Here is a 57,671-nt window from a genome sequence, read left to right as displayed (position 1 = left end):
AATTTTAGAGTTATAGAGGATATTTACTGGTCAGGAAATAGTAGTTCTAGTTTGGGACTACAACCCATTCAAATTGATTTTGATAGTGCTATGAATTATCGCGGATGGGTTTTAGAGAATAATTTTGCTTTAACAGGCAGTAATTGGGAACGCTACTATACTAGTCTAGTTAAAGATAATCCTCAAACATCTCTGCGTTATGTTTTGGGGGATTTTTATCTAACCACTAGGGGATGGCAACAAGGTGGTGAATTGGCAGGCATTGCTGTAGCAAAGAACTTTTCTCTTCAACCCTATCGAAATAATATTCCGATCGGAAAATATGAATTTTTGCTCAAAAACCAATCCCAAGTGGATGTGATTGTTAATGGAATTCTGACTCGGCAACTAAATTTACCAGCAGGAAGACATGATCTAAGGGATTTCAACCTCAGCACTGGAATTAACGACATTCAATTGATTATTGACGATGATTTGGGCAATACAGAAACTATTGAATTTTTAGTTCCCTTTGATTTTGCTACTCTTGCTCCTGGAGTTAATGAATTTGCTTATAGTTTTGGCTTTCCTGTTGATCAGATCAATGGAGGTCGTAGCTATGAGTTAGATAATCCTACTTTAGCTGTTTTTCATCGTTCTGGTATAACTAACAATTTTACTTTCGGCGGCTATGGACAAGCTGATCTTAGCAATCAACTTCTAGGTATAGAAGGAATATGGGCAACCTCTATAGGTAATTGGCAATTTGATACTGCCGTGAGTCATGCTACTGATTTGGGAATTGATTATGCAGTTAAACTTGATTACTTTTACCGTAGTGCTAATCAACAAGATACTTCAGAGAGAGAATTAGACCTGAGTTTAGAGTATCGAGGCAAAAATTTTATTGCTCCAGGAGAAGGAGATTTAAGCGATCGCGCAGGTTATGACATCTCTGCTAATTATCGCCAAAAACTCTTGGCAGATTTAGATGTAAATTTGGGATTTAACTATCGCCTCAATACAGAAGAATCAAATGCTGGAAATATTTCTTTAGGCTTGTCTAAACCATTGAACAATAGTATGAGGGGTAGCTTAGCCTTACAGAAAAAGTTGATTGGCGATGATGAACAAGATGATTTTGGCGTTCGGCTCAATTTGTCTTGGAGCCCCCCTCTCTCTAGTCATTCTATAACTTCTTCAACGGATACCATCACTGACACGAATCAAATTTTTTGGTCTTCTCGTAGCTCATATTTAAGTAATGGAATTACCACAACAGCAGCTTTGTTCAATTCACCTACAGGAAAAACTTTTAATGGCAGTCTTGAATATGGCCACTACCTAGGTAAAGTAGAACTCTCTCAAGATCTAGGATTGAATGACGATGATAGTACGATAGAAAATTCAAGTCGTTTACAATTAGAGACAGCACTGGTTTTTGCCGATGGACACTTTGGAATTACTCGACCTGTTAGAGATAGTTTTGCCTTAGTTGTTCCTCATCCTAATTTAAAAGGTCAAAGAATTGAATTAAATCCCTTTTTGGGAGGTTTTGAAGGACGAGTTACTAGTTTTAGTGGGGGGGTGGTTCCTAATCTACAATCATATCGAGTATCTGATGTCTGGGTTGAAGCCCTGGATTTGCCCTTGGGATATGATTTAGGAGCTCCTAACTATGCAATCTTACCGACCTATAAAAGCGGTACTTTGATCAAGATTGGGACTGATGCTACAGTTTTTATCAGAGGTTCTTTAGTTGATGCTAAAGGAGAACCTGTTAGTTTAAAGGTCATAGAAATAACATCTCTAGACGATCCCGATTGGCAGCCTGTAACTCTGTTTACTAATCGTGTTGGCAAGTTTGCTGCTGAAGGGTTCAAACCAGGTCGTTATCAAGGAAGTTTATTAGGTAAGGAAAAGAATAGTTTAGAATTTACTATTCCTGAAGAACAAACTGGTTTAAGTGATTTGGGGGTTTTACGTTTGGATTTTTAGTTTGAGGTTGGAGTGCTGACTCCAAGTGAACAATCTCACTCTTACCGTTCTGCTCCCTCTAAAGCTTTTATGAGCTAAGTAATTGCAGTATTTTTACTGGTTTAATTCAGTTAAGTTGCTCATTTTTCATTTTTTCTAGATCTGAGACTGATGCCAATTGACTTTCATCCATTAAACCCTCTTCTAAAACGATCGCTTGTTCCCAGACTCCAGAATGGAAATAAGCTAATCCTCTACGATATTATGCTTCAGTAGATTGAGGAGAATCGGCGATCGCTTGCGTAAAATCAGCAAATAAATCTAATGATGGAATCTGATATTTGGGATAATTATTTACTAAGAACTTTAACTAATACATAGATGCGGGCTTTTGTGACTGGTGGTACAGGTTTTGTTGGGGCTAATCTAGTCAGATTATTGTTGCAACAGGGATATGATGTGAGAGTTTTAGTACGGGATAATAGTTGCTTAGATAATCTTCAATCTTTGGAGGTGGAAATTGTTAAAGGGGATTTAAACGATCCTAATTTATTACAGCAGATGTCGGGATGCCAAGTATTGTTTCATGTTGCAGCTCAATATTCGCTCTGGCAAGCTGATAGTGAATTACTTTATCGTAGTAATGTCTTAGGCACACGTAATATTTTAAACTGCGCTCGTCGAGCAGGGATTGAACGTACTATTTATACTAGTTCTGTCGCTGCCATTGGGGTGGGAAAAAATGGTTTAGCGGTAGATGAAACCTATCAAAGCCCGGTAGAAAAGCTGGTGGGAGATTACAAAAAATCTAAATATTACGCCGAACAAGAAGCAAGAAAGGCAATTAATCAGGGACAAGATATAGTAATTGTTAATCCCAGCACTCCTATAGGTGCATTCGATCTCAAGCCCACCCCTACAGGTGAAATTATTCTGCGTTTCCTGAGGCGAAAAATGCCTTTTTATGTAGAGACAGGATTAAATTTGATTGATGTCCAAGATGTAGCTTGGGGACATATTCTGGCTTTAGAAAAAGGGCGAACAGGCGATCGCTATATTCTGGGTCATCAAAATCTCACTTTCAAACAATTACTACAAAAACTCGCGGCAATTACAGGATTACCAGCCCCTAAATATTCTATCCCCTACTGGATACCCTATACTGCGGCTTGGATCGAGGAAAAAATCTTGGCAAAACTGGGTAAAAAACCAACAATTGCTTTAGATGGAGTCCGAATGTCAAAGCAGAAGATGTTTTACGATGCGAGCAAAGCTGTTACAGAATTGGGTTTACCTCAATCTGACATTGATATTGCTTTGACCAAGGCAGTGGAATGGTTTACAAAAAGAATAAAAGATGAAGGATGAGGAATGAGGGATGAGCAGTAAAGCAGGAAATATATTTGAGCTTCCTGAACAACTACCATCAGAGGAGCTATTTGAAGCTTTGTTAGAACATGAAAAGATTTTGATTGAAAAGGTAGTCTCCTCAGGTCAAGTAACTCCAACTGGGGAATGGTACGACCAAGAGCGAGATGAGTGGTTAATTGTACTTCAGGGCGAGGGAGAACTTGGTTATGAAGACGGTTCTCGTATTAAGCTAAATCAAGGTGATTATCTATTTATTCCTGCCCGCCAAAAACATCGAGTTGAGTATACCAGTACTGAGCCCCCCTGTATTTGGCTCACGCTCTTTTTCTAAGTATATAGACAGAATTAATTACACAAATTATTTTTCTGTTCCCTATTGCCTGTTCCCTATCTCTGACTATGAATTTAATTTTGTCCATCTACTTAATTTATAAGTCTTCTAGATTTTGTAACAATAAAAAAGCTAAAATCATTGTTATAAAAATATTTCAGAGCATACAGGTCTTTATCTCCAAACAACTCTAATGAATTTTACTGACAAATTAAATCAGGCGATCGCAACTAATAATAGTTTATTAGTTGTTGGGCTCGATGCAAACCCAGAAATGATCTCTTCTAAATATTTTCAGGGAGACGAAGAGAGTTTAATTGAGCAGATTGAAGCTTTGTTATTGCGAATAATTGCAGCAACTAGCGATCGCGTCTGTGCCTACAAGCCAACTTTGGGATTTTATCAAGCGTTGGGTGGCAAAGGTTTGCAGTTATTAGAGCGTATTTTACCCGCTATCCCCAAGTCAATTCCGATTATTCTGGATGCCAAACACGGCGATTTAAACACCAGTACTGTTTTGGCGAAAACTATTTTTGAGCAGTGGCAAGTTGATGCTGTTACTCTTACTCCCTACGCAGGACAAGATCATGCTGCACCTTTTTTAGTTTATTCTGACAAAGCGGTATTTATCCTCAGTCATACTTCTAATCCCCAGGCAAAAACTTTACAAGAATATCCCAATCAAGAGCAGCCATTATACTTGCAGGTAGTAAAAGAAGCTCAATCCTGGGCAACTCCCCAACAGCTATATCTGGAAGTTGGCACTACTAGTCCTGAAGTGTTAGGCAAAATCAGAGCGATCGCCCCTGAAAGAACAATTTTTCTGCGTAGTCTTTGGAGTAAGAAGAGTAATTTGGAATCCCTAGTCAACATGGGATTGGATCAAAATGGAGCAGGTCTATTAATCCCCGTTCCTCAAGATTTTCTCTCTAGTAATAATCTCGCTCAGGAAATTGCCGATCTCAATCAAAAGATCAATGCCTACCGTGAATCGAAGATTAACCAAGGTTCTAGTTGTGAGATCTGGACATCTAATGTTTGTTTACTTAATCAGCATCCTTATCAAGATTTAATTCTGCAATTATTTGATATTGGTTGTTTATTATTTGGAGAATATGTCCAAGCATCGGGAGCAACTTTTTCCTACTATATCGACCTGCGAAAAATTATTTCTAATCCTCAGATTTTTAATCAAGTCATTAATGCCTATGGGGACATTGTCCAAAAGTTAGAGTTTGATCGCATTGCAGGTATCCCTTATGGAGCATTACCTACTGCAACTGGGTTAGCGATGAATCTCCAACGTCCGATGATCTTTCCTCGTAAAGAAGTTAAGGCTCACGGAACTCGACGTTTAATTGAAGGCAATTTCAACTCTGGAGAGAAAGTAGTAGTAATTGATGATATTTTGATTAGTGGTAAAAGCGTCATGGAAGGAGCGGATAAGCTCAAATCTGCTGGTTTGAATATTGAAGATATCGTCGTCTTTATCGACCATGAGGGTGGTGTTAAAGACAGACTAGCAAATAATGGCTATCGTGGCCATTCAGTTCTCAGCATTTCAGAAATTACCGAAACTCTCTATGAATCCGGTCGAATCAGCCAGAATCAGTATGATTCCTTCCAAACAAATCATGAATGATATCAGGACAAAGTTAAATGAAAGCGGCATGAATTCGCATTAATTCTGACCTGATTAACAGTCATATTAGTATTCCCAAAAATCTGACATTTTTCTGCTAGATTTCGGAGTTGCTGATTTTGTAAGTAAATTCCAACAATTGTGCTAGCTAGCTAACTTTACAAGAGTTTAAAAAGATTCTTTAAAAATAGTTTTGCTCATTCTATGTTGTCTGTTCACACTGCTATTCTCAGGAATAATGTTCTATAAGGGTTGCTATGAGATAAAGAATCAACTTGAAGATTATGTTCAAGGTAATCAGAATTTACCTACTTTTTAATTACAAAATTTACGAACTCCAGTAAAAAAATACTAATTAAGTCTAAGTATGAAATATTGCCAACCAGCTCTTGATAACGAGTATCAACTTGGTACTGTATATGACTTTGGGTCCGATTCAAACCAGGATGACGAAAGAGAATCAGACAAGAGAAAGAGGCGTGCTCTAAAACGTAATCGAAATTCTAAACGTAAATTCAATACAGAAGAAAATTCTAAATCTCTAGATTGTCAAAAGTCTCAAGAAGGATCTGATAGAAATGAAAGATCTGAACCTGAATTCAACCAAAATAACGGAACTCGAAATGATAGTAGTTATGAATCTGAACCACAAATAATAGTCGATCCGGCAACTCAAGGTGTATCCGTTGAACATGATGATCCTACTATTTCAGTCCTATGGGATCGGGCAACTCAAGAAGCAATCATTGAAACGAGTCCAGGACCAACAATTGCTGCTCGTGCTTTGGCAATTGTTCATACAGCTATATATGATGCCTGGTCGGCTTATGAAGGTACGCCAATTTCTTCTACTACTGAAACAGACTGGCTACAACGTCCTGATGCCGAAAATACCGAAGCGAATAAAACTGAGGCAATGAGCTATGCAGCATACCAGGCTCTCTCGGATTTATTTCCCGAACAACAAGAGATTTTTGCTAATTTGATGCAAGAATTGGGTTTTGATCCTGAGGTGGAATCATATGATCCGACTACTGCAGCTGGTGTCGGATATCTTTCGGCTAAAGCATTATTAGAATATCGTTATCAAGATGGAGCTAACCAAGGAGGATATGATAATCCTTACGGCGACGGTACTCCAGGTGACGGCACTCCCTATTCTGATACTACTGGCTATCAGCCTGCCAATACGCCGGACAGCGTGAAGTACATTGAACAATTTACACCTGAGAATATTCCTGTAAATAATTCTCCTCTGGATCCTGAAACTGCCCAGGTGCCATTAACACCTCAATTTGGGAATGTAACTCCCTTTGGGTTAGAGTCTGGAGATCAGTACAGACCTGAAGCTCCTGAACCTTTCTTGTTAGTAGATGGGACAGTCGATCTAGAAGCGGGAACCATTACTTTGGCAGATGGTGAAGTTTTGCAGATTAGCAAAGACTTGATTGGCGATGTTATCAATCCAGAGTTTATTGCTCAAGCAGAAGAAATTGTAGAAATCAGTGCTAACCTAACAGATGAACAAAAACTAATTGCTGAATTTTGGGAAGATGGTCCAGGAACTTCTTTTCCACCTGGAAACAGCAACACTTTTGGACAATATGTTTCCGCTAGAGATAATCATACTCTAGATGAAGATGTTGAATTATTCCTCGCTTTAGGAAATTCTCAACTTGATTCTGCGATCGCTGCCTGGGAATCTAAATACTTTTACAATTATGCTCGCCCTCATCGGGTAATTAGAGAATTAGGAGAACAGGGATTAATCGGAGAATACAATGAGGATTTAGGTGGCTACGCTATTGAAGCTTATGCTGGTCCTGGTCAAGGAACACAAACTATACTGGCTTCCGAATTTACCACTTATCAATTTGGTGCATCTGACGTTGCGCCTCCCTTTCCTGAATATATTTCTGGTCATAGTACTTTCAGTGCTGCGGGAGCTGAAGTATTAGAACAATATACTGGTAGTGATTATTTTGGCGGGTCTGTTACCCTCGACCCTGGCTCATCTCGCTTTGAGCCAGAAATTACCCCCACTGGCAGCGTTACTTTGGATTGGGAGAATTTTTCAGATTTTGCTGATGAGTCTGGTATTTCTCGTCTATACGGTGGCATCCACTTTACCGATGGCGATCAAAATGGTAGAGCTTTGGGTCGAGAAGTAGGCAACACTGCATATGAAAAAGCTCAGTATTATATCAATGGCGGAGAAGAAACCTATACTGCATATGCTGATGTAGAAGATAATTTCTCATCTAATGAGCCAGAACAATATGTTGTTGACGGTAGTTCATCTTCTGCTTATTCTAACGGCGAAGATGATCTCGATCCATTCTATGGCGAACAAGGAGACTATGTCCTAGAAGACACTCAACAAGAAGTGGCTCTTGTATAGAGGAGTTAATAAAACTATGAAGTATAAAGGATATTGGTAACAAGGCGATTGGCTTTGCCACTGCCCTTCGGGCAATTGCCAATCATTGAACTGTCAATTCTGAGCAAAATTTTAGAATAACTTCCTTTTAGTTATCTACCAACTACTTCTTTTTCGTATTAAACCGCAGAAAAGAAGTAGTTTTTTTAGTACATAAAGTCTCATCAAAATTCACAGATTTAGTTTATTTAAAAATAGTGACCATCTTAAAAATTGGTAGATTACGATTGTGTTTTCTTATTAATCAAATAAACTTCATCTATGGGAGAAAATTATAGATTGTAGAAACTCAATATAATACACGAAAGCTATTAACAAAAAAAATTAAAATTAAACTGAAAAATTGTTCTTAAAAGTTATTAAGGTTTAAAACTGTTACAAAAGCTCAAATGTTTATAAATAAAGAGTTTTAGGTATTTTAATTATTTTTAACCAGTAAATCTAAGTATTTTCACTAGATTTCTTGGCGATAATTTGATAGGTTGATGTTGCTCGGATATGTCCAAAATATTTGAATATGTCCAAAAAAAAATAATAATAGTAACAAGCATAGTTGAATAATAGGCGAAAGACGCTCATGACTATGCCCAGTTTAAGTGCTAAAGCTTTCAAGCCCAAACTTAGGTAATTGTTAGTCAACACTTACTGGTGAGTCAACTGAAAAGTTTTCGCAATTATTACTATATTAGATTGATCTTGTACTATTTCTGCTTTGTTTTGTGGCTTTGTTTCATATTGAATTGAAAGCTGATTTGTAAATTACTATCTGTTGTAACTGAAGTTCTTCATCCCTTCTTTATATATGAAAAAGTGGGTTAGTTTGTGATGTCTACTTAAAGACTTAATTACATCTGCAATATATGAACTTCAGATAGCTAATAAGTCCATTTGCTAATAGCTATTGGCAAAAACAAATTTTGATGTTGTCAACACCACACTGTAAAAAATTCGCTGAAAATTCATGAATAATTATCAATCAACTCTAGATGAATATCAATTAGGTAGTGAATCAGATCTAACTCTGGATACAAGTAGTGAATCTGAATCAACTTCAGATACAGAAAATGATTCTAGTAGTGCCAAATCTTTTGATGATTTTGAAAATCCTTTTGATGGAGGAGCTACTCCAAATCCAGATCTTGACAATCTTCCTGAGCTAAGTATCGATCCTATAACTAACGAAATTACTGTTGAAAATGATAATCCTACTGTCCCAGTCTTGTGGAATCAGGCTATTCGTGAAGCTGTGATTAATGAGAATCCTGGTCCAACAATCGCTTCACGGGCTTATGGAATCTTAAACACTGCTATTTATGATGCTTATGCGGCTTATGAGGGCAGACCAATTGGTACTCAATTGGGAGATGTATTACAACGTCCTGAGTCAGAAAATACGGAAGCAAACAAGACAGAGGCGATAAGCTATGCAGCCTATCAAGCTGCCATAGAATTATTTCCTGAACAACAAGAGATTTTCGCTCAGTTGATGGAGGATTTGGGTTTTGATCCCAATATAGTGTCATTCGATCCAACTACTGCTGCTGGGATTGGCAATATTTCTGCTCAAGCTTTGTTACAGGCTCGTAGTCAAGATGGTTCTAATTCGCAGGGAGATGATCCTAACGGTGATGGGACACCGTTTTCTGACACTACTGGCTATACGTCTGTCAACAGTCCAGACGATCTCGAATTTGTCGATCGGTTTCAACTACAAAATGTCCCCACAGGTGATGGTGAATTTAGAACTCAAGATTTTTTGACTCCTCAATGGGGTGGAGTCGATGGTTTTGCTTTAGAATCTGGAGATCAATTCAGACCAGGACCTCCTATACCATTTATCAATGAGGGTGTAGATGCTACGGTAAATTTTGACCAAAAAACGATCACTTTAGCAGATGGTACTGAAGTCGAGATTTCTCGTGATCTTATCGGTTCTATTATCAATGAAGATTTTATTGAGCAAGCGGAAGATATTGTCGAAGTTAGTGCCAACTTAACCGATGAACAAAAAATAGTTGCTGAATTTTTTGAAGATGGGGGGGGTAGCTCGTTTCCTCCTGGAAATTCTCTAATCGAAGGGGAAATTGTTTCGGCCCGAGATGATAATACTTTAGATGAAGATGTCCAGTTATTTTTTGCTTTAGGGAACTCACAGCTAGATGCAGGTATTGCTTCCTGGGATGCCAAAACCTTCTACGATTATGCCCGTCCTGTTACTGCCATTAGAGGCTTGGGAGAGCTGGGATTAATCGGCGAATTTGACGAAGATTTGGGAGGTTATGCGATTGAAGCTTACGCAGGTCCTGGCAATGGAACTCAAAGAATACTAGCCACTGATTTTATTAGCTATCAGCTTCCTGGTGCTGATTTGTCTCCCCCATTTGCTGAATATGTATCTGGTCATAGTACTTTCAGTGCAGCAGCAGGGGAGGTATTGAGAGAATTTACTGGTAGTGATGATTTTGGAGTTGCTATTGATTTTGCGCCTAATTCATCTCGCTTTGAGCCTGAAGTCACCCCAGGTGAAGATGGAGTCTCCTTAGAATTTGATACTTTTGATGATTGGGCTGATGGCTCAGGTATTTCTCGTATTTATGGTGGCATCCATTTCGAGCAAGGAGATTTAGAGGGCAGAGCTTTGGGACGACGAGTAGGTATTGAGGTTATAGATGCAGCGAGAAACTATATCAATGGAGTCGATCCAACTCAGGACTTTACTGATGAATCCTTTGCTCCCAGTATTCCAGATACTGTCTAAATTTAATTTTCAAGCAGGGAAGAAAAGTCCTCGCTATATTCTAAACTAAAAGCCTTAAAGTTTGGTGTTTGAGACATTGGAGATTCGAAGGCTACGCGGAGCGTAATCGCTTTCTAAGCAGCTAGAAAGCGATGCAGCGTGTCCCTAAAGCGATCGCCTTTAAGAATTTTGATGGATAAAAATTAGAGAAAAGCTAAAACGAGTTATAAAGCCAGGTAGGTTCTACTAAACTAACAGATAGAGTTCGCGCTGACACTGATATAAAAAACTTATGGACAACCTTACACTTTGGCAACGCTATCAGGACTGGCTATATTACAACGAAGATTTAGAATTTTATCTTGATATTAGTCGTATTAGCTTTGATGATGCCCTCGTTAAAGAATTAGAACCAAAATTTACCAAAGCATTTAAAGATATAGAAGCTTTAGAGGGAGGAGCGATCGCCAATCCTGATGAAAATCGGATGGTAGGTCACTATTGGTTGCGCGATCCCGATCTGGCACCAACACCAGAACTAAGACAGGATATTGTTGATACTAACAATAGTGTCATTGACTTTCAACAAAAAATTCACAGCGGCAAGATTCATCCTCCTAGTGGTGGCAAGTTTACCGATATCCTCTCTGTCGGTATTGGTGGTTCGGCTCTAGGACCCCAATTTGTAGCTCAAGCCTTAGCACCTAACGATCCACCCCTCAAAATTCACTTTATTGATAATACCGATCCTGAGGGGATTGACAAAGTCTTAGCTCAGATAGGCGATCGCCTGGAAACAACTTTAGTTTCTGTAATTTCTAAATCTGGAGGAACTCCCGAAACTCGTAACGGGATGATAGAAGTTAAAAAAGTCTATGAAAACAACAATCTTGATTTTGCGGCTCATGCCTTCGCCATTACGGGAAAAAGTAGCAAGCTAGAAGCGATCGCCGAACGGGAGGGTTGGTTAGCTATCTTTCCCATGCGGGACTGGGTTGGGGGACGTACCTCAGAACTATCTCCGGTCGGCTTAGTTGCTGCTGCCCTACAAGGAATTGATATTCAAGCAATGCTCCAGGGAGCAAAAATGATGGATGCTCTCACCCGCAAACATAGTCTTAGAGATAATCCCGCTGCTTTATTAGCGATGGCTTGGTATGCTGCGGGACATGGTAGGGGAGAAAAAGATATGGTGCTCTTGCCTTATAAAGATAGTCTTCTGCTCTTTAGTCGCTATCTTCAGCAGTTAATTATGGAATCCTTGGGTAAGGAAAAAGATTTGGATGGCAATGTGGTAAACCAAGGTATTGCTGTCTATGGCAATAAAGGTTCAACAGATCAACACGCATATGTTCAACAACTTAGGGAAGGAGTCAATAATTTCTTTCTCACGTTTATTGAAGTGCTAGAAGATCGAACTAGAGATTTTGTCGAGATTGAACCAGGAATTACTTCTGGAGACTATCTCAAAGGATTTTTGTTAGGCACTCGTACTGCATTAAACGACAAACAACGCGACTCCATTACTATCACCATCCCCAAAGTTAATGAGCAGATTGTGGGGGCTTTAATTGCTCTTTATGAAAGGGCTGTTAGTATTTATGCTTCTTTGGTAAATATCAACGCTTATCACCAACCAGGGGTAGAAGCAGGTAAAAAAGCGGCTGCGTCGGTCTTAAACCTCCAAAAGCAAGTAGTTGAAGCCCTCAAACAAACTTCTTCCCCGCTGTCTTTGGAAGAGTTAGCAGATAAAGCTCAAGTACGAGAGGAGGTTGAAACCGTTTATAAAATCGTGCGTCATCTTAATGCTAATAAGCGCGGAGTAATAATCCAAGGTGATATTGGTAAACCTGACACGATGAAAATTTCTTGGCAGTCATAAAGGAGCAAAGCTCCAGCTATAAGCTATAGGCTATAAGCTATAAGCTTCAATAATCATGGGTTTTCGACCCCAACTGATTTAACCGAGGCTGTTGCCTTGGAGGGAACAGGGAAGAGGCAATCGGCAACGGAGAAGATAACACCTCCATTGCCCGTTCCCCGTTGCTTTGGTCTGAACACATGCGGCGAACCGTCGCCTTTGTCGTTTTTTAAGCCGGAAGGCGTTTGGGAGAAGTTTAAATCCTCTTCCAAACTGTTCCCTGTTCCCTGTTCCCTATTGTCTTTAAGCTGCATCAAGAAGCTGAAAGCTAATAGCTTTAAAAAAGCTTTAAAAAAAATCGCTAAAATTCGCTAAAAAGCTCTTGTAGAACATTATTCCGGGGTAAATTCTGATTACCTACTTCTATAAAGTTTAAATTTATAGGGGAAAAACCGATGCAGAAGTTTAATTATTCTACTCTGGAGCAGCGAACACACAACACCACAAATTTTCAAAGCTTTTCGCTCAGAGTCAAGCCTTTGTTAGGAAAAATTTATGAAGATCGACAGACAGTTGATAGATTAGTAGGGCAAATATTTTCCATAATTCAAGAACATTTTCATGATTTCGCGACCGAAAATTTAGACAAATGGAGTCAGGACGATGTTGTCATGATTACCTACGGCGATAGTATCTGCGCTCAGGATGAAAAACCATTAGTTACTCTAAAACGTTTTTCTCGGTATTTACAAGAAACTATTACAGGAATTCATATCTTACCTTTTTGTCCCTACAGTTCTGATGATGGATTTGCCGTAATTGACTATTTGCAGGTTGATTCCCAACTAGGGGATTGGGAGGATGTAGAAGCTATTGCCCAGAAGTTTGATTTAATGGCGGATTTGGTTCTTAATCATGTTTCTAGCGAATGTATCTGGTTTAAGCAATTTCAACAGGGAATTAAACCAGGATGTGACTATTTCATAGAAGCAGAACCTCAGGTAGCTCTTTCGGCAGTAGTACGTCCTCGCAGTACACCATTATTGGTTAAAGTAAATACTGCTCATGGAAAAAAGAATGTTTGGGCTACTTTTGGTCCCGATCAAATAGATCTTAACTATGCGAATCCAGATGTTTTGCTCGAAGTTATCAAAATAATTCTCTTTTACGTTCAAAAAGGTACTAAATATATTAGGCTGGATGCCGTTGGCTATTTATGGAAATGTCTTGGTACTCCCTGCATTCATTTGCCGCAAACCCATGCTTTAATTAAATTATTTCGGGAAATCACTCAAATGTTAAATCCCGATGTTGCTCTTATTACAGAGACTAATGTGCCTAATCGAGAAAACTTAAGCTATTTTGGCAATCGTGATGAGGCGCATCTAATTTATAATTTCAGTCTGCCACCTTTAATTCTCAATGCTTTATTACAGGGCAAATCAGATCATTTAAAAACTTGGATGATGAGTATGCCCCCTGCTCCTATGGGTTGCGCCTATTTTAATTTTACTGCTTCTCACGATGGTATCGGTTTACGTCCCACAGAAGGGCTGTTATCTGAGGATGAATACGAAACTATGCTGAGGATGATGGAGCAGTTTGGGGGCAAAATTAGCATGAGGCAAAAGTCTGATGGCACAGAAAGCCCCTATGAAATTAATATTTCTCTGTTTGATGCTCTGAAGGGAACTGCTCAAGGTGAAGACGAGTGGCAGATTGAGCGGTTTCTTTGTTCTCAGACTATCATGATGGCTTTAGAGGGAATTCCAGCATTTTATATTCATAGTTTCTTAGCAACTCCTAATGATTATGCTGGTGTGGCAAAAACAGGGCGTAATCGATCGATCAATCGTCATAAATGGAGTTATGAAGAGTTAGAGCCAAAACTCAATGACCCCAACTCAACCCAAACAATTGTGATGAGTGAAATGTCACGGCGCATTCAAATTCGCCGTCGTCAGCCTGCTTTTCATCCTAATGCTACTCAGTACACCTTACATCCCATGAATAGCTCTCTGTTTGCTTTTTGGCGGCAAAGTATACATCGCGATCAGAGTATTTTCTGTATTAGTAATTTGAGCGATCGCACTCAAGAACTTCATCTCTCAGATATTAACCTCATTTGTATTGACCCCTGGCACGATCTTCTTAGTGGTCAAATTATTGAAGACATCGGAGATAGATTTATACTCCAACCTTATCAATGTGCTTGGATTACTAATCAGGAGTTTAATAGCTAGGAAGTGCAGGTTAGTTCGGAGTTCGGAGTTCGGAGTACCCAAGAAGGTAGTCTAAGGGCAAAGCTGAACCCAACGCAACGGAGTTCCCAATTCCGAACTCAAGTTTCTTTAACTTATTTGGTCAACATCCCAACCGAAAGGGTTTTAAAAGTTAATCTTTCATCTTCCTCGTCGACAAAAATAGTGTCACCCCCTTTATAGTCCCCGCGCAATATTCCTTTCGCGATCGCTGTTTCCAGATAGCGAGAGATAGCACGTTTGAGAGGTCGTGCGCCATACACAGGATCGTAACCCAATTCAGCCAGGTAATCTAAGCCAGCCTCGGAGATTTTTAAAGCAAGTTTTTGATCTTCAAGACGTTGTTCGAGACCTTTAACCTGTAACTGAACAATATTGCGTAACTGTTCTTTAAGCAGAGCATGGAAGATAATGATCTCGTCAATTCGGTTGAGAAATTCAGGACGGAAATTATCTCGCATGGCATTCATCACCCGCGATCGCATCTCTTCGTACTGACTATCATCTCCGGCTACATCCAAGATGTACTGAGAACCAATATTACTGGTCATAATAATGATCGTATTAGTAAAGTCCACTGTACGTCCTTGAGAATCAGTTAATCGTCCATCATCTAAGACTTGCAACATGATGTTAAAGACATCCGGATGGGCTTTTTCAACCTCATCAAACAGAATTACAGAGTAGGGACGGCGGCGAATAGATTCGGTTAATTGTCCACCTTCGTCATAGCCTACGTACCCTGGAGGTGCCCCAACCAGACGTGAAACTGAATGTTTTTCCATGTATTCCGACATATCAATGCGGACTAATGCCTCCTCAGTATCAAATAGACTTTTAGCTAAAGCCTTGGCTAGTTCTGTTTTACCTACCCCAGTTGGTCCTAAGAAAATAAAGCTGGCAGTAGGACGCTGGGGATCGGCTAGTCCAGCCCGAGAACGCTGAATAGCATCAGCAACAGCGGTTACAGCTTCCTCTTGTCCGATAACTCGTTGATGTAACTCTGATTCCAGGTTCAATAACTTGGCTTTTTCCGACTCAATTAATTTGTTGAGGGGTATTCCCGTCCACTTAGAAATAATTTCGGCAATATCCGACTCTAATACTTCTTCCCGCAGGAGAGATTTACCTGTAGTTTGCCTTTCAGCCAGTTTTTGCTCAATCTCTACTACTTGTTCCTGCAATTGAGCTAGTTTACCGTAACGCAGTTCTGCAGCTCGGTTGAGATCGTAGTCTCTTTCTGCCTGTTCAATTTCCAGGTTTACACTGTTGATATCGTCCTTAAGGATACGAATTTGGTCAATGACTTCTTTTTCTGACTGCCATTGAGCATTAATTTCTGATTGTTCTTCTTTGAGATCGGCTAGTTCTTTTTCTAGCTTTTCTAGTCTCTCTTTGGAGATAGGATTATCTTCTTTTTCCAAAGATAGTCTTTCCATCTCTAGTTGCAGAATTTTGCGATCTACTTCATCTAATTCCTCTGGTTTAGAAGTGATCTCCATCTTCAGTCTCGCCGCCGCCTCATCCACTAAGTCGATCGCTTTATCGGGTAAAAAGCGATCGCTAATATAGCGATTTGACAAAGTAGCCGCCGCAACTAAAGCAGTATCAGCAATATTGACACCATGATGTCCTTCGTAACGTTCTTTGAGTCCTCGTAAAATTGAGATGGTATCAATTACGTTCGGTTCATCTACTAGAACTGACTGGAAACGTCTTTCTAGAGCAGCATCTTTCTCAATATACTTGCGATACTCATCTAGGGTAGTCGCTCCAATACAGCGTAGTTGCCCCCTGGCTAACATCGGTTTGAGCAGGTTCCCCGCATCCATAGAGCCTTGTGCCGCTCCTGCACCAACAACGGTATGAATTTCATCAATGAACATAATGATATTGCCGTCGGATTCTGTGACTTCCTTGAGAACTGCTTTTAAACGTTCTTCAAATTCACCGCGTAATTTAGCCCCGGCGATTAATGCACCCATATCTAAAGCGACTAACTTGCGATCGCGTAAAGATTCAGGAACATCTCGATTGATAATCCTTTGGGCTAATCCTTCGACAATAGCTGTCTTGCCTACTCCGGGTTCACCAATTAAAACGGGGTTATTTTTTGTCCGTCGGGATAAAATCTGAATCGTACGACGAATTTCTTCATCTCGTCCGATTACTGGGTCTAGTTTGCCTTCTCTGGCGAGTTGAGTTAGATCCCGCCCATACTTTTCTAATGCCTGATACTTCCCTTCTGGGTTTTGATCGGTGACTTTTTGTTGACCGCGCACTTGTTTGATTATTTCCTTAAGCCTTTTTTCAGTTAAACCGACATCTTTTAGTAGTTTACGTCCCCAGCGCTCATCCTGAGTAAAACCTAAGACTAGATGCTCGATGGAAATATAATCATCAGCAAATTCCTGACGGTACTTTTCGGCACGATCCAATAGACTATCTAAACTTCGTCCCAGGAAAACATTACCCTCTAAGTTACTTACTTTGGGTTGACTGCTAATAAACTGGTCAACTTTATTGCGTAGTAGCTGAACACTAACATCAGCTTTATTAAAGATACTGCTAGCTAATCCTTCTTCTTCAATCAGCGATTTAAATAGATGTTCACTTTCTACTTGTTGTTGTTGATTTTGTTTGGCAATATTGGGCGCATTGGCGATCGCTTGCCAAGCTTTTTCGGTAAATTTTTGAGGATTGGTTGGTTGCATATTTTCTTCTCAGTAAAGAAATAAAAAGTTTTTTGAGGATTAGTAATTTAATGATATATTCAGTAATATAATGTATTTGAGCAAATTATAGGTTTGTATTTGCTCACAGCCCACTTTTAAAGTTAAATCAAGTATTTAGCTGTTTTATTAGTCGATTTAATGTAATTGTAGCGAGAACTAGATAACTAGTTAGGTAGGAAAACCAGAATATAATGGTCGGGGTATCCTACACTAGGCTATTAGTAACTCAGCATTTAATTCGTAGTTTCTACTAGGTCAAAACAACTAATATCGAGGAGACTTTTGCCTAATTTAATTAGCATTTTTATCGCTAATAATTATTTTGACAATAAGTCAGTATTAAAGTGCCAATTAGAAGTATGATTAGTTAGTAATTTTTTGGTTAGTTCAATTCTGTTGATAGATTGAGCAACTATTTATTGGCAAAAAAAAATCGCTACAACCTTATAAAATAAAAACTTTGTTTTTAATACTTGTTCTCATAAGATTTTGATTCAAACTAGGCTCTTGTTTAAAGATACACATGATGCTAGAGACAAATCTAAAAACAATATTAAAAAGTTGAAATTTAGACAGGAAAGCTTCTAGAATTTATGTACAGAGCAAAATAATGGTTTATTCTGCTCTTATAATCATGGGTCGATCAGCCGACAGGTAAAATGGGAAATCCTAATGAAATCTGGTTTAGTAGAACAATCTTTAGGTCACTATCTATTTGAAGGTATTTTTCTTCCTTCAATTGATAATGAGTTAAACCAAGAGAAAAATCTTCTCAATGCTACTGAGGTGGAATTTGTCAAAGATCAACAACTTTTAAAAGCTCTAGAAGATAGTGAAACAAGATATACTTTGGCTACCCAAATAACTAATGATGGTCTTTGGGATTGGAATTTAAGCTCTAATCAGATTTACTTTTCTTCCCGTTGGAAATCAATGGTTGGTTGTCGGGAACAAGAAATTAGAAATAATCCCATTGAGTGGTTTGTTAGAGTTCATGCCACGGATATAGAAAAGCTCAAGCGCAATTTACTCGCCTGTCGGCAAGGTAAAATTCCTCAATTTGAAATGGAATATTCTCTACTGCATCAAGATGGAGAATATCGTTTAATGCACTGTAAATGTATTGGTGTCAGTGATGCTTCAGGCTCAATTAATCGTCTAATTGGATCGCAAACAGATATTACTGAGCGCAGGCAGATAGAAAATCAGCTTAATTACGAATCCGAACACGATAAACTCACAAGATTGCCCAATCGTCAGCTATTTATCCAACATCTGACAGAATTATCTCATTTAGAACCGCATCCAGATTATATGTTTGCGGTCTTGTTTTTGGATCTAGATCATTTTAAAAACGTCAATAACAATTTTGGTCAGTCAATTGGCGATCGTTTATTAGTTAAAATTGTTCACAAGCTTCAATCCTGTCTGAGAAGTCAAGATCTAATCGCTAGATTAGGCAGTGACGAGTTTGCGATTCTATTATTTGGTTTTACTCACGTCAGTCTGCCCTCAGAAGTAGCCTGTCGTATTCAACAAGAACTATCGCTACCGATTCGAGTTGAAGATCATTCAATCTTAATTACTGCCAGTATTGGCATTTCTTCTAATCATCATAGTAGCCTTCAGCAAATAGGTGATGAATCATACAATCTAGTTGAATCATTGCAGAATGCCGAAATTGCTATGAATCAAGCTAAAGCCCAAGGTAAAGCTTGTCATGTAGTTTTTGAACGTTCATTATATTTGCAAAGTATTGAACAGTCTCAGTCAGAAAACGAACTGCGCGAGGCGATCGAACAAGAACAGTTTGAATTATACTATCAACCAATTATTAAGTTAGTCGATCGTCAGTTAGTAGGTTTTGAGGCTTTAATCCGTTGGCAACACCCAATTAAAGGCTTAATTACTCCTACCAATTTCATTCCCTTAGCAGAAAATACAGGACTAATAATACCCATTGGCTGGTGGGTTTTGCGTTCTGCTTGCCAACAAATGGCAGCTTGGCAAAAACAATATCCTAGCTCGGAATCTCTATTTATTAGCGTTAATATTTCTAGTCAACAGTTTTCTCAACCCTATGGTGGTCATATTATTGCTCAAATTCTGGCAGAAACCGGTTTAAACCCTCGTTGTCTCAAATTGGAAATTACCGAAAGCGAAGTTATGGAGAATGTTGATGTTGTCCTCAATACGGTTGAGCAACTGAAAAGCTTGGGAATTCAGCTTTCGATGGATGATTTTGGCACTGGTTATTCTTCTCTGAGTCATCTACATTGTTTACCAGTAGATACCCTAAAAATCGATCGCTCCTTTGTGCAAAACATTGAAAGCGATCGCAGTAAATTAGAATTAGTCAAAACAGTTATTAAACTGGCGGAAGTTTTTGAACTAGACTTAATTGCTGAAGGTATTGAAACAGAACAACAGTGCGACCAGCTACTAGAATTGCAATGTGAATATGGACAAGGATTTTTATTCTCTAAACCAATATCTAAACTCAAGGCTAAGTCTTTAATTGAGACTAAAACCTTGCGGGTCTAATTATATGGAAATGATAGCAAATTTGATTAGTGCTAATGGCTAATGGCTAATGGCTAATTGCTAATTGCTAATTGCTAATTGCTAATTGCTTTGCAAGCGTTACTAATTCTAACGTCGATAATGTCGATTATATTGTTGGCGTTCGCTTTCTCGGGCTTGGACTATTTCTTGAATTTCTTGCCAGCGATCGCTGATTAGCATTCTCATTTTTTCTGACTGCCATTGAGGTACTTTAGCATTTTTGCTGGGGACGGTTTCTTTTGTCATGAGTCTTAGTTTTCTATTACATTTTACTTTTTAACTTGATTCTCAATAAGTATTAAGCTCGATTTACTCTATTTTTGGCGAGTAACATAGGTTTTGTAGATGAATATTGGGCACAAATATAAATTGATGACTCAAAATAAAATCAAACCAGTAATTTTCGCTTTAAAGTATTGCTATAAAAGACTTGAGATTATTGTAAGAGTTGCCACCTCAACTACAAATTACTGTGGAATTCAAAACTTAAGCTAACAATAGTAGTATATCAGCTCATCCCTTAATAAGAATATTTATCATTAAAACTATTGATTATCTTTTTTAATAAATTGATTATTTATTTTGCAATTAATGAAAAATTACTTCATTTTGTGATAGACTGATGAAAATAAAGTATTCGCTCTACTCTTTTTCGTGTTAAGTTTAAATTGTCAATAAACTTAACTTAATGAAAACATTATGTCTGTAGCAGAAGATTTGTTGCGTCCCTTTGGACACGTAGAAGATAATCCCGTATTACTAGATAAAAGCGTCACAGAACCAGTATGCGAAGGGTTTAATAGTGCTCTTGCGAGTTTTCAAGGTTTGTACTTACAGTATCAAAAGCATCACTTCGTTGTAGAAGGTTCAGAATTTTACTCATTACACGAGTTTTTTGAAGAAAGTTACGGAGATGTACAGGGGCATGTTCATGATATTGCCGAAAGGCTGAATGGTCTGGGAGGAATTCCTGCTGCTAGCTTTACCAAATTGGCTGAATTGTGTTGTTTTGAACCAGAAGCTGATGGAGTCTACAATGAACGTCAGATGGTAGAACACGATCTGGCAGCAGAACAAGAAATTATTAAGCTGTTACGTCGTTTAGCTGCTCAAGCCGAAAGTTTGGGCGATCGCGCTACTCGTTATCTTTATGAGCAGATCTTGCTCAAAACCGAAGAAAGAGCCTATCACTTACATCATTTCCTAGTTCACGACAGTTTAACCTTGGCTTTCGTAGGAAATAAAGCTAACTAAACCGAATCTAATTTGAGCATGGGGGATGCTGAATTTAGTTCAGCATATCCAACCACGCTGTTGAAACCTGTAGTTTTAAATGTAACTGTTCGAGAAAGTAACAAGTAACAAGTAGCAAGTAACAAGTTGTTCTTGATTCTTTTAACTCAAACTTTATTTAACCAGCAAAACTCCAGTTTTCAATGTGGACGGGGTTTAACGTAGCTAAGTTAATGGTTTATAAAAGTGGTTAGATGAAGATAAATGTAAATGCTCAAAGCGATTAACTTCCATTTAAACCGAAAAACTCAAGCTAGTTGCTTGAAAACTATTTTAGAAAATTGTTACTTGGCTTAAAACTTTCTCCGAGATCTAAGAGAATCAAAAACTTGGCATACTTAAGCAAAATACCGAACTCTGAACTAACCCATAACCCATAACCTATAACCTATAGCTCCGAATTCCGTTGCTTAGCTTCGCTCTTACGAGAAGCCGCTCTTTGAGCGTTTACGCGTAGCGAGTACTCCGAACTCAAGTTATTCAGCCCATTTACTTAATAGCTTCCAGAGAAATATTACCGGAATAAAGTTCAACATGCTGCCAAAATTGCAAAATCTGTTCAGCCGTATATTCGGGGAAAAAATAGTGGGGGAAGTGATTCCCAAATGGTACGATTAACATTCGATCTTCTTTACGAAGACATTCTGACCATCTGCTAAGTGCAGGAAGATCGACAATTCCATCGTTTTTACTCCCACACACCATTAAAGGTACTGAAACTCCTCCAATAGGAATAGAATATTGCTGATAGAGAGAGTGAAGGCTAGGGGCAGTAACAAGATCTTGTTGCAATACTTTGATTAAATTTAGAGTATTTGCTCGATCTTGAACGCCAAACATCATTTGTACCATGCGTGACAGTAGTCTCTCTTGACTGCAAGGCAATAATTTTCGCATTTGGTAATAATGAGCTTGCCAATCGGTGGCGGGATTAAAACCCACAGATATCAACGTTAATGATTTGACTTTACGGGGATATAGACGGGTATAAAGCAAGCCCAGCACTCCACCTGTTCCATGACCAATCAAATCGACTGGTTCTGATATAGTTGCCAAATAATCCTGTAGTAAATTTAAAGCAATATCTATAGAGCTTGCCTCATCTTGATTTTGGCAATATTCCCAGTAGGCTAGAGTCCCTTGCCGAGAAAGATTACGTACTACCCTGCCATCAAAATATTTAAAACTGGGATTGGCGTTGATCCAAACTCTGGTAGTTGATTTAGACATTTTATCTGTGTGTATGGATATCTGAAAGACAAATTGCTCGAAAAAATAGCGAAAAATAATAAAAGGGAAAAGTAAAAGACTTTTATGGCTCATTAAATGCAATTACTTTCCCCCGCCCTTTAGGAGAGGAGAACTCCCAAACTTTAGAGACCGAATTCAGATTTGAGTTGTGTCGTCCATTCCTGAATTCTGCCTTCAGTTAATTCTGATTGATTATCTTCATCGAGAGCTAAACCGACAAATTTACCATTCTTTTCTGCTCTAGATGCTTCATGCTCGTAGCCATCAGTAGACCAATGACCAACAGTAGTTCCTCCTAGGCTAGAAATTTTCTCTTCTAAAATTCCCATCGCATCCTGAAAGTTATCAGCGTAACCTACCTGATCGCCTGTGCCAAAATAGGCTACTTTTTTACCACTAAAATTAACACTATCTAATTCGTCATCATAGAAACCTTCCCAATCACTCTGAAGTTCGCCCACATCCCATGTAGGACAACCAATAATCAAACAATCATAATCGGCGAATTCCTCAGATACATCAGCAATTTCATGCAATGTCACCACATCTTCGCCACCTAAAGCAGACTGAATTTCTTCGGCTGCTGCTTCTGTTTTGCCTGTAGTAGAACCGTAAAAAAGACCAACTTTTGCCATTATTCGTAATTCCTCTGATTTTTTCGATGTTTGTTTAGCTATTTATCTTCTGAGCCATCAGAACAAAATAGTTAGTTTGTAGTTAGTTTGGCGATTGCCCTTCGGGCAGTGGCAAAGCCAATCGCCTATGGCGGTAAGCTTCGCTCAATCACAGGCTAAGCACTTTATTAGTAATTATTTTTAATTACCCAAGATGATATTCAACTTTGGCAATTTATTTAGAATCACAAGTACTTGACCAAATTAAATTCAAAAATTCTTTTACATAAGACTCTAAGTCTTGTAGGAATGGGGATTGGGTTGAAAATAGTACCAACCCCTTAAAACTTAAGGTATGAGTTTTTCACCCTCAACTATCATACATGTATTGCAAATTAATTTCAATAAAATTGAAAAAATTTTGCTGATTCTAGATATTGCCAGCTAATATAGCTTTGAGTACATCTAGATTGTCGTAAATAAGATAAGCAAAGAAAGCACCTCCCATACCACCAACCAAGAAGGCGGCAGCAAATTGACTCCAGCCGTCAATTGTCTTGAGGGCATCAGGGATATTGCGATTAGCGGTGCTATAGGTCATAAACTCCGATCGCCATTCTTTCTTAAAAGAAACGCCTCCATAGATTGATAGACAAATTGTCAAAATCACTACTAAGCCGCAGGCACCGATTAAACCAATAAAGTTAGCTTGAGCTGCGTTCCTTTGGGGTCCTAGTAGAGCAAAGGGACCAAATAGCAGGTAGCCATGAGCCATACCAATTTCTAAGCCTCTAAATAGAGGAGAAATACCTGGGCGATAGAAAGGCAAATTACCGAGCAACCAAAGACTAAAATCGGAAGAGTTAAGAGGAGTTTTGAGATTACCTGTAAAGGGATCATCTGATACAACCAAGGAAACGTTGCGGGCGTTAAAATCAAATCCTGCTTCTTTGCCTCTGGCGCGAATAGCGTGCCAAATATGACCAAAAAGAAATATTAATGCTAAGACAAAGTGTGCCGTAGCTAACCAACCTCGAGCAGTAATTACTCCGGCATCAGTTTGAATTAGATCCACTGGACCATAAAAAACTTCTGGGTAGGCTGTGCTGTTGTAAGTACAGAAATAAGCTGCTAAAAAACCCATATAGGCGATCGCACCTAAGCTATAAGAGAGATAAGCTTCTCCCGAATAGACTAATACCTGTCGCGCCCAACCAAAGGGTCTAGTTCCTATGTGCCAAAATCCACCCAGGATACACAGAGAACCAACCCACAAGTGACCACCTACTAGATCTTCAAGGTTATTTACTGCTGCCATACCGCGATCGCCAGCAGCTCCAAACAAATAGCCAAAAATAGTTATCGGGTTAACTGTCGGGTCGGTGACAATCCTTACCTGTCCCAAATCTCCCGCAGTCGGATCGAAAAGACCGCCCCAAAACATCGCTTTAAAAGCCAGTAGGAATGCACCTATACCCAGCAAAGTGAGATGAATACCAATAATCGTGGTCATTTTATCATCGTCTTGCCAATCATAGCCAAAAAAACCGGCAAAAGTATCATTTTCCGCTAAAACTTCTGCGCCCAAAAGGGAATGATAGATTCCACCAGCACCTAATACAGCAGAAGAAATTAAATGGACTACTCCAATTACAAAATAGGGATAGGTATCAACTACCTGACTACCATCACCTACCCCAATGCCCAGAGTTGCCAGATGGGGTAATAAAATTAACCCCTGTTCGTACATTGGTAAATTTGGACTATATTGAGAAATCTCAAACAGAGTCATTGCCCCTGCCCAAAAGACAATTAAACTTGCCTGAGCAATATGTGCGCCGAGCAACTTACCTGATAAATTAGTTAGGCGAGCATTTCCTGCCCACCAACCTACATCGGGAATTTTATTTCTATTAGGACTTTCCGCAACTACGGCTGTCATCTTGTCACCTCATTTTATCTATACTTGTGTGAAGTCAAATTAATCTCAGCTCGGTTAAGAATATTAATTAGTCAAGTAGGCTTTCCACTTTCAGATCCCTCCGCTTTTAGCTCACTCCAAACTCCGAACTCCGAATTCCGAACTCCGAACTCAGTTCATTTAGTCAAAATCTGGTTCAGGACCTATCAAAGAAGGAACAATCCTTCCTTGTTTAAAATCAAAGCCAGCAGCTTTTAGGGCGTGAAAAATATGTCCCTGAAGTAAAAAGAAAGCCAGGAAGAAGTGGGCATTAGCTAACCATGCTCGCGAAGAAATAACACTATTATCACTGGCAAAGTAAGGAAAGATATCTAATTTAAACGATAGAGCTGAGCCATAAAAGACTTCGGGGTAAGCAAGGGTATTTACTCCACAGAAGTAAGCAGCAACAAAACCCATTAGTGCTAACGCCCCCAAACTATAGGAAAGATAAGCTTCTCCTGACCAAACAAATAAATTACGTGTCCAGTTTAAGGGCTTGGTATTGATATGCCATAAGCCACCAAGGAGCAAAATACTTCCAATCCAAACGTGACCCCCAACCAAATCTTCTAGATTATCTACGCTCGCAATCCAATCGTGACCAATCGCACCAAATAAATAACCAAAAATAATTGCTGGATTGAGAGTGGGAGTCGTTACAGTTCTCACCTCAGCGATCGCTGGATCGTATAAACCACCAAAGAACATTGCCTTGGCAACCAGAAGAAATGCACCTATGCCCAACAATAACAAGTGAATTCCCAAAATGTCAGTCATCTTGGAGGTATCTCGCCATTCATAACCAAAAAATTCAGAAGTGTTTTGTAAATATTGAGGTCCAAATACGGCGTGATAGATACCACCAAAACCTAAAAAAGCTGAAGAAATTAAGTGCAAAGCACCAATCACAAAATAGGGGTAAGTATCAACAATTTCGCCTTCTGCACCAACTCCCCAACCTAAAGCAGCAAGGTGAGGTAGTAGAATTAAACCCTGTTCGTACATTGGTTGAGCTAGATCAAAACGAGAAATCTCCCAGAGAGTTGTCGCTCCTGCCCAAAAAACGATTAGTCCACCATGAGCTACATGGGCTCCCAGCAATTTACCCGAAATATCTTTGAGACGAGCATTGCCCGCCCACCAAGGAATATCTGTGGAGTCTGCGATTTTTCCTGGTGTTTCCGTTACAGCAGTCACAGTTACTAGCCTCCTAATTTAAAGAATAATTATTTTAATGAGAATAATCTTCAATAATTTTTCAAGATTAAGCTTAACGTAAAAATCTCTTTATTGAAAGTTATTCTTTATAAGAAATATAAAGACACCTAATTGACAGAGGAAATTCAATTATTTTATTTGGTTTTGGGCGATCGCCAGTTAGATGGAGTGTGTAAATGTAAAAACTCCTCGAAACAGACTAACCAGATACTTCTGCATCGAAAATCGCGCAATTTTGTTCCTCTTCACTCCAACCCAAATTTAATTCATCAATTGCCTCGGCAGCTTCTAGCATTTCACTTCTTTTTTGCTTGATCGCTGCTTGCTCAACCAAATAACTGACTAATTCACTGCGGTTACGCTTAGTCAGGTGAGGATTGCTTTTTACTAGTCTTTCTAAGTCTTTTAATCGTTCTTCATCCAGATATATTGATATCTTAGGCATGATTTATATCAGACTTTTTATCTTACTTATTTTAGTGTGAATCGCCATTAAGTAGCTCCACCTAATAAAACGTCTAATAGAACAGTAAAAAAATTGAAGATGATTCTCCCTAATCCCTAACCACTATCACCTAACCCCGATCTTAACCATTCCATGTTTAATAAAGTGGATCTACTTAATACGGTGCCTGTCTATTTTCAAATTTGTAACTATTAAAATCATGAAGTAGTTGGGCTTCACTGAGGTCATTAAAACTTTCAATAGTGAGTTTATACAGACATCCATCCTCAGCAAAAACTAGGGCATTATCTACCCAATCAGCCCACTCCCATTTTGGTTTAGTCAATATTTCGCCATTCTGGTTATGTAGTTCATGTTCATCCCAATAGCATCCTTTTCCTGGAGGAGAATCAACTTGTGCATGGCAAATTTTTTTAATTTTCCAGCCATGCAATAATTTCTTGTCAAAGATAGTTGGCAAATGCCATTGTCCTTGTTTCCAATCAGTAGTTAGATTCCATCCATCTCGCTGAAGTCGATTGAAGTAAACATTAAGGCATTCCCCACCATATTGATTTTTGGGTTGATAGGATTTATTTCTAGCTATTTCCTTGGTAGTCAAAAGTGACTCATGACAACCATTTAACCAATAGGTTTGATCGTCAAGAAACAAACCTCCCCCTTGCCAACAATCCCCCTTTGGTAACAACTCAATAGCTTTTAGCCAAGGTGCTCTGGCGATCGCAGTCCAAGAACCTTTAGCTTCTGATTGCCATTTACCATTCATAGCAAAGTAAATCCAGTACTTTCCAGAAGGAGAAATGTCAGATCTTCTTTCATAAATTCTTCCCTTTAACCACTGACTGACAGTAAAAGTATTTCTGCTCCGATCCCAAGCCAGAATACATACTTGCTTAGAAGGACCTCGTCGAATAACAATTCCGTTGTCATTATTTTTAGCGATTAATAAATGAAGCCTGGCAGGAAACTGTTTCGTGTTCATATTTACGATCAAAGTGCGATCCTAAGGCTAAGCATTAGCATAATCGCATTTTCAATATCTCCCGATCATAACTGACTGATTACTGATTACTGATTAGCGCGAAGTTGCGTTGCGGTGAAGCACTTGCGTTGGGCGGGTTCCCCGACTTGAGCAAAGTGCTGAACCCTTTAGGGAGGTTCCCTCCGTTGTCCCAAAGGGATACTGCAAGCATAAGCAAACTTCGTAAGAACTGATTACTGATAGAGAGCTTCGCCCTAGCCATAAGCTATTAGCCCTTAGCTATTAGCTTATACAACCACGTTCAATCAAATGGGGTTTTAGACCCTAACTAATTGTAGACAACCTATAGACGACAGGGAATTAAACCCAATAGCTTATAGCTCCCTTGCTATTAACTTAACTAGTCTTTAGAGCTAAAGGCTAAAAGCTAACAGCTAATGGCTTTTTTGATCAAGCGATCGCTCGAAGCAAGAATTTGCAAAAACTGTTTATTATTAAGTTTTGTTAGCAATCATGTTGCAAAAGACTATCAATAAATGCAAAATGAACTTGTTGGTAGCTTGTTGAGAATATTTAGTAACAAGCTTTACAATACACACTCTGTTAACAGCGAGGTTTCGTTTTGCAAACATACGATAAACCGCAAGTTAAATACGATTGGTGGGCGGGAAATGCTCGTTTTGCCAAGCTATCTGGCTTGTTTATTGCAGCTCACGCAGCTCAAGCAGCTTTAATTGTTTTTTGGGCGGGAGCTTTTACTTTTTTTGAACTGTCTAAATTCGATCCTAGTTTACCGATGGGTGAGCAAGGATTGATTCTCTTACCTCACCTAGCTACTTTAGGTTTAGGTGTTGGTGCTGGGGGAGAAGTTGTTGATACTTATCCGATGTTTGTTGTCGGTGCAGTTCACTTAATTTCATCTGCTGTGTTGGGTGCAGGTGCGCTCTACCATACTTTCAAAGCACCCAGCGATTTACAAGAGACGAATGGTGGGGCGCGTAGGTTCCACTTTGAATGGGATGATCCCAAGCAATTGGGCATTATTCTCGGTCATCATTTACTATTTCTCGGTCTGGGAGCTTTACTACTAGTTGGCAAAGCCATGTTCTGGGGTGGGCTATATGATGTCAATATCCAGGATGTGCGAATAGTCACGGAGCCAACGTTAAACCCCCTCACCATCTTCGGTTATCAAACTCATTTTGCTTCAGTGGATAATCTAGAAGATTTAGTTGGTGGTCATGTTTTCGTTGGCATTCTTTTGGTTGCTGGTGGGATCTGGCACATTATTACCCCTCCATTGGCTTGGGCAAAGAAACAACTTATTTTTTCGGGTGAAGCAATTCTTTCTTATTCCCTTGGCGGGATCGCTTTAGCTGGTTTTGTGGCTGCTTACTTCTGTGCGGTCAATACTCTTGCCTATCCTCCTGAATTTTATGGCGCGACCCTGGATGTCAAGTTAGGAGTTGTTCCTTACTTCACTGATACAGCTGTTTTACCTCCTGGTACCCATACTGCTCGTGCTTGGTTGGCAAATGCCCACTTCTTCTTAGCATTTTTCTTCCTTCAGGGTCATCTCTGGCATGCTTTAAGAGCGATCGGCTTTGATTTCAAGCGAGTCACCCAAGCTCTGGATAATGCAGGAAATCCTCAAGCAGGTGCGCCAGTGGTCGGCAAACCAAAGGCAACACCTCAAGCAGCCACTGAAGGGGCTGCCGAATAGAACATTCTCCAACTGCTTTTTGATCGTGTTCTCATTTACAGCTTAGTGCAAATTCTCCTTTGCATTGAGCTTTCTTAGTTTTTAGTAATGGAAAATAGATAAATCATGACCGCAACTACTAATATCTCTAATAGTGATTACAGTTGGCTATCGGGTAATGCTCGTTTAATCAATTTATCGGGTCAACTTTTGGGAGCGCATATCGCTCACGCTGGACTAATTATGTTTTGGGCAGGATCTGTCACGCTATTGGAATTAGACCGTTTCATACCTAATATTCCCTTAAATGAACAGGGATTACTACTCTTACCAAATCTAGCTCGTTTAGGTTGGGGAATTGGTGCTGGGGGAGAGATTGTTGATACCTATCCCTTCTTTGTAATTGGCGTACTTCATTTAGCTGCTTCGGCAGTTTTGGGAGCAGGGGGATTGTTTCATGTTTTTCGTGGTGCAGCCAATCTTCAAGATGGTTCTGGACGCGCTCCTAAATTTCATTATGAGTGGAATGATCCTAAGAAGCTAGGCTTTATCTTGGGTCATCATTTAATTTTTCTTGGTGCAGCAGCTTTATTATTTGTTGGGAAAGCAATGTTCTGGGGTGGCATCTATAATCCTGCCGTCGAAGACATTACTTTAGTAACGGATGCTACTCTAAACCCAGTAACTATCTTGGGCTATGTAGTGGGGATCAAAGATGGAGTCTGGAATCCCTTGGGTATGGCTGCGGTAGATAACCTCCCCGATTTAGTAGGTGGTCATATTTGGGTTGGTGTTGCCTGTATTGCAGGCGGAATTTGGCACATTACGACCGAACCTATCGCTTGGGCAAAGAAAACTTTTACTTACAATGGACACGCTATTTTATCTTACAGTTTGGCAGGAGTAGCTTTGATGGCTTTTACTTCTGGTTATTTTGTAGCTTTTAATGACTTGGCTTATCCTACCGAACTTTATGGTGGTGATTTAAGCCAATTCGCTGGAGTGCAGTTTGCTCTATGCGGTACTTTCGTTGGTGGTCATATTTGGCACGCCCTCAAATCTAAATCTGAAGGGACAGAACTCTCAGAAGAAGATAAATTCCAAGCAATCATCGCAGGTTTTATTGTCTTGGCTATTGTCGTGATTAGCTTAGTTTTGCTTTCATTTAAACCATAGAACATAGCTTTAGCTGATCGAGATCGGATTTTATAGCCGTACAAAGTTGTATTAGGACAAGTTTGTTTGATTGCTCGTAAATAATGAGTAATGAGTAATGAGTAATGAGCAATGAGTGTCCCGATGTGAGTCCGTATTGCTATAAATCCGACTACAGCCTCTCCTGAATTTTATTTAGCATAACCTCTCACTTACGTAGTAAATAGCTGGTAGCTAAAAGCTGGAGAGTTAATTTAAAAAAATCTCCAACTTAACTTCAAAATTGAGAAAGTTTTTATATAAGAGATACTGCTAAAGTATTAGACAGTATAATTTATTGATAAATAAAATCAATAATTTTCAATATAAACTAAAATTAGGAGCAAGATTATGGTAGCGTTATACCCTTTAGTGTCTCAGTTCACCATCACCGGTAAACTAGAAGATTTGAGAGTTAAGTCAAATGGACGGGTTAAATATTTATTGTTGTCTGACAAAGAGAAAGATTACTGGATAAAAGTACCGAAAGAACAGCCTGAATTCCTCAGTCAGCATCTAAAGCTAGGATGTGTGTTGAAGATTGCAGGAATGCAAAAACACAAAATCCATCAAGGTAAAGTTGAATATAAAGCCTACGGCATAGAATTACTGGCAACTCCGCCTCTCGAGCAAACTAGCGACAAAACTAGAGCTAAAGTATTATTTTGTCAGAGTTCTAGCTGTTGGAATAAAGGCGGGAAAGTAGCGTGTGAGCTATTAAAAGAGGAATTAGAGCGTCGCCAAATTACTGAACAGGTAGAAATAAAAACTACAGGGTGTTTAAAAAAGTGCAAACAAGCACCAAACGTCGTTATGCTTCCAGACAAAATCCACTATGGAGGTATACAACCGCAACAAATACCTTTATTGATCGATAAACATTTAATTTAAACTATCTAAAATTATAGTCAATAATTTATTTTACACACTAATTGTTATATGATCACAACTGATAATTAGTCTCAATTAAAATGCCGATCGCCATAAAAATTTTTAAAATTCAAAGCAAATAGAAATAGTGGACAAAAAGATAAGTATTAGAGAGCTGTCAGTGGGAACAGCAGTAGTTATTGTTGCCTATAATCGTGTTTATGGTGGTTATGTTGGTACTCTGCTAACAAAAGGTTTAAGCAGAGGAAAAAGCTTAATCTTGCTAGATAAAACCTTACCTAAAGGTTGCATTAAAATCATGTTCGAGGAAAAAATCATGCAATTGTCTAAACCAGAAGCAGACGCACTGTATGTTCAACCAATCGATGATCAATGATTTGGCTCTGGGAATAAAGTTTAATCAGTAAATATTACCAGCCAATGACGTAACGACTATTTTTCTTGAAAATAGCCTTGATGCCATAGGCGATCGCCATTGAAATAACAACGACGCAAAATGTAACTAATATCAAAATAAAAAAGTTTCCCTGATAAGTTAGATTTAATCTAGTGGCGATACTGATTAAAGCGTTAATCAAGAATGGATGAATAAAGTAGATAGCGAAACTAGTTTCAGCAGCTTTCTTCATACTTGTAATGTCCTTATCTTCGTAAAGGTCTAAGATCGACATAAAGAAAAAGCACAACAAAATTTTTTGAATTAAATTAATATCTGGAACCGTAATTGACCAAAACTCTTTGTGGAAATTGCCTGGTTCTTGGAAAACTAAAACTTGAATTATACCTATGGCGATCGCTAATAAAATAAGCACTAATTTTTTCTTGTGATCTCGCAAATAAGCATATATCTTTTTATTGTTAATTGAACTCCAAATTCCGATTAAGTATATAGGAAAAAAATAAACCAAAGAATGAATTGGATTAATATTATCGATGGGACGATGAACAATTAGTGAAATAGGAAGTAAAAACAAAATTACTTCTAGAACTCTGCCTGATTTAATAATCCAATTAATTACGGGAGATAAGGCAAATAAAAGCATTGCCATCGGGATATACCAATAAGCATAAGATATTCTACCTGTAGCAAAATACCAAATTGTTGCTAGAAAAGGTTGCTGCTTTAATCCTTCAGGTAAAAACTCGCCTCCACCACCGACAAAAACCGTGTACAAAATAGGAATCAGCGAAAAAAGTAGATACGGTAAAAACACAAACTGCGTTTTTTTGAGCATGAATTTTTTGTAGTTAAATCTCTGATAAAAGATATGGTAATAAAGAAAACCAGAGATAAACACAAAATAGACACTACCGTTCAATGTTAGGGAATAAAAAACTTGTTCTACATTATTAGAAATATCCCAACGTGATAAATCATAGCAATGTCCTAAAACAATTAAAATAATTGCTATTCCTCTAAAATAATTAATTGAGTTAATAAATTTCTTTTTGGGCGGAGATTGTAATAGCATTTATTAGACTTGTCCGAAAAATAAGTTCGTGGGAAAAAAGATAGCATGAGAAAATTAATAATTGAAAGATCATGAATAATAATATAATCACTATTATTCACTTATTAATTATTAATTAATATATAGAAACATGATGTAATGAGTAACTAAATCTCCAAATTAGTTTCTACATGGTATATTGCCAAGATATATATTTACCGCAAATTTAAGGATTTCGTGTAAAAAATAGCAAATTTATAGGTTAATTTGCAAGTATAGCGTTTCTCGTATTAATGAGATATACCTTAGTGGAGTCAGGGAATAGGGAATAGGGAATAGGGGTTCAAGGGTAAAGTAAAAAAGCGATGCAGCCCCTCGGGAACCCCCCTTCGGGTTCAGCAGTTTCTTCTTGATGAAGTCCTAAAGCATCAGGATTTGATACCCTAATTTCAAGATACAAGGGATACCGCGGAGCATATAGCGACTGCATCAAGAAGGTCTATGTAGATCGAATTTCTATCTTTTCCCTTTTCCCAGACGCAACCAATCAATAAATACGGCTATCTCTTGAAGTATTGCGATAGGGGTTGGGAGCATCTCATTTCAAATAGCTATAGCTCGAAATTCTTGCTCAAATCTTTATTAATATTTCATTGCTTCTTGATGCAAATATTTTTTTAATAAGTCAAATTAGTACTGGCATTAGTAAAATCTGTTAAGTAAAATCTACATTCAACCGCTGGGCTATAAAAGCTCCTGCTTCGTCAATAGCTTCTCTTCCTTCAGCAAGTTTGGGGGCAAATTGGTGGAAACAGTGAATCAGTTCTTGCCAAACTTTTAGTTCTACTGCCACATTATCTTCAGTCGCCTTGCTAGCCAATCTAAGAGAATCATCCAGTAAAACCTCTTGACTACCTACATGAATCAACAAAGGAGGTAATGCCGATAAATCAGCGTAAATTGGCGAAACTATGGAATTGAGAAAATTTTTCTCTGGTAGATAAGAATTGGCTACGATTTCTAAAAGTTCGGGCGAAACTATCGGATCTACTTCGGCTAAGGTTTGTAAAGAGCGACCCGTTCTGGCAAAATCTGTTAAAGGCGACATCAATAAAGCACAAGCAGGAAGGGGTTCGCGATTGTTTCTTAACGACAACATCATTCCTAGAGCTAAATTCCCCCCAGCAGAATCACCAGCTAAAGCTATCTGTGCCGAATCAAAACCTGTTTCGAGTAGCCAACGATAGGATATCAAACCATCTTCTAAAGCTGCGGGAAAAGGATATTCGGGTGCTAATCGATAGTCAATAAGCAAAACTTGTGCTTTGGTAGCAGTTGAGAAATCGCAGGCAACACGACGATGAGTATTGCGAGAGCCAAACAGATAACCACCACCATGTAAATAAAGAATAATCTGCTCTGAAGATGCTTCTGGTGTGGAAATTAAATCTGCGGGTATGCCAACAACATCAATCGATTTGATAGTTGCATTAGGATGAGATGGCATGGTAAATACTGCTTCAAAGTTAGCTCGCATTTCATTTATGTTTTCACCCCAATGAAAGTTACGTAGCTTGTGAATAATAACAGCAAGTTCTTGTTGACTCATAATTTCCGTTTGTTGGAGGATTAAACTCAGCCAAGTGCATCAGTTTTCTCTATTAAAAGGGTAAATCGAGAAAAAACAGGGAGAAAAATGAGTTTTTAATAGTCAAAGCATCTTTACCGAGTTATCTTTGAAAGCTCAGACTGTTTTCAAGACAGGTCTAATAATTTATAGATTATGGGTTATGGGTAATAGGTAAATCTATGAAACTGTTATTGAGGAAGTTTTTAATTGCAATTGTGGTTGTTGGGATGGTGTTTTATTTTAAATCTCAATCAATGGTAGCTAGTCCAATTAAAATTCTGCTTCCTCTTTATAGTTATCCCAACTGGTATGAGCCTGAAACCTATGTCTGGTCTGATGTTGCTCGTGCTGCCGAACAAGTTCCAATGGTCCTGATGGTCAGCCCCCTAATTCCGACTATGAGAAAGGTTTACAAGATTTAAGGCAGTCAGACATTACTATTTTGGGTTATGTATATACTAAATATGGCGATCGCCCAATTGAGGAAGTAAAACACGACATAAATCTCTATCACAGCTATTACGATGTTGAGGGGATTTTTCTAGATGGTAGTTGTAGATTGGGAGCAGATTGCCGCAATGGATTGTCAAGTTATATTAGCTGATGTTCTCGATGAAGATAATCAGACTCATTGTATACGTCATAATTCTCAGAATATAGTCAAAAAACTAGGTTGCGTTGCCAGACGTTGTTCAAACTTATATCTTTAAAGCTACTTCGGAGACAATAAAGTATAAATACTTAGATGTTTAACTTTGGATAAACTTTAAAAACATCTTGGTTTTTATGAACTTTCGAATAACTTACTGTAGAAATACTGGGAGTTAAAAATACTATGCACTATTGTAAGTAATAATATTTAAATAAATACACGTAAGAGTACAATCTAAAAATACATGGTAGACAATATTTTTGCTTCTAAATCCTATCTATGTAAATCTTTAAATGTATTAATCGTCGAACCTAACAGACAGCAGGGAAGACTGTTAAGCGAACTCATTAAAACTAAAAGACCTCATCTTAAAGTTCTTTTATTAGAAGACTCAGAGCAAGTATTTTCTCTAATGTATGGACAAATGACCATCGATATTTTGTTCTTTGATATCGAAGAAGAGTCCAATCCTGATAACTTAGCTTTGATCAAAGCAATCTCACCTCAAACAAGTTTAATTCATTGGAGTGATTATCAACATCCAGAAGTAATTGAACTACTATATTCTCTTGGAGTTAATTCTTTTTGTACTAAGGAAAGTAATGCCGAAATTATTTTAGAAGCTACTGATTTAGCCAGTAACTATCCTCAATCCCTATATTTAGATCAAAAGCTGCATCAGTGCTTACCTTTACTACAAAATTAAAATCAAAATATGAAAGTCAGACGATAATATAAGCTAGGATTTGAGCATATTTGCAACTGTAATGTCTGATCTTTTTGCCGAACACAAAAATCGACTATCTGAATTAATTTCTACTTACGGCGATCGCGTTGACTTTTTGACTATTCGTCTAGAACAAGTAGAGGAAACAAATATTTTATTGCGAACCAGTAAAATAGAAACTCTTAGTGAAAGCATCGCTTTAGGTGGGCAAGTTCGAGCTTGTCATCGTGGAGGTTGGGGATTTGCGGCTTTTAATGATCTATCAACATTGGTAGCCAGAATAGAAGAGGCGATCGCTGCTGCCAAAATGGTGGGGGAATCAGAAACTATCCTCGCGAACGTCGAAGCTGTACATGACATATGTCAAATTCCCCTTTCAGGAAGTAATCCCAGAGAAATATCTCTAAGAAATAAAAAAGCACTATGCGATCGCTATAATGAGCTGCTACGTAGCTATAACAAGTGTCTTACTTCTACCACAGTTAGTTATAGTGATAGTTCTCAAAAAATAATTATCGCTACTTCCGAAGGCAGCTTGATTGAGCAATCTTGGTCAGATATGGAAATGCGCTTTGCGGCGATCGCCAGGAAAGGAGATACAGTACAAACAGGGCGAGAAACCGTTGGTTCACGTCAGGCTTATGAAGACTTATGTAACTTAGATCATCAAGTCATCGGTGCAGCCCAAAGAGCAGTAGACGCCCTATCATTACCCAAAATCAAAGGAAATATCTATACTGTAGTCATCGACCCCATATTGACAGGCTTATTTGTTCATGAAGCCTTTGGACATCTCTCAGAAGCAGATATGGCTTATGAAAATCCTGACTTGTTAGAAATAATGAGTATAGGCAAACGTTTTGGTTCGGAAGAATTGCAAATATTTGATGGTGCTGCACCAATAACATCCGAGCAAAATTATATCCACCGAGGTAGCTATTTCTATGATGATGAAGGTACGCCCTCAACTACTACGCAATTAATTAAAGATGGAATTTTGGTGGGCAGGTTACACTCCCGTGAAACAGCTGGCACACTGGGAGAACAGCCTACAGGTAATGCCCGTTGTCTTAACTACAATTATTCACCCATAGTCCGGATGACTAATACCTGGATTGCTAGAGGTCATACGCCAGTAACGGAGCTTTTTCAAGGTATCTCAGAAGGAGTATATGCTCGTAATTGGTTAGGAGGAATGACTAATGGCGAAATGTTTACCTTTAGTGCGGGGGAAGCCTGGATGATTCGGAATGGGGAAATTGCCGAACCGGTAAAAGATGTTACTCTCTCCGGTAATGTATTCAAAACTTTAGCCAATATTGAAGCGATCGGCAATGATTTTTATTGGGATGAGTCAGGCGGTTGTGGCAAAGGAGGACAATCTGGACTAGCCGTTGGTTGTGGTGGTCCAAGTTTAAGAATCCAAAATGTCACGATTGGCGGCGATTCTAATTAATTACGTCTTTATTTCTGGCACTTATTCTTTGTCAGAGATTAAAATAACAGTAAAGGTTTAAATAAGAAAAAACCCAATCACAATGACTGGGTTACGGAGCAAGATTACATAATTAGCTAGTTGTGTATCGCTTTTTGAACTAGTCCAATCATCAAAAACTCTGAGAATATCCTTATAGATGAATCAAATTTGTTTAGCGACAGAAACCATCATCTATGTTCTTGAGATAGAGCACAACAGTATATTTACGAGGATTTGTAAATAAATCCTCTTTTTTTTTGTTATTTTTACTTAAGACTAAGTTTTTTATAGAGAAGCCAAGGGTTGGTTAAGATTAAAAGAATATCAAGTTGGGGGGAAAAAGAGTTTAGAAAGGCATTTTATAGCAATACGGACTTACATTAGAACACTCATTACTTATTACTTATTACTTATTACTTACGAGCAATCAAATAAACTTGTCCTAATACAACTTTGTACGGCTATATCTTGGTATTTTGTGCTTATACTTTTATTCTTTGGCATAAGTTCACTGGAGGTTTAAGACGACGTTGAGTGAACAAACCTTTGAATACTTTTCCTGAAGCCTTAGAGACATTTCGTACCGCTATCTCTTATCGTTTAGTAGAGTGGCTCAACCAGAATCGTGACGTATTTATAGCTTATAAAGCTAGTTTAGGCTTTGTTTGGGCTTTATTTTTGTTTAAGTACCGTTAAAAACTTTCTGAAAAAAAAGGACTAGATAGCGTAAACACTACAGCCCTAACTAACATTTGAGAATTAATTAGTAATTACTAATTATCAATTTTTACCGAAATATAGCAATACAGATTTACATTAGGACACTTATTACTCATTACTTACGAGCAATCAAATAAACTTGTCTTAATGTTACTTGGTACGGCTATATTAACTATTAGGTATGGTTTGCACTGCATTTGCTCCGTCAACCCCCTTGGCAACTTGTTCAGCTTTCGAGAGGATGCTTTCAGCATCAGGATTGTATTTTAAAACAACAGTACTGCCTGTTTGGGCAACCCAAAGTCCAACGCTGTCTGATACACCAGCTTCATCTAGTGCTTGAGCAACACGCTTAGCTAGCCCACTCTCGTCAAATTGACCATCAAGACCAACTTTTTCGGGTGGAATCTTATTTTCTTTGGCTGCTGCTTTAACAGAGACTTTACCTGCTTTAGCTGCTTTATCTTCTTCTTTCTTACCGAATAGTTTTCCGAGTAAACCCATATTCTTTATCCTCTTGCACTTTTTTTTGGTGTAAAAGATTAAAAGATTATTTACACCTGAAGGAAGTATATGGGAAGCATACAGAATGAACCCCAGAAGTTATAAAGACTTTAGATTTAGGAGGTTTAAGCATTTTTGCTCATTTTTCCGAGGTATTTTTGTAGGTAAGGAGAAAATACCTCATAGATCAAAGTTAGAGGTTGACGATCATGCCAAAACAAGTAGTGACGACCCCAAAATGGTTCTTTTTCCTTAAATGCGGCTTCTAAGTCCGAAGAATATCCACAATAAACTCCACGAACATCCCGATATAACTCGGTATGTAGTGTCGAAAGGCTGCGCCATATAGGTTGAGAACGATTCTGCAAATAATCATCAATATTGCTGGCATTCCACCAGGAAGCAGCATAAGCTAATCTTTTACCCGATTCAGTGCGTAACCATACTTGTCTTCTTAATCTGGGTTCGGAGATGACTTTAATTTCATTTGGTGCGTCATCGTCGCATTCACCAATTAAAGACATATCGATAACATCTACTTCAGTTCGTTCCCCAGTAAGTAACTGTAAATGATGAGTGGGAGAGCCATCGCCTAATAAGAGCATTTGCCATGTTGGGGCTAGCTGATCGTGGGGTAGTCCTTGCTGAACAATTTCTTGGTCTCCCTGCCAAATTGGCTTGAGACGATGCCAGCTTTTAATAGTGCTATGGATATTGTATGGTTGGGTTGCAGTCACTTTAAGTTACAAAACTTTACTCTTCTTAATAATGATGGTAACGTTCTTTGTTAAAAATTTCCTATTTCGTCAGAGACAAAATCACTTTTATAAATTTATAATCGCTTATAGAGCGATCGCCAATATACTTAAAATCAAATTACTGTTAATTTTGCCTATCAACTTGATTAATCAAAATGACGTTGAAAACGAGAATCAAAATGATGTTTCTTCTTTTGATTACATCGGCTACATAAGACTTGCAAGTTACTAATATCATTACTGCCACCATTAGCCAGTGAAATAATATGATCTATATGTAGTTGTGTTTCCGCATTCTTTTTTCCGCAGCTTTGACATTGATAATTGTCTCGCTGCAACACATACTTTTTAACAGACTGAGGTAAATTAGTTCTTGGCGTTTTGGACATTATTGAGAAATAGTTTGGCGAATATCATCTAAAGAATCACTATTTTGAGACAAATTATCATTTTTAACTTCTTCTGGCTCATCAGGACAAAATTCCAAGATCACTCTCATTCTAATCTTCCCTTTTTGCCACTCTCTAGATTGAGGTTCTAAAATCTCAGCATCAACGCTTGTATTCCACCTTTGATGAGAAGGGGGAGTTCCTAAACCTCCTTGTTTTAATTGTTCTGGTAAATTATTTAGTACCAAGTTCCCAAAAGACCTGTTTATGTACTCCATAAACTTAATTATCTTAAATGTTGTTCCGTTGCTAAAAGAAATAACTGTATTAGAGTCTTCATGTTCTAAGTGTTGAAATTTAATTTCTGAGTTCATATTGATAGTTCGGATAAATTTGTATTAATTAATATTTCTATTGATTCTCATGTCTTATATCATCCAGTATCGATTCTGATTGCTCGGGAATAAAACGTAAACAAATCTTTATCTTACCTTTTTGCCAGTTTTGATTGGGAGATAGAAGCTTACAAGGAACTCCTTCATTAAGCCATCTTCCCATTTTGTTGGCATTTATACTTTGAATTAATCTGTCCAAAAATTCTTGAGCTTTATATGTATGATGATTGATCAAAATATTATCGTCTTTATTATTAATTGAGATCACTTCATCACCATTAATAAATTTTTCTACTCCTTTCATTATTAATTCCTCTTTAGTTTTAGCTTTTATATTGTAGGATTGATTTATTTGCAAACATCATCATTCATTTGGCTCTAAATTAGAATTATCCATTTTATTATTATAGTTTTACTCAATATTATTTATTTCAGCTTGGCGAATATCATCAAGGGGTGATTCTATTTCTTCAGGTTTATCAGGAATAAATTCTAGAGATATGTTTAGCTTTAATTTTATTTTTCCTTTTTGCCAGCCTGAAGAACCAGCTTTTAAAATCTCGCATTTTTCTCCATCTTGAAACCATAGTTTGGCATCGCAATTACATTTTAGTTTTTGAGTAATTGAGTTGCTAATAGTGTGAAATATATTACTATTACTGTTAAATGCTAATTTTATGAGATCAAATAATTTATAAACAAATATAGGATCTCTGGAATCAAAAGAAATAATATCTCTATTATTACAGTTAGCTAAATATTCATTTGGCTTTATATCAATATTGGAATTTGTCATTTGATTGTTTAATTTGGATTAGTGTTATCTACTTTTATTTGGCGAATATCATTAAGATAATGACTAGAATCTTTATCTTTTTGCTCGAGCTGTATCTTGTTTGAATCAATATTGATAACACTTACCTGTTGATTGATAACTGGTAGTTGATATTCAGATAATTGAAGCGATCGCCAGCAATTATTTAATTCATTAACTGACTGATTATATTGTTTGATTTTTTGCTTTAAATCCAATTGTAATTTTTGATTTAAGGCAATCTTAGTAATCGCTTCTTGTTCTAAAGTTTGTTCTAAAAATGCTCTTGCTTGAGGATAATACTGTAATATTTTCTCTGCTTGCCTTTCTGCCATTGGCAACAAATGGGTCTTAATTGTTTGGTTAATAGTTTGACGGAAATTTTGGCGGATTGTGGTGGAAACTTTTGGTTCAAAATCTAACTTTAATAACTGACGGATGGCAGGTTCAGCTTCAACCATACTGGCACAGTCATAACCCTGTGAAGTCTGTTGTAATGTTTGACGAAATTGATAGATAGAAAATGTTCCTTCGTCATAAAAACGGCGGCTTTCCCTAACATAGCGATCGCATTCTGTTTTGGCTTCACTAACTAAGGCATGAATCAATTTAGTTTCTAATTCTTTTAATTCTGATTGGATACCAGTGTCTTCGCCTAGTAAGCGATCTAATGTCCGATAATATTCTTGTTGTTTTAAGCGATCGCCTAAATGCTCACAAAAATTATGAACTAATGTTTCTGATGCGGCAACTAAAATAACTTCAAGTTCGTTAGCCAGATAATATAAAGCTTCTACTAAAACAGCAATTAAAGGTGCAGTTGCATTACGGGGATGAGATAACGTAGCGAGACTGTAGGCATCCTGCACGGAAAATGTTTGTAGTAGTTCATCTAGACGACTTACCATCCGAGCTTTTAGCTTTTGAAAGTCCGATTCAAATTCAGAATTTTGATTGGTAACAATAGAGTTCACTTCATTTTCTAAGTGTTCGGAAAATTCTTTGCCAATTATCTGTAACTTTTGATTGAGTAGTGTCAACTCCTGAGTTTTCATCGCTTCAATTTCATGGGGTTGATTTGCTAACTCTTGTAATTGTTTGAGATAATCTTGTTTGAGCTTGGTACAGACAGGCTTGAGATCTTCAGCTAAGTTGGCAAATAGCTGTGGGCGTTTTTCCTCTGTAAGATAGCGAGTAATAGCCCTACGAAATTCTTCAATCCCACTATCGGCAATCAATTGTTCAATCAATGGTGTCCCGAACTCACTTAGGATGCGAGTGTAGTTTTCATTTGGTGTTTCGTAACCATTAACAGATACTCTAAAATTTGTGCGAGTAAGTTTACCTGAGTTAGCACAGTAGTTATTAAATTCACTGACAAATTGGGGTGTTTCTTCTTCCCCGCCAATCCCTTTGACGCTTTCAGCAAATAGAGAATTTAAACCAAAACGTTCGCTGCTATTGGCAGATTTAATTTGACTACCGTAAAATCCTAGCAAACCACTGGTTTTATATACTCGTTTATTACCTCTAAACTGAGTCTGAATTAGGTTATCTAAACGCTGTCTTAATTGTCCGTTGTACCAAGTTTGATCGATGCGATTAAAAACATAAAAAACGCGATCGCGTATTCCCATATTGGACTTCATCTTTTCCATCAACTCGGTTTCTTCGGATGTCATTTCTCCAGCCGAAGCAGGTTTGAGAACACAAATTACCGCCGAAGTATCGGGATGTTCGATTTTACTGTAGGTAAGTTCGGCATCTTTTTTAACCGGGGCATCAATACCTGGCATATCAACTAAGACATTGCCATCTTCTAAGAGAGGATGATGGCAGTAATATTCAACTTTAGTCAATACCGCACTATTACTTCCCCGTCTAGCATAGGTTGCTGCTTGGGATAAATTAGAGAAATTAAATTCCTCCATCGAGTAAGTATTATTCTTCTTGGCATCAATGCGATCGCGGTTCTCTGCAAATCCTTGTAACAGCAAATCTAAGGCATTAGCCTTTTTTGCTCTTTCTGATTTACTGACACCACCTTCTTGTTCAATAATTGCAGCACAAGTTTGAGTAAGAGAATTGATGACTGCTGATTCGCTAACATTATCTGATGTTGATAACCCCAAATGCTGGCATAAACTAATAATTTGCTGTTTAATTTCAGATTCACTCAGAAAAGTCAGAACTACTCTTTCTGCTGCTGGATCAGCATATTCAATGTAACATTCAGTTCCTGTAGCGTGTCCCTCGGCACTATAAAGCAATTCCCGTTCTAGTAGTGCATTAATCAACATCGATTTTCCAGCACTAAATGCCCCGGCAAAGACAATCTCAAACTTAGGTGCGATCGCTTTTTTTAACGATGCTTCGACAACTCGAATATCTTGTTGATTTGTATTTAATTCTGATACCAAATCTAAAATACTGTTGACGTTATTAGACAGTTCGGAACATTGAGGTGGAAGAAAACTCATACAGCCAGAAAAGTTATACTACTTAATTTAGAGTTCCCTCAGAATAATCAGAATTATCTATTTGTTTTGAATCTTCTCTATTCGATATCGCCATAGAGCATTGATTTGATGGAGCTACTAAACTAAACATAATCTCAATAACCCCTGTAAATAGTCTTCGTTAAAATTCCAAAACGAGATATCCTAGCATAGAGAAAATATATGCCAATGATTTAAAAAAAGCGGTGCTAGACCTCAAACTAATCAGAGAAAATCCTGAGCGAACCCAAGAATTAATCAATCGCCGTAACGGTACATACGATATTCAAGCAATTTTGGAATTAGATCGCACTTCCCGAGAGCTAGAAACTAACCGCAGTCAACTCAGTGCCAGAGGGAACGAAATTGGCAAACTGATTGGGAAAAAAATTGGTGGTGGTTGCGATCCTAAGGGAGAAGAGATTGCTCAATTAAAAGCTGAAGGTAATGAGATTAAAGCTAAGTTAAATCAACTTGAACCCCAAGAGAAAGAATTAAAAGCCAAAATAGAAGCTCTTTTACTAGAATTACCCAACTTACCCGATGAATCAACTCCAGTTGGCACAAGCGAAGAAGATAATGTCGAAATTAAACGTTGGGGAGATCAATACATTCCCGATCATAAGGATATTTTGCCTCATTGGGAAATTGGCGAAAAATTAGGGATTCTCGAATTTAAACGAGCTGTTAAGGTAGCTCAAAGTCGCTTTGTAAATTTAGTGGGTGCAGGAGCAGCATTAGAAAGAGCTTTGATTAGTTTTATGCTAGATACTCAAATTGAGTCTGGGTATACAGAAGTCATGCCCCCAGTACTAGTAAACAGCGATTCTTTACAAGGTACCAGTCAACTACCTAAGTTTGCTGAAGACAGTTTTAAATGTAGTAACGATGATTTGTGGCTAGCTCCCACTGCCGAAGTTCCTGTGACTAATCTCTATCGAGATGAAATTCTGGAAGATACGGAATTACCCATCCATCATTGTGCTTATACTCCTTGTTTTAGAAGGGAAGCTGGTAGTGCAGGAAGAGATACTAGAGGTTTAATTAGACTGCATCAATTTAACAAAGTAGAGTTGGTTAAAATAGTTACCCCAGAAACATCTGATGCTGAACATCAGAAATTGCTGGAAAATGCTGAAGCAATCCTTCAAGCTTTAAAGTTGCCCTACCGTGTTTTAGAATTATGTACTGGAGATATCGGTTTTGGGGCGGCTAAATGTTATGACTTAGAGGTTTGGTTGCCTTCTGCCAGAATGTATCGAGAAATCTCTAGCTGTTCCAATTTCAAAGATTTTCAAGCCCGTCGAGCTAATATTCGTTTTAAACAAGCTGGTCAAAAAGGTACCCAGTTCGTTCATACTTTAAATGGTTCGGGACTAGCAGTAGGTCGAACTATGGCAGCGATCTTAGAAAATTATCAGCAGCCCGATGGGACGATTAGAGTACCTGAGGTTTTGCAACTTTATTTAAAACGAGAAGTTTTATAGTAATTAACTGATGTTACGCACTAATTAATCTGTTGAGGCTGGGAAAAGGTTAAAGGTTAAAGGGAATATTATCCTGTTTTTATCGATTACTAAAATCATTGATTTCTCGTTGTACTGCGTAACGTCAGTCATTAATTAAATCAAAATAATTGGTAAGATAAGCTTTGACGCATTCAAACTGCATCCCCAGATTTTGGTAAAGGCAATAGGGAATAGGGAATAGGCAACAGAATATATGCAACCTAGGTGAGTCTAAGCTTACTTATCTCATTGCTAGGGACATTTTCCGGCTTGGTGGTTTGAAAGCGTGATCGATTGCCAGAATATCTGCCTCTGTTAGCTTGATATCCAGAGTAGACCGATTTTCTTTGACGTGCTTGGGATTAGTAGCTTTAGGAATCGAGATAACATTATCCTGATGTAGCAGCCAACTAAGGGCAATCTGTGTTGAGGTAGCATTGTGTTTAACTGCTATACCTTTTAACTTGGAATCATTAACAAAAGCTCTTTGTTCTACGGGAGAATAAGCCATTATTGGTATACTACGTTGTTTACACCAGGGAAGTAAATCCCACTCTATACCGCGACGCATCAAATTATAGAGTACCTGATTAGCAGCTATTTCTTTCCCTCCTGGTAACGACTCGGCTTCTTCTATGTCATCTGTATCAAAGTTGCTTACCCCATAATCTAATATCTTGCCTACCTGCTTGAGATGCTGTAATCCTTTAAGAGTTTCTGATAGGGGAATCGAGCCACGCCAATGTAGCAAGTATAAATCGAGATAATCGGTTTTGAGTCTCGATAGAGAGCGATCGCAAGCCTTGATAATACCCTGATAACTGGCATTAAACGGATAAACCTTACTAACTAAAAACACCTCTTGTCGCCGACCTGAAATTGCTTCGGCAACTATCTGTTCCGCACCACCTTCACCATACATTTCGGCAGTATCAATTAGAGTCATACCCAAATCTATTCCCAGACGTAAAGCATTGATTTCAGCTCTTTTTTGACTGGCTTTTTCTCCCATGCGCCATGTTCCCTGTCCCAATAAAGGTATTTCTCTTCCTGATGGTAATTGTAATGTTTGCATTAGTTTATCCTTTTGTGAGCGAGAAGACCCCTGTCTTATAGACATGGGGATGAAAGCGAACTTGGCAACAAAGGGTTGAGAGTTGACATTTTCGACACTAAATCTTTATATACCAAGATTTTGAACTGATGTACTATAGTTTTGTAGATGAAAACCAAGTCTATAATCAGTACTTTGAAAAGAGAATATATAGGGTTCCACTCACAAGAGCTTGAGTGGGTAAAATATTCTAGCCACGAAGTTAAGAAGATTTGCTTCACTGTACTGGAGGACAACCAGGAACAGACTGCCTGTAATGGTAGTGAAAGCTTGTGGATCGACCTCTTTCGGGGATGTGTCTTCACCATTGGTGTTCTCATCTAGATACGTCGGGATGAATCAAGAATCCCCCGCATTCTATGCGTGGGGAGTGTCAAATCAGTCACTTAAAGAACTAAGCTGGTTAAGATCGAATTTGACGAGGGAGCTTGCCGAGGAAACCTCGGCTAAGGAACGCGCAAGTTGTCGGTTGAGGCTGATGGGGAGATGGAGATATGAGCCTACGGGACTGTCTCCAAGTCGCTGAAAGAAGCCCTATTAATAGCTAATTAAACAAATTATAAGATTTTTTTCATTTAAATTTCATCTAACATAATCCAAAATTCACAACTAACTTAATTCACTATGGAAATCTGTATATAGAAATACTGAACAGTAAAGCGGCAAAGCCGCAGCTATAAGCTATAAGCTATAAGCTATAAGCTATAAGCCAATTAGAAGGGGCTTTAACCCCTCCTAATTGAAGACCACCAAACTTTGTTTGCTGGGGGCATTAAACCCAATAGCTATAAGCCCTTCGGGTTCGACAGTTTCTTTAAGCGGGACAAAGGCCAGGCGTATGGCCGCATCGTACCCCCTAAAGGGTTCAGCAGTGGCTTCAAGCGGGGGAACCCCGCCAACGCCCTGCTTCACCGCCAACGAACTGTCTCACTGTTAGCCGTTTACAAAGCGTAAACTTTAGAGCTTAGAGCTATTGGCTTAGAGCTTAGAGCTTTTTGGTAAATATAGAGGTTTTTCTACAAAATAAATTTCAATGATGGGAGTATCAACATGATTGTAGGAATCAATGAATTACAACCAGAAGCAATACAAACTATTAGAGGAATTATCACTGAAGTTGACGATGATGATTTTACTCTCAGCGATACTAGCGGAAGTATTGAGGTTGATTTTGATGATGATGATTTAAATGATGTAGATGATATTGATGATTTAGATGACATTAATGATGTAGCCATTGATAATTTTTTGAGTGAAATAAATGGAGAAGAAGTAATTGTTGTTGGCGAATTTGATGATGACGACGACGTTGATGATTTAGACTTTGATGCTCTAAGAATTACCAGAAATACTGGCTCTGTAGTATTAAGAGAGTTATTGCTAGAGGATGATCTTGAACTTGGGGCGGACAATAACAACTTCGTTCAAAATACTCCTGATGCAGTTATTGTTAATGGTGGAGTAGGTAATGACAGTTTGACGGGGTCTAGTGGCAATGATTTCCTGATTGCAGGTCCAGGTAATGACCAACTTACAGGGGGTCCAGGTTTTGATACCTTTATTGTGGGAGATGGAGCAGATATAGTTACTGACTTCGAGACGGTAGACGTTCTGGATTTGAGCAGCTCGTTTAATGATATTGGTCAAGTTCTGGGCACAGATGGAGCAGCGACTCAGGTAGGGCAAAATACTGTTATCGATCTGGGAAATGACAACTCAGTAACTCTACTCGGCTTTGCAGCTGAAGATTTGACTGCTGCCAACTTCGCTTTAATTTAAAAAAGCCTTAAAATTTTTCTCCAAAGCTCTATTGGCACTCTCCCGTATGAATGACGGGGGATTTTTCTTTCATGAGAAAGTAGAATTAGGAACTTTTATTTACTAATGGGGTTTAATCTATATCCTCCCCAAGTTACAGCTAAACTAATTAGAGCGATCGCAAAAAATCAATAAGCAAGCATTTATAGCTGTTTTCAATTGGATAGATTCCTCTGAGTATAAAAGCTTGTCACATATCAAGTATCTACTTCGTCTTATTGAATGAAGACTTTAGATTAGAAGATCTTAAAATGAAGACAAGACTTAAAATTGACAAAGTTGAACCTGCTGCCTACCATGCCATGATGGAGGTTGAGAACTATGTTCGTGCCAGTGGATTAGATAAAACCCTACTCGAACTTGTTAAAACCAGAGCATCTCAAATCAATGGCTGTGCTTTCTGCATTGATATGCACACCAAGGATGCCAGACACGCGGGAGAAACGGAACAGCGGCTCTATGCCCTCAGTGCTTGGTCAGAAACGCCCTTTTTTACTTCCCAAGAGCGTGCTGCATTAACCTTGACCGAAGCCGTAACGCAAATTGGCAAACACGGCGTACCTGATGCAGTATACGAAGAAGTGAGTCGCTACTTTACACCCGAGCAAATCGTAAAACTACTAATGGCGATCGTGGCAATCAACGCTTGGAACCGCCTTAGTATTGCCACCCAGATCGTACCTGGAAGTTATCAAGTACAAGCAACAGCATAATAAGTAAAGTAATCATGATTACCAGCTCCAAAAAAGCCCCCATAGATCAGCTTGAAGACTTCGATCAATATCGTTCGTTGCTATTTGCGATCGCCTATCGTATGCTGGGCAGTGTCATGGATGCCGAAGACATGGTGCAGGAAACTTTTCTGCGGTGGCAGCAAACGTCCCAACAAAGCGTCAAGTCTACCAAATCCTACCTCACGACAATCGTTACTCGCTTGTGCATTGACCAACTACGCTCAGCCCGGGTTCAAAGGGAACAGTATGTTGGGTCTTGGTTGCCCGAACCGATTGTTACAGAATCTTCTACTGACCCGAGCAAAATGGCTGAGTTGGCAGATTCTTTGACTATAGCGTTCCTAGTCTTACTAGAGCAATTGTCGCCATTAGAACGAGCTGTCTTTTTGCTACGAGAAGCCTTTGGTTATGATTACAAGGAAATTAGCCAAATCGTTAAAAAAAAACCTACCAACTGTAGACAGATTGCCCGACGGGCACGTCAGCATTTAACCAAAAGGCGATCGCGCTTTTCAGTTTCTCTTCAACAGCAAGAACGACTCACCCGCAAATTTATAGCAGCTTCTCAGCGAGGAGATTTGCAAGGATTGCTTGACTTACTAGCTGAAGATATTACCTTCTGGTCTGATGGAGGTGGTAAAGTCGTAGCTTGCCTCAAGCCTCTGCACGGTGCAGCTAAGGTAGCTGGTTTCTTGAGGGCAATTTATCGTCGTAGTCAGAAGCTTGGTTTAAAGTATGAGCTTGAGTTGGTTCGGGTGAACGGTCAACCAGGCATTGTTTACACTCTTGGCAGCAAGCTCGAAAACGTGGTAGCAATTGACATTGTGGATAATCGAATCCAGTCTCTCTATTTTATGAGAAACCCGAACAAGTTAAAACAGAGCTTTTCCAAAAAGGTGGCAGAAATGGCGCTCGACAACTTACACGGCTCAAGTCGGTCGCAGTTAGCCTATAATTTTTCTTAAACCTTCTCATGCAAAGTGATTTTGAGGGAAAAGTCTCTGGCGATCGCCATCACGAACAAATCAATTATTGAATTATTATCAGAAGCGGTGCAACTATGATGATTAAAGGTTACGCCTGTAAAGAACAAGGCGGAAAGTTAGAATCCTTTGAATACAATCCAGGGGAATTAGCTGCGGATGAGGTGGAAGTAGAAGTTGAATATTGTGGCATCTGTCACAGTGACCTATCAATGATCGATAACGAGTGGGGAATGTCTAGCTATCCTTTTATCCCTGGACATGAAGCTATTGGTAAGATCGTGGCAGTAGGGAGTCAAGTAGCTCCAGATCGCATCGGTCAGCGAGTAGGAGTAGGTTGGCAGTCGGCATCTTGTAATCACTGTAAAAACTGTGACGCGGGCAAAGAAGAACTGTGCTTGAACGAAGACGAAGTAGGTCAAACAATTGTCGATCGTAATGGTGCTTGGGCAAATAGAGTGCGATCGCAATCTCGCTGGGCAATTCCCATTCCCGATGGGTTAGATCCTTCTCTTGCAGGTCCTCTGATGTGTGCAGGGACTACGGTATGGTCGCCGATCCGACACTATGGCGTACGACCTGGAATGGAAACTGCGGTTTTGGGTTTAGGCGGTTTGGGTCACTTGGCAGTACAGTTTTTGGCCAAAATGGGAACCCAGGTAACGGGTCTTAGCACTACTCGTTCTAAGGAAGAAAACACCCGCAAACTGGGAGCAACTGATTTTATTGCCACCAAAGAATCACCAGAAGATTTAGAAAAAGCTGCGGGACGGTTTGATTTTATTTTGTCAACTGTTTCGGCAAATGTGGATTGGAATGCTTATATAAATGCTTTAGCACCTGAAGGAATTTTAGTTATCTGCGGTGTTCCCGATGGGGCAGTATCATTGATGCCTTTCCCACTAATTGCCAGCGAAAAGAAAGTCGGTGGCGGTCGTGCGGGTTCGCCTTCCGATACTAGAGAAATGCTGGAGTTTTGTGCGATTCATAATATTACGCCGATGTGCGAACAGTTTGCCATGCAGGATATTAACAAAGCTGTACAACACGTTCGCGATGGCAAAGCGCGTTTTCGAGCAGTGGTTAAAGTCTAATTAAAGCTGGAACAGTTAACATCGGAAATATCAGCAATTTGGGGTCAGAAAGCACCAGCACAAACATTAGTTCCAGTGCCAAGGTTAGCGTTAGATGGAATGTTGTTTGAGGTTGATGCGATCGCTGTAATTCCAGAATAACAATCTAAAAATCCATGCTATGCGGAGGCAAAAATGGAGAACCATCCCCTAAAGCAAGAAATAGCCAAAGCAGACAAAGCGATCGGCGATCGCGATTTTGATACTGTAGCCAGTTGCTATAGTGAAGATGCGGTATTGGTGGTTAAGCCTGGGACGCTGGTACAAGGTCGTGAAGCGATTAAAGAGGCACATAAGAAAATTTCTGACTACTTTAACGACAGTCTGAAAGTGTCACAAAGTGACATGGTTATAATTGAGGCTGGAAATATAGCCTTGGTTTTATCAAAAACCTATATCGAGTCTCCTAAAAAGCTAGATTCAGAGTTTTCCACTGAAAGAGATGCAATTTACGTCTATAAAAAGACTACTGATGGCAAGTGGTTGTGTGCTATTGATAATTCATACGGCGTAGAGCTATTAGAAACAAGTATCTAACAAAGCTCATCCACACCGATCCTTGAGAGTTCATCAGTTACGATACAAAGGAAAGGTTGTCTGTGGCGGGTAATAGGTAACTTTATACTCGGAAAATAATCGATTTATAGGGATACAGATATGCCAGTACCTTTAGAATATGAGCGCGCTTCAGGTCGATTCTATGATTATTTAGTAGACGCGCGGGATACGGCAGGGCTTTGGAGTACTCACGTAGCTTATACAATGACTCAGGGGGTATTTCACACGTTTCGTCACCGACTTTCAACGAAAGACGCTATTGCTTTTGCTAATGTACTACCGATTTGCCTGAGAGCGCTCTTTGTTACCGACTGGAATACAGATGAGCCGACAAAGCCATTCGAGAATCGTGAAGTTATGACGCAGGAGGTAAAGTCGTTGCGTTCGGAACACAATTTTTCTACGGATACGGCGATTAGTGATGTGGCTGGTGCTTTGCGAAGGCATGTAGATGAAGAAGCCTTCGATCGCCTGCTTACCCAGTTACCAGTAGGTGCAGTGGAGTTTTGGGAAATATAATTTACCTTGTTACTCATTACTCAGTCCTGCAATTCGATATGTAGCATTGTTTTTGGATTTCGTATAAGGAAAGGAAGCTCAATGATTGTTCTAGTTGTGTTACTCAGCGTTTTTTTTGTGACGTGGGGAATATTAGGGATTACAGGTCTTTCCCATCAGGTTCGCACTGCTGGGTGTATTGCATTTGCTGCCCTGTTTTTATTTACAGGAGTAAGTCATTTTAGTTTAGCGGACGGTATGGTGAAGATGCTGCCAGAACGGTTGCCCGCTCGCTATCCCATCATCTACATCACTGGAATCATGGAAATCCTTATGGGTATTAGCTTTTTGTGGTCATCGGCTCGGCGTATAACGGGTATTGTGGCGATTGCGCTCCGCGCAGTGGCAAAGCCAATCGCATTTCTAATTTGCGTGCTGCCCTCTAACATTTATGCCTCACTCAATTCTGTAGATTTTGGTGGCAATGTCCAAGGTGCGCGATATCTTCTCTTCCGTATACCACTGCAACTTTTTTTGATTTGGTGGGTATGGTTTATGGCTGTACGCCGTCCACGAGCAAACACAGTTTAATACCAAAAAACCGCTAAAGGAAGTGTTGTACGATGGAGGAACGTTGATGAGCCAGACAACTCTCTTTTATGCCCAAATTACTTCTGCTTATTTTGTTGTAACTGGATTGGGATTGCTAATTTCAACAAATTTCTACTCTAAGATGGTGCAGATGATGACACTATAGATTCCTTAACCATCAATCTTTCTGGGGCAGCCCATTTTCTGTTTGGTATGTCAATTCTGATTCAACATTTCCGTTGGGGAAACCTTTTGGAAATACTCGTTACGCTGATTGGTATCTTTACTACCATTAAAGGTGCAGGATTAATTGTCATACCTGAAGTCATGTTGCGATCGCCAAAAACCAGCAAGCAAGCACTCAAATTCTCAGGTGTCGGATTTGTTGCTTTAGGTATTTACCTGAGTTACGCGATCTATTCATACTAGTTAGTCGAACCAAATTTCACTAGCTCGCCTATCAAAATTTAGTCGAGACAAATTAAGGCTAAGGATGTTGTACAAGCTGCGATCGCCAAACGAAGACTGTCTCCTGAAACCCTCAAAGACAAAGGCTATCTATGAACTGTAAAAGTCATGCTAAATCGTCTTTATCAAAGGTGAATTCAATGGCGATCGCTTCTATTCCTACATTTTCCCCATTCAATGTTCTTTTAATAAATTAGAGCTAATTAAAAAGATGAAACAGTGGTACGAAGAGTTATATGAAGATTATGGAGTGAAATACGACCGCGAAAGTTTCACTCATGGAACTATTGGAGAATGCGATTTTCTCGAACAAGAGATTAATTACAACAAAAACTGCAAAATATTAGATATAGGATGTGGAACGGGCAGGCATTCTATTGAATTAGCTAAAAGAGGATACACAGTCGTCGGGATCGATTTGTCAGAATCACTTTTGCAACGTGCTAGAGAAAAAGCCGTCGAACAAAATCTGCAAATTGATTTCCTACAATGTGATGCCAGAAATCTTACTTATTTAAACGAATTTGATTTGGTTATTATGCTCTGTGAAGGTGGATTTACCTTGATGGAAACTGATGAGATGAATTTTCAAATTCTCCAGAATGCTGCCAATGCTTTAAAGCCAGAAGGAAAAATGATTTTTACCACTTTGAATGCTTTGTTTCCTCTGTTTCATTCTGTCAAAGAATTTCTCGATTCCCAAGTCAAAGAAGAAAATTCAACCCTTGATAATATTTCATTCGATCTAATGACTTTTCGGGAATCTAGCACTGTGTATTTTGAAGACGATCTGGGAAACAAAAAAGAACTGCAATGTAATGAAAGATATTATGCGCCATCTGAAATAACTTGGCTATCAAAGAGGCTTGATTTTACAACTATTGAGATATTTGGCGCAAAACTAGGTGCTTTTAGCCGAGATGATCAATTAACCACTGAAGATTTTGAAATGCTAGTCATAGCCGAAGGCTAATTGCTACTGCTAATGGCGATCGCTATTCAGAATTCACACCTACCAACGGCTAATGATGAAATTTGAGATGATACACTCTTGGCTGAGAATCTTGGACGATCGCATCTTGCCAATCTGAATGATACTGAGATAGGGTTTGCACTTGTCCGCCAACCAAACACAGTGGATCGACTATCCGCGATTTACAGCGAACCAAAATATCAAAGTTTTGGGAATTATTTTCTACTTCAATCCGATCGTTCATTTGCTGCCAATACTGCAACAGATGCAAATCTTTTTGAAGATGGGGCGTAATTTTAGCTAATATCTGGCGATCGCTTTGAAATAATTCGTCTCGATTGATGTAACCTTGACTCAGACTATGTTTGAGCAAGTTGCCAACACTGCATAACATCACGGCTGATTCCAAACTAGAGTAGTATTTATCGTTGATATGGCGGAAAAATTCCGCAAATTTCCGTGCTAGTTGAGAATTTTTAAAAACCCATTGTCGATCGATGATACCAAGCCCATCTAAAAATTCTTGAATGGTTGGGCGATCGATAACTCGATGATGAATACCAGCACGCAAAACATAATCAATGCGATCGGCACAAAGACTTGGTAAGGATTGTTCTAATAGAGGAAAACGAGACTCATCAAAGAAATCTTGCGCCTTGAACTGATACTTTTGGAGAATCTGAGGGATGACGCTGTGGGTTACAAAAGTTTCAAAAGCATCATCTTGGAAAGTATGGTGTGTCTGAGAACCTTCTGAGAGAGCATAATCTATACAATGAGAAAAAGCAGTGTGGGAAATATCGTGTAACAGTCCTGCTATCTGCTCTTCCAAAGATGCACCAAAATGAGACAATAGATAACAAACCCCAACCGAGTGTTCAAAACGACTGTGGTAAGAGTCAGGAAAAAATGGCTCTGCATATCCTGCCATACTAATGTCTTGGAGGCGTTGTAAAGGCTCGCTGGCGATTAGTTCTTGAAGTATGGGTTCGCTAATCGTGAAAGTTCCGTAGACACTATCATCAAAAAACATTGTGCTAGCTTGATTCTTCATTAACCATATTGACAAATTCTTTTACAAGACTGCTGTTGCCGTACCTGTTGCGATCGCTTGCTGCTAAAACTGTCTCTATTGCACCCGAAACAAAAATAATTCACTTTTAGTATGGACTTAATGAATAATTTAGATATGGCAATACGAATTTAGATTAGGACACTCAATACTTATGTCTTATCTAAGTAACTAGGAGGAATCTATGACTATAGAAATTCTCACCATTACCACTCCTTTTGCATTAAATATTTCCGTAAATTGCTACCTTGTTAAAATCGGCAATGATTATATCTTGATCGACACGGGGATGCCAAATCAGCGCAGCACTATTGAAACAAAACTGAGAAATGCAGGCTGCCATTCGGGCAATCTTAAGCTAATTATCCTAACTCATGGAGATATAGACCACTGTGGAAATGCTGCATATTTTCGTCAAAAGTTTGGGACAAAAATAGCTATGCATCATGCCGATCTGGGCATGGTCGAACGGGGAGATATGTTCTGGAATCGCCGAAAACCAAATATTTTTATTAAGATAATATTTAGTCTGTTGTTTGGATTAGATAGATCGGACAGATTTAAACCAGATCTGTATCTCAAAGATGGAGATAAACTTGCTAAATATGGATTAGATGCTCAAGTTCTCGATCTTCTTGGTCATTCAAAAGGCTCAATCGGCGTTTTATTAGCTGATCAAAATTTATTCTGCGGGGATTTATTAGGAAATACCGATCAACCAAAACTCTGGTCGATAATTGACGATCCCTTGGCAGCAAGTGCCAGTGTCAAAAAACTCAAAAGTTTAGGAATAAATACTGTTTATCCTGGACACGGGAAACCCTTTTTAATGGAACAGTTCAATCATAACAACTAACAAATCGCGACCTAAAAGGCAGGCAATTAAATTGAACCAGAAACAGAATCATGGTTGTTTTGGAGTGATAGATTGAGCTTTACGTCACAGGTTCACCGCCTTCTGCGGTCAATATCAACGCTTAAAATCAATTATCAATATGTACCAATATATTTCTACCCCTAATACCCAACAACTCGAACGGTTGGGAGAAATTGATTGTCAGTGTTTTGGTTCTCTTCTATCAGAATGGCAGCCATATCTCGATCGTATTGGTGAAGAAAATTTCCGTATAATTACTCGTCAAGACCAAGTAATCGGCGGTTTGGCAATTTATCATATGGGTCAGTGGTTTGGCGGTAAAACCGTACCAATGGCAGGAATTGCTGCTGTTGGTGTCGCTCCCGAATATCGAGGACAAGGTGTCGCCAATCGGCTTTTAAAACAGACGATTCAAGAGCTACATCGTCAGCAAATTCCTATTTCTGCGTTGTATCCTGCAACCCAAATACCCTATCGCCAGGTAGGATACGAACAGGGCGGTAGTTACTGTAAATGGAAATTACCAACAGCCAGCATTCAGCTACGGGAAAGGGATTTGACTCTGGAACGAATTGAAGTAAGCGATCGCCGTATTGCCGATATTTATCGCCAACAGTCTCGGTTGAATAACGGAAACTTAGAACGCGCTCAAGCCATTTGGGAGTCAGTTTTAGAACCTCCAAAAGAAGGAACGCTCTATGCTTATCTAATTGGTTCGCCCGATCGTCCAGAAGGCTATATAATTTTCACTCAAGAAAAGAAGCAAATCGCGATCGCAGATTGGGCATTGTTAACCGCAGCAGCAGCCAAGCGAGTATGGACATTTCTAGGAGATCATCGATCGCAAATTAAAGAAGTAACCTGGTGGGGTTCTCCTGTTAATCCTTTCCTACTACTTTTACCCGAACAAAGTGCGATCGTAGAGAAACAGGAAAATTGGATGTTGCGAGTTATCGATTTACCTACTGCACTGACAAAGCGGGGTTATCCACCAGAATTGTCAGCAGAATTACATTTAGATATTAAAGATGAATTGCTCCCTGCTAATAATGGTAAGTTTTGTTTGCAAGTGTCTCAAGGAAAAGGAGAGGTAAGTCGAGGAGGAAATGGTGATTTCCAACTCAATATTTGTCATTTTGCCTCCCTTTATGCAGGCTTTTTGAGTCCTACTCAGTTAAAGCAGCTAAACTATATACAAGCTACTCCCGCGGCTTTAGCAACAGCAAGTTTAATTTTTTCAGGCGATCGCCCTTGGATGCCAGACTTCTTTTGAGTCTTTACTTGCATAGATGCCTTGAGACAAATTTAAGTCTATAAATTAGAGGATTGTGGCATAGTTGCAAATATCTTAATCTCGATCAATATGTGACACGATTGCTTGAATGCCTTTTAATCTCTCGACTGTTTCTTGAAGCGAAGATCGATCAAGTTTTTCACATAAAATCTCATCAAGTTCTGCTAGAAGTTGTCTTGAATCTGACATTAAGTGTTCGCCTAATTCGGTAAATAGTATTTCCTTTTGTTTTCCTTTGCCGTCAACTTGCTCTAAATATCCCATACAGCATAATTCTTTTACTTTTTTGGCAACCATTTGCCTAGAGATGCACAGGCTGCGGGCAATTTCTGAACCATAGTTAGTGCCACATTCTAGCGCGCTCAGAAATCTGAGAACACAAGGAGTTATAGATTGATATCCCCTCTCTTTCAAAGCATTGGATAGGTAAAGAGATATTTGTTCGTTCATCTTTGTTGCGCCAAAAAACAATTGGAGCGATTGACTCTCCACCATCGGAATGTCTCTTTTTGTAAACCTGGTTGACATAAATAAAAATCTCACACTAACATAAACTTATTGT

Annotated in this window: 52 protein-coding genes and 2 pseudogenes (1 of these 54 running past the window's edge); 32 read left to right on the top strand and 22 right to left on the bottom strand. The window is 38.8% G+C overall.

All coding sequences use genetic code 11. From position 1 onward, the window contains the following. The 7 genes from PLEUR7319_RS36285 to PLEUR7319_RS0121225 form a co-directional block, all read left to right on the top strand. Window positions 1-1,977, top strand: the 3' portion of a protein-coding gene (locus PLEUR7319_RS36285; protein WP_019507249.1) for a fimbria/pilus outer membrane usher protein. It extends 483 nt beyond the left edge of the window; 1,977 of the gene's 2,460 nt are visible here — the last part of the coding sequence; its start codon lies beyond the left edge, outside the window; the stop codon is at window positions 1,975-1,977. Window positions 1,978-2,337: 360 nt separating this feature from the next. Then, window positions 2,338-3,324, top strand: a complete 987-nt coding sequence (gene hpnA / locus PLEUR7319_RS0121250; RefSeq protein WP_019507248.1) for a hopanoid-associated sugar epimerase — start codon at window positions 2,338-2,340, stop codon at window positions 3,322-3,324. A gap of 10 nt (window positions 3,325-3,334) precedes the next feature. After that, complete coding sequence (locus PLEUR7319_RS0121245) at window positions 3,335-3,658, top strand: cupin domain-containing protein (RefSeq protein WP_019507247.1); 324 nt, start codon at window positions 3,335-3,337, stop codon at window positions 3,656-3,658. Between the two features lie 193 nt (window positions 3,659-3,851). After that, window positions 3,852-5,300, top strand: coding sequence for a bifunctional orotidine-5'-phosphate decarboxylase/orotate phosphoribosyltransferase (locus tag PLEUR7319_RS0121240; RefSeq protein WP_019507246.1), 1,449 nt, complete (start codon window positions 3,852-3,854; stop codon window positions 5,298-5,300). 367 nt (window positions 5,301-5,667) lie between these two features. Then, window positions 5,668-7,701, top strand: coding sequence for a vanadium-dependent haloperoxidase (locus PLEUR7319_RS36280; RefSeq protein ID WP_019507245.1), 2,034 nt, complete (start codon window positions 5,668-5,670; stop codon window positions 7,699-7,701). A gap of 1,000 nt (window positions 7,702-8,701) precedes the next feature. Continuing rightward, window positions 8,702-10,498, top strand: coding sequence for a vanadium-dependent haloperoxidase (locus tag PLEUR7319_RS36275; RefSeq protein WP_019507244.1), 1,797 nt, complete (start codon window positions 8,702-8,704; stop codon window positions 10,496-10,498). A 271-nt stretch (window positions 10,499-10,769) separates the two neighbouring features. Continuing rightward, complete coding sequence (locus PLEUR7319_RS0121225) at window positions 10,770-12,359, top strand: glucose-6-phosphate isomerase (RefSeq protein ID WP_019507243.1); 1,590 nt, start codon at window positions 10,770-10,772, stop codon at window positions 12,357-12,359. Between the two features lie 53 nt (window positions 12,360-12,412). On the opposite strand, the gene PLEUR7319_RS43185 is transcribed toward PLEUR7319_RS0121225, so the two are convergent. Further along, entirely contained in the window at window positions 12,413-12,538 is a 126-nt protein-coding gene (locus tag PLEUR7319_RS43185; RefSeq protein WP_256380647.1) for a hypothetical protein, read from the bottom strand. A gap of 255 nt (window positions 12,539-12,793) precedes the next feature. Here PLEUR7319_RS43185 and PLEUR7319_RS0121215 point away from each other — a divergent pair, with 255 nt between their 5' ends. Next, window positions 12,794-14,581 (top strand): sugar phosphorylase, encoded by a 1,788-nt coding sequence (locus PLEUR7319_RS0121215; RefSeq protein WP_019507241.1) that lies wholly within the window; start codon window positions 12,794-12,796, stop codon window positions 14,579-14,581. A 113-nt stretch (window positions 14,582-14,694) separates the two neighbouring features. Here PLEUR7319_RS0121215 and clpB read toward each other — a convergent pair whose 3' ends face one another. Next, on the bottom strand, window positions 14,695-17,313 hold the full coding sequence (gene clpB, locus PLEUR7319_RS0121210; protein WP_019507240.1) for an ATP-dependent chaperone ClpB: 2,619 nt from the start codon (window positions 17,311-17,313) through the stop codon (window positions 14,695-14,697). Window positions 17,314-18,006: 693 nt separating this feature from the next. On the opposite strand from clpB, the gene PLEUR7319_RS36270 reads away from it, so the two are divergent. Further along, entirely contained in the window at window positions 18,007-19,878 is a 1,872-nt protein-coding gene (locus tag PLEUR7319_RS36270) for a GGDEF domain-containing phosphodiesterase (protein ID WP_019507239.1), read from the top strand. Between the two features lie 108 nt (window positions 19,879-19,986). On the opposite strand, the gene PLEUR7319_RS41400 is transcribed toward PLEUR7319_RS36270, so the two are convergent. Then, on the bottom strand, window positions 19,987-20,145 hold the full coding sequence (locus PLEUR7319_RS41400; RefSeq protein ID WP_019507238.1) for a hypothetical protein: 159 nt from the start codon (window positions 20,143-20,145) through the stop codon (window positions 19,987-19,989). Window positions 20,146-20,598: 453 nt separating this feature from the next. Here PLEUR7319_RS41400 and PLEUR7319_RS0121195 point away from each other — a divergent pair, with 453 nt between their 5' ends. Further along, window positions 20,599-21,153 carry a Dps family protein gene (locus tag PLEUR7319_RS0121195; protein WP_019507237.1) on the top strand — a complete coding sequence of 185 codons (555 nt, stop codon included), beginning with the start codon at window positions 20,599-20,601 and terminating at the stop codon, window positions 21,151-21,153. 528 nt (window positions 21,154-21,681) lie between these two features. Here PLEUR7319_RS0121195 and PLEUR7319_RS0121190 read toward each other — a convergent pair. From PLEUR7319_RS0121190 to PLEUR7319_RS0121165, 6 genes are all read right to left on the bottom strand, one after another. Continuing rightward, a complete protein-coding gene (locus PLEUR7319_RS0121190) occupies window positions 21,682-22,422 on the bottom strand; it encodes an alpha/beta fold hydrolase (RefSeq protein ID WP_019507236.1) in 741 nt (246 codons plus the stop codon). A gap of 143 nt (window positions 22,423-22,565) precedes the next feature. Then, window positions 22,566-23,078 carry a flavodoxin FldA gene (gene fldA / locus PLEUR7319_RS0121185; protein ID WP_019507235.1) on the bottom strand — a complete coding sequence of 171 codons (513 nt, stop codon included), beginning with the start codon at window positions 23,076-23,078 and terminating at the stop codon, window positions 22,566-22,568. Window positions 23,079-23,487: 409 nt separating this feature from the next. Further along, the gene (locus PLEUR7319_RS0121180) at window positions 23,488-24,999 is read right to left on the bottom strand and encodes a chlorophyll a/b binding light-harvesting protein (RefSeq protein ID WP_019507234.1); all 1,512 of its coding nucleotides are present in this window, start codon (window positions 24,997-24,999) and stop codon (window positions 23,488-23,490) included. A gap of 159 nt (window positions 25,000-25,158) precedes the next feature. Beyond that, the gene (locus PLEUR7319_RS0121175) at window positions 25,159-26,217 is read right to left on the bottom strand and encodes a chlorophyll a/b binding light-harvesting protein (protein WP_019507233.1); all 1,059 of its coding nucleotides are present in this window, start codon (window positions 26,215-26,217) and stop codon (window positions 25,159-25,161) included. Between the two features lie 220 nt (window positions 26,218-26,437). Further along, window positions 26,438-26,683, bottom strand: a complete 246-nt coding sequence (locus PLEUR7319_RS0121170; RefSeq protein WP_019507232.1) for a hypothetical protein — start codon at window positions 26,681-26,683, stop codon at window positions 26,438-26,440. 175 nt (window positions 26,684-26,858) lie between these two features. Beyond that, entirely contained in the window at window positions 26,859-27,686 is an 828-nt protein-coding gene (locus PLEUR7319_RS0121165) for a hypothetical protein (RefSeq protein WP_019507231.1), read from the bottom strand. Window positions 27,687-28,308: 622 nt separating this feature from the next. Here PLEUR7319_RS0121165 and PLEUR7319_RS0121160 point away from each other — a divergent pair. From PLEUR7319_RS0121160 to PLEUR7319_RS0121145, 4 genes are all read left to right on the top strand, one after another. Further along, window positions 28,309-29,409: a chlorophyll a/b binding light-harvesting protein gene (locus PLEUR7319_RS0121160; RefSeq protein ID WP_019507230.1), complete on the top strand. Its 1,101-nt coding sequence runs from the start codon at window positions 28,309-28,311 to the stop codon at window positions 29,407-29,409. A 105-nt stretch (window positions 29,410-29,514) separates the two neighbouring features. After that, window positions 29,515-30,564, top strand: coding sequence for a hypothetical protein (locus tag PLEUR7319_RS0121155; protein WP_019507229.1), 1,050 nt, complete (start codon window positions 29,515-29,517; stop codon window positions 30,562-30,564). Window positions 30,565-30,933: 369 nt separating this feature from the next. Beyond that, window positions 30,934-31,473, top strand: coding sequence for a ferredoxin (locus PLEUR7319_RS0121150; RefSeq protein WP_019507228.1), 540 nt, complete (start codon window positions 30,934-30,936; stop codon window positions 31,471-31,473). A gap of 127 nt (window positions 31,474-31,600) precedes the next feature. Next, complete coding sequence (locus tag PLEUR7319_RS0121145; protein ID WP_019507227.1) at window positions 31,601-31,849, top strand: FeoA family protein; 249 nt, start codon at window positions 31,601-31,603, stop codon at window positions 31,847-31,849. Between the two features lie 34 nt (window positions 31,850-31,883). Here the strand turns inward: PLEUR7319_RS0121145 and PLEUR7319_RS0121140 are convergent, their stop codons facing one another. After that, window positions 31,884-32,945 carry an acyltransferase gene (locus PLEUR7319_RS0121140; protein WP_019507226.1) on the bottom strand — a complete coding sequence of 354 codons (1,062 nt, stop codon included), beginning with the start codon at window positions 32,943-32,945 and terminating at the stop codon, window positions 31,884-31,886. 694 nt (window positions 32,946-33,639) lie between these two features. Continuing rightward, window positions 33,640-34,533 carry an alpha/beta hydrolase gene (locus PLEUR7319_RS0121135; protein WP_019507225.1) on the bottom strand — a complete coding sequence of 298 codons (894 nt, stop codon included), beginning with the start codon at window positions 34,531-34,533 and terminating at the stop codon, window positions 33,640-33,642. Between the two features lie 200 nt (window positions 34,534-34,733). On the opposite strand from PLEUR7319_RS0121135, the gene PLEUR7319_RS42185 reads away from it, so the two are divergent. The 6 genes and pseudogenes from PLEUR7319_RS42185 to PLEUR7319_RS39600 all read left to right on the top strand — a co-directional run. Further along, a complete protein-coding gene (locus PLEUR7319_RS42185; RefSeq protein ID WP_019507224.1) occupies window positions 34,734-34,976 on the top strand; it encodes a hypothetical protein in 243 nt (80 codons plus the stop codon). Then, a pseudogene (locus tag PLEUR7319_RS43625) lies at window positions 34,976-35,158 on the top strand (spherulation-specific family 4 protein); the annotation flags it as partial. The gene PLEUR7319_RS42185 and the pseudogene PLEUR7319_RS43625, both read left to right, overlap by 1 nt. Further along, entirely contained in the window at window positions 35,100-35,264 is a 165-nt protein-coding gene (locus PLEUR7319_RS41675) for a hypothetical protein (RefSeq protein ID WP_192816093.1), read from the top strand. The pseudogene PLEUR7319_RS43625 and the gene PLEUR7319_RS41675, both read left to right, overlap by 59 nt. A 186-nt stretch (window positions 35,265-35,450) precedes the next feature. After that, window positions 35,451-35,912 (top strand): response regulator transcription factor, encoded by a 462-nt coding sequence (locus tag PLEUR7319_RS0121120; protein ID WP_019507223.1) that lies wholly within the window; start codon window positions 35,451-35,453, stop codon window positions 35,910-35,912. Between the two features lie 61 nt (window positions 35,913-35,973). Next, window positions 35,974-37,389 carry a TldD/PmbA family protein gene (locus PLEUR7319_RS0121115; protein ID WP_019507222.1) on the top strand — a complete coding sequence of 472 codons (1,416 nt, stop codon included), beginning with the start codon at window positions 35,974-35,976 and terminating at the stop codon, window positions 37,387-37,389. A 486-nt stretch (window positions 37,390-37,875) separates the two neighbouring features. Further along, window positions 37,876-38,106, top strand: a pseudogene (locus tag PLEUR7319_RS39600) (IS701 family transposase); the annotation flags it as partial. A 192-nt stretch (window positions 38,107-38,298) separates the two neighbouring features. On the opposite strand, the gene PLEUR7319_RS0121105 reads toward PLEUR7319_RS39600, so the two are convergent. The 7 genes from PLEUR7319_RS0121105 to PLEUR7319_RS36255 all read right to left on the bottom strand — a co-directional run bounded on the left by PLEUR7319_RS0121105 (window position 38,299) and on the right by PLEUR7319_RS36255 (window position 43,470). Further along, window positions 38,299-38,634, bottom strand: a complete 336-nt coding sequence (locus PLEUR7319_RS0121105) for a hypothetical protein (protein ID WP_019507220.1) — start codon at window positions 38,632-38,634, stop codon at window positions 38,299-38,301. A gap of 125 nt (window positions 38,635-38,759) precedes the next feature. Further along, a complete protein-coding gene (locus PLEUR7319_RS0121100) occupies window positions 38,760-39,371 on the bottom strand; it encodes a chorismate lyase (protein WP_019507219.1) in 612 nt (203 codons plus the stop codon). A 167-nt stretch (window positions 39,372-39,538) separates the two neighbouring features. Next, a complete protein-coding gene (locus tag PLEUR7319_RS39595) occupies window positions 39,539-39,781 on the bottom strand; it encodes an HNH endonuclease (protein WP_019507218.1) in 243 nt (80 codons plus the stop codon). Continuing rightward, complete coding sequence (locus PLEUR7319_RS36260) at window positions 39,781-40,155, bottom strand: KGK domain-containing protein (protein ID WP_019507217.1); 375 nt, start codon at window positions 40,153-40,155, stop codon at window positions 39,781-39,783. Before PLEUR7319_RS36260 ends, PLEUR7319_RS39595 begins: the two co-directional genes overlap by 1 nt. Window positions 40,156-40,192: 37 nt before the next feature. After that, window positions 40,193-40,480 (bottom strand): KGK domain-containing protein, encoded by a 288-nt coding sequence (locus PLEUR7319_RS0121085; RefSeq protein WP_019507216.1) that lies wholly within the window; start codon window positions 40,478-40,480, stop codon window positions 40,193-40,195. A gap of 108 nt (window positions 40,481-40,588) precedes the next feature. Next, window positions 40,589-40,972, bottom strand: a complete 384-nt coding sequence (locus PLEUR7319_RS0121080) for a KGK domain-containing protein (RefSeq protein WP_019507215.1) — start codon at window positions 40,970-40,972, stop codon at window positions 40,589-40,591. Between the two features lie 8 nt (window positions 40,973-40,980). After that, the gene (locus PLEUR7319_RS36255) at window positions 40,981-43,470 is read right to left on the bottom strand and encodes a dynamin-like GTPase family protein (protein WP_019507214.1); all 2,490 of its coding nucleotides are present in this window, start codon (window positions 43,468-43,470) and stop codon (window positions 40,981-40,983) included. A gap of 224 nt (window positions 43,471-43,694) precedes the next feature. Here PLEUR7319_RS36255 and serS point away from each other — a divergent pair, with 224 nt between their 5' ends. Then, window positions 43,695-44,975 carry a serine--tRNA ligase gene (gene serS / locus PLEUR7319_RS0121070; RefSeq protein ID WP_019507213.1) on the top strand — a complete coding sequence of 427 codons (1,281 nt, stop codon included), beginning with the start codon at window positions 43,695-43,697 and terminating at the stop codon, window positions 44,973-44,975. A gap of 262 nt (window positions 44,976-45,237) precedes the next feature. On the opposite strand, the gene PLEUR7319_RS0121065 is transcribed toward serS, so the two are convergent. Together PLEUR7319_RS0121065 and PLEUR7319_RS43620 are read right to left on the bottom strand one after the other, a co-directional pair. Continuing rightward, window positions 45,238-46,071 (bottom strand): aldo/keto reductase, encoded by an 834-nt coding sequence (locus tag PLEUR7319_RS0121065; RefSeq protein WP_019507212.1) that lies wholly within the window; start codon window positions 46,069-46,071, stop codon window positions 45,238-45,240. Between the two features lie 774 nt (window positions 46,072-46,845). Then, window positions 46,846-47,028, bottom strand: coding sequence for a hypothetical protein (locus PLEUR7319_RS43620; protein ID WP_019507211.1), 183 nt, complete (start codon window positions 47,026-47,028; stop codon window positions 46,846-46,848). A gap of 132 nt (window positions 47,029-47,160) precedes the next feature. On the opposite strand from PLEUR7319_RS43620, the gene PLEUR7319_RS38405 reads away from it, so the two are divergent. The 9 genes from PLEUR7319_RS38405 (at window position 47,161) to PLEUR7319_RS0121010 (ending at window position 53,866) form a co-directional block, all read left to right on the top strand. Beyond that, on the top strand, window positions 47,161-47,889 hold the full coding sequence (locus tag PLEUR7319_RS38405; RefSeq protein WP_019507210.1) for a calcium-binding protein: 729 nt from the start codon (window positions 47,161-47,163) through the stop codon (window positions 47,887-47,889). A 290-nt stretch (window positions 47,890-48,179) separates the two neighbouring features. Beyond that, on the top strand, window positions 48,180-48,641 hold the full coding sequence (locus PLEUR7319_RS0121045) for a carboxymuconolactone decarboxylase family protein (protein ID WP_026102682.1): 462 nt from the start codon (window positions 48,180-48,182) through the stop codon (window positions 48,639-48,641). 14 nt (window positions 48,642-48,655) lie between these two features. After that, window positions 48,656-49,627: an RNA polymerase sigma-70 factor gene (locus tag PLEUR7319_RS0121040; protein WP_019507208.1), complete on the top strand. Its 972-nt coding sequence runs from the start codon at window positions 48,656-48,658 to the stop codon at window positions 49,625-49,627. Window positions 49,628-49,722: 95 nt separating this feature from the next. After that, window positions 49,723-50,739, top strand: coding sequence for an NAD(P)-dependent alcohol dehydrogenase (locus PLEUR7319_RS0121035; RefSeq protein ID WP_019507207.1), 1,017 nt, complete (start codon window positions 49,723-49,725; stop codon window positions 50,737-50,739). Window positions 50,740-50,913: 174 nt separating this feature from the next. Next, complete coding sequence (locus PLEUR7319_RS0121030; RefSeq protein WP_019507206.1) at window positions 50,914-51,315, top strand: SgcJ/EcaC family oxidoreductase; 402 nt, start codon at window positions 50,914-50,916, stop codon at window positions 51,313-51,315. Between the two features lie 120 nt (window positions 51,316-51,435). Further along, window positions 51,436-51,855 (top strand): DUF2267 domain-containing protein, encoded by a 420-nt coding sequence (locus PLEUR7319_RS0121025; RefSeq protein ID WP_019507205.1) that lies wholly within the window; start codon window positions 51,436-51,438, stop codon window positions 51,853-51,855. 81 nt (window positions 51,856-51,936) lie between these two features. Then, the gene (locus PLEUR7319_RS0121020) at window positions 51,937-52,425 is read left to right on the top strand and encodes a hypothetical protein (protein WP_019507204.1); all 489 of its coding nucleotides are present in this window, start codon (window positions 51,937-51,939) and stop codon (window positions 52,423-52,425) included. A 213-nt stretch (window positions 52,426-52,638) separates the two neighbouring features. Then, complete coding sequence (locus PLEUR7319_RS0121015) at window positions 52,639-52,854, top strand: hypothetical protein (protein ID WP_019507203.1); 216 nt, start codon at window positions 52,639-52,641, stop codon at window positions 52,852-52,854. Between the two features lie 250 nt (window positions 52,855-53,104). Further along, complete coding sequence (locus tag PLEUR7319_RS0121010; RefSeq protein WP_019507202.1) at window positions 53,105-53,866, top strand: bifunctional 2-polyprenyl-6-hydroxyphenol methylase/3-demethylubiquinol 3-O-methyltransferase UbiG; 762 nt, start codon at window positions 53,105-53,107, stop codon at window positions 53,864-53,866. Between the two features lie 49 nt (window positions 53,867-53,915). Here the strand turns inward: PLEUR7319_RS0121010 and PLEUR7319_RS0121005 are convergent, their stop codons facing one another. Further along, window positions 53,916-54,920: an HD domain-containing protein gene (locus PLEUR7319_RS0121005; protein WP_026102680.1), complete on the bottom strand. Its 1,005-nt coding sequence runs from the start codon at window positions 54,918-54,920 to the stop codon at window positions 53,916-53,918. 202 nt (window positions 54,921-55,122) lie between these two features. On the opposite strand from PLEUR7319_RS0121005, the gene PLEUR7319_RS0121000 reads away from it, so the two are divergent. Both PLEUR7319_RS0121000 and eis read left to right on the top strand, forming a co-directional pair. Next, entirely contained in the window at window positions 55,123-55,794 is a 672-nt protein-coding gene (locus tag PLEUR7319_RS0121000; RefSeq protein WP_019507200.1) for an MBL fold metallo-hydrolase, read from the top strand. Between the two features lie 139 nt (window positions 55,795-55,933). Next, window positions 55,934-57,088, top strand: coding sequence for an enhanced intracellular survival protein Eis (gene eis, locus PLEUR7319_RS0120995; protein WP_019507199.1), 1,155 nt, complete (start codon window positions 55,934-55,936; stop codon window positions 57,086-57,088). 75 nt (window positions 57,089-57,163) lie between these two features. On the opposite strand, the gene PLEUR7319_RS0120990 is transcribed toward eis, so the two are convergent. Next, window positions 57,164-57,637 (bottom strand): MarR family winged helix-turn-helix transcriptional regulator, encoded by a 474-nt coding sequence (locus PLEUR7319_RS0120990; protein WP_026102679.1) that lies wholly within the window; start codon window positions 57,635-57,637, stop codon window positions 57,164-57,166. Between the last annotated feature and the right edge of the window lie 34 nt (window positions 57,638-57,671).

The organism is Pleurocapsa sp. PCC 7319 (genome assembly GCF_000332195.1).
Taxonomy (GTDB): Bacteria; Cyanobacteriota; Cyanobacteriia; order Cyanobacteriales; family Xenococcaceae; genus Waterburya.
This window is presented reverse-complemented; position numbering and strand designations above follow the sequence as displayed.

Coding starts and splice junctions, on each gene's coding strand:
- hpnA (WP_019507248.1), top strand. CDS start 2,338: ATGCGGGCTTTTGTGACTGGTGGTACAGGTTTTGTTGGGGCTAATCTA.
- PLEUR7319_RS0121245 (WP_019507247.1), top strand. CDS start 3,335: ATGAGCAGTAAAGCAGGAAATATATTTGAGCTTCCTGAACAACTACCA.
- PLEUR7319_RS0121240 (WP_019507246.1), top strand. CDS start 3,852: ATGAATTTTACTGACAAATTAAATCAGGCGATCGCAACTAATAATAGT.
- PLEUR7319_RS36280 (WP_019507245.1), top strand. CDS start 5,668: ATGAAATATTGCCAACCAGCTCTTGATAACGAGTATCAACTTGGTACT.
- PLEUR7319_RS36275 (WP_019507244.1), top strand. CDS start 8,702: ATGAATAATTATCAATCAACTCTAGATGAATATCAATTAGGTAGTGAA.
- PLEUR7319_RS0121225 (WP_019507243.1), top strand. CDS start 10,770: ATGGACAACCTTACACTTTGGCAACGCTATCAGGACTGGCTATATTAC.
- PLEUR7319_RS0121215 (WP_019507241.1), top strand. CDS start 12,794: ATGCAGAAGTTTAATTATTCTACTCTGGAGCAGCGAACACACAACACC.
- clpB (WP_019507240.1), bottom strand. CDS start 17,313: ATGCAACCAACCAATCCTCAAAAATTTACCGAAAAAGCTTGGCAAGCG.
- PLEUR7319_RS36270 (WP_019507239.1), top strand. CDS start 18,007: ATGAAATCTGGTTTAGTAGAACAATCTTTAGGTCACTATCTATTTGAA.
- PLEUR7319_RS41400 (WP_019507238.1), bottom strand. CDS start 20,145: ATGACAAAAGAAACCGTCCCCAGCAAAAATGCTAAAGTACCTCAATGG.
- PLEUR7319_RS0121195 (WP_019507237.1), top strand. CDS start 20,599: ATGTCTGTAGCAGAAGATTTGTTGCGTCCCTTTGGACACGTAGAAGAT.
- PLEUR7319_RS0121190 (WP_019507236.1), bottom strand. CDS start 22,422: ATGTCTAAATCAACTACCAGAGTTTGGATCAACGCCAATCCCAGTTTT.
- fldA (WP_019507235.1), bottom strand. CDS start 23,078: ATGGCAAAAGTTGGTCTTTTTTACGGTTCTACTACAGGCAAAACAGAA.
- PLEUR7319_RS0121180 (WP_019507234.1), bottom strand. CDS start 24,999: ATGACAGCCGTAGTTGCGGAAAGTCCTAATAGAAATAAAATTCCCGAT.
- PLEUR7319_RS0121170 (WP_019507232.1), bottom strand. CDS start 26,683: ATGCCTAAGATATCAATATATCTGGATGAAGAACGATTAAAAGACTTA.
- PLEUR7319_RS0121165 (WP_019507231.1), bottom strand. CDS start 27,686: ATGAACACGAAACAGTTTCCTGCCAGGCTTCATTTATTAATCGCTAAA.
- PLEUR7319_RS0121155 (WP_019507229.1), top strand. CDS start 29,515: ATGACCGCAACTACTAATATCTCTAATAGTGATTACAGTTGGCTATCG.
- PLEUR7319_RS0121150 (WP_019507228.1), top strand. CDS start 30,934: ATGGTAGCGTTATACCCTTTAGTGTCTCAGTTCACCATCACCGGTAAA.
- PLEUR7319_RS0121140 (WP_019507226.1), bottom strand. CDS start 32,945: ATGCTATTACAATCTCCGCCCAAAAAGAAATTTATTAACTCAATTAAT.
- PLEUR7319_RS0121135 (WP_019507225.1), bottom strand. CDS start 34,533: ATGAGTCAACAAGAACTTGCTGTTATTATTCACAAGCTACGTAACTTT.
- PLEUR7319_RS42185 (WP_019507224.1), top strand. CDS start 34,734: ATGAAACTGTTATTGAGGAAGTTTTTAATTGCAATTGTGGTTGTTGGG.
- PLEUR7319_RS41675 (WP_192816093.1), top strand. CDS start 35,100: ATGGTAGTTGTAGATTGGGAGCAGATTGCCGCAATGGATTGTCAAGTT.
- PLEUR7319_RS0121120 (WP_019507223.1), top strand. CDS start 35,451: ATGGTAGACAATATTTTTGCTTCTAAATCCTATCTATGTAAATCTTTA.
- PLEUR7319_RS0121115 (WP_019507222.1), top strand. CDS start 35,974: ATGTCTGATCTTTTTGCCGAACACAAAAATCGACTATCTGAATTAATT.
- PLEUR7319_RS0121105 (WP_019507220.1), bottom strand. CDS start 38,634: ATGGGTTTACTCGGAAAACTATTCGGTAAGAAAGAAGAAGATAAAGCA.
- PLEUR7319_RS39595 (WP_019507218.1), bottom strand. CDS start 39,781: ATGTCCAAAACGCCAAGAACTAATTTACCTCAGTCTGTTAAAAAGTAT.
- PLEUR7319_RS36260 (WP_019507217.1), bottom strand. CDS start 40,155: ATGAACTCAGAAATTAAATTTCAACACTTAGAACATGAAGACTCTAAT.
- PLEUR7319_RS0121085 (WP_019507216.1), bottom strand. CDS start 40,480: ATGAAAGGAGTAGAAAAATTTATTAATGGTGATGAAGTGATCTCAATT.
- PLEUR7319_RS0121080 (WP_019507215.1), bottom strand. CDS start 40,972: ATGACAAATTCCAATATTGATATAAAGCCAAATGAATATTTAGCTAAC.
- PLEUR7319_RS36255 (WP_019507214.1), bottom strand. CDS start 43,470: ATGAGTTTTCTTCCACCTCAATGTTCCGAACTGTCTAATAACGTCAAC.
- PLEUR7319_RS0121065 (WP_019507212.1), bottom strand. CDS start 46,071: ATGCAAACATTACAATTACCATCAGGAAGAGAAATACCTTTATTGGGA.
- PLEUR7319_RS38405 (WP_019507210.1), top strand. CDS start 47,161: ATGATTGTAGGAATCAATGAATTACAACCAGAAGCAATACAAACTATT.
- PLEUR7319_RS0121045 (WP_026102682.1), top strand. CDS start 48,180: ATGAAGACAAGACTTAAAATTGACAAAGTTGAACCTGCTGCCTACCAT.
- PLEUR7319_RS0121040 (WP_019507208.1), top strand. CDS start 48,656: ATGATTACCAGCTCCAAAAAAGCCCCCATAGATCAGCTTGAAGACTTC.
- PLEUR7319_RS0121035 (WP_019507207.1), top strand. CDS start 49,723: ATGATGATTAAAGGTTACGCCTGTAAAGAACAAGGCGGAAAGTTAGAA.
- PLEUR7319_RS0121030 (WP_019507206.1), top strand. CDS start 50,914: ATGGAGAACCATCCCCTAAAGCAAGAAATAGCCAAAGCAGACAAAGCG.
- PLEUR7319_RS0121025 (WP_019507205.1), top strand. CDS start 51,436: ATGCCAGTACCTTTAGAATATGAGCGCGCTTCAGGTCGATTCTATGAT.
- PLEUR7319_RS0121020 (WP_019507204.1), top strand. CDS start 51,937: ATGATTGTTCTAGTTGTGTTACTCAGCGTTTTTTTTGTGACGTGGGGA.
- PLEUR7319_RS0121015 (WP_019507203.1), top strand. CDS start 52,639: ATGTCAATTCTGATTCAACATTTCCGTTGGGGAAACCTTTTGGAAATA.
- PLEUR7319_RS0121010 (WP_019507202.1), top strand. CDS start 53,105: ATGAAACAGTGGTACGAAGAGTTATATGAAGATTATGGAGTGAAATAC.
- PLEUR7319_RS0121005 (WP_026102680.1), bottom strand. CDS start 54,920: ATGAAGAATCAAGCTAGCACAATGTTTTTTGATGATAGTGTCTACGGA.
- PLEUR7319_RS0121000 (WP_019507200.1), top strand. CDS start 55,123: ATGACTATAGAAATTCTCACCATTACCACTCCTTTTGCATTAAATATT.
- eis (WP_019507199.1), top strand. CDS start 55,934: ATGTACCAATATATTTCTACCCCTAATACCCAACAACTCGAACGGTTG.
- PLEUR7319_RS0120990 (WP_026102679.1), bottom strand. CDS start 57,637: ATGTCAACCAGGTTTACAAAAAGAGACATTCCGATGGTGGAGAGTCAA.